This is a genomic window from Hirschia litorea (assembly GCF_042665075.1).
GTDB lineage: Bacteria > Pseudomonadota > Alphaproteobacteria > Caulobacterales > Hyphomonadaceae > Hirschia > Hirschia litorea.
Map to the genome: position 1 here is coordinate 662 of NZ_JBHTBR010000004.1, position 57,671 is coordinate 58,332.

At 46.0% G+C, this 57,671-nt stretch carries 54 protein-coding genes and 2 tRNA genes; 24 read left to right on the forward strand and 32 right to left on the reverse strand.

The features are described from left to right. Positions 1-130: 130 nt before the first annotated feature. Positions 131-1,219: an acyltransferase family protein gene (locus tag ACFQS8_RS07215; protein WP_382166628.1), complete on the reverse strand. Its 1,089-nt coding sequence runs from the start codon at positions 1,217-1,219 to the stop codon at positions 131-133. Positions 1,220-1,327: 108 nt separating this feature from the next. Next, positions 1,328-1,403: transfer RNA gene (locus tag ACFQS8_RS07220), tRNA-Ile, on the reverse strand. A gap of 198 nt (positions 1,404-1,601) precedes the next feature. On the opposite strand from ACFQS8_RS07220, the gene ACFQS8_RS07225 reads away from it, so the two are divergent. Further along, a complete protein-coding gene (locus tag ACFQS8_RS07225) occupies positions 1,602-2,399 on the forward strand; it encodes an SIMPL domain-containing protein (protein ID WP_382166629.1) in 798 nt (265 codons plus the stop codon). 80 nt (positions 2,400-2,479) lie between these two features. On the opposite strand, the gene ACFQS8_RS07230 is transcribed toward ACFQS8_RS07225, so the two are convergent. Both ACFQS8_RS07230 and panD read right to left on the reverse strand, forming a co-directional pair. Beyond that, entirely contained in the window at positions 2,480-3,535 is a 1,056-nt protein-coding gene (locus ACFQS8_RS07230) for a hypothetical protein (RefSeq protein ID WP_382166630.1), read from the reverse strand. 363 nt (positions 3,536-3,898) lie between these two features. Further along, positions 3,899-4,258 (reverse strand): aspartate 1-decarboxylase, encoded by a 360-nt coding sequence (gene panD / locus ACFQS8_RS07235; RefSeq protein ID WP_382166631.1) that lies wholly within the window; start codon positions 4,256-4,258, stop codon positions 3,899-3,901. A gap of 325 nt (positions 4,259-4,583) precedes the next feature. Between panD and ACFQS8_RS07240 the strand changes: the two genes are divergently transcribed. After that, entirely contained in the window at positions 4,584-5,648 is a 1,065-nt protein-coding gene (locus ACFQS8_RS07240) for a methyltransferase domain-containing protein (protein WP_382166632.1), read from the forward strand. A gap of 98 nt (positions 5,649-5,746) precedes the next feature. On the opposite strand, the gene ACFQS8_RS07245 is transcribed toward ACFQS8_RS07240, so the two are convergent. The 10 genes from ACFQS8_RS07245 to ACFQS8_RS07290 all read right to left on the reverse strand — a co-directional run bounded on the left by ACFQS8_RS07245 (position 5,747) and on the right by ACFQS8_RS07290 (position 17,442). Then, positions 5,747-6,085, reverse strand: coding sequence for an energy transducer TonB (locus ACFQS8_RS07245; protein WP_382166633.1), 339 nt, complete (start codon positions 6,083-6,085; stop codon positions 5,747-5,749). A gap of 442 nt (positions 6,086-6,527) precedes the next feature. After that, entirely contained in the window at positions 6,528-8,228 is a 1,701-nt protein-coding gene (locus ACFQS8_RS07250) for a M20/M25/M40 family metallo-hydrolase (RefSeq protein ID WP_382166634.1), read from the reverse strand. A gap of 132 nt (positions 8,229-8,360) precedes the next feature. Next, a complete protein-coding gene (locus tag ACFQS8_RS07255) occupies positions 8,361-8,756 on the reverse strand; it encodes a VOC family protein (RefSeq protein WP_382166635.1) in 396 nt (131 codons plus the stop codon). An 80-nt stretch (positions 8,757-8,836) separates the two neighbouring features. After that, complete coding sequence (locus ACFQS8_RS07260) at positions 8,837-9,256, reverse strand: secondary thiamine-phosphate synthase enzyme YjbQ (RefSeq protein ID WP_382166926.1); 420 nt, start codon at positions 9,254-9,256, stop codon at positions 8,837-8,839. A gap of 373 nt (positions 9,257-9,629) precedes the next feature. Continuing rightward, a complete protein-coding gene (locus ACFQS8_RS07265) occupies positions 9,630-10,460 on the reverse strand; it encodes a mechanosensitive ion channel family protein (protein WP_382166636.1) in 831 nt (276 codons plus the stop codon). 126 nt (positions 10,461-10,586) lie between these two features. Next, positions 10,587-10,994, reverse strand: coding sequence for a response regulator (locus tag ACFQS8_RS07270; RefSeq protein WP_382166637.1), 408 nt, complete (start codon positions 10,992-10,994; stop codon positions 10,587-10,589). 16 nt (positions 10,995-11,010) lie between these two features. Then, positions 11,011-12,552 (reverse strand): ATP-binding protein, encoded by a 1,542-nt coding sequence (locus ACFQS8_RS07275; RefSeq protein WP_382166638.1) that lies wholly within the window; start codon positions 12,550-12,552, stop codon positions 11,011-11,013. A gap of 240 nt (positions 12,553-12,792) precedes the next feature. Continuing rightward, entirely contained in the window at positions 12,793-14,856 is a 2,064-nt protein-coding gene (gene rpoD, locus ACFQS8_RS07280; RefSeq protein WP_382166639.1) for an RNA polymerase sigma factor RpoD, read from the reverse strand. Between the two features lie 49 nt (positions 14,857-14,905). Next, positions 14,906-16,858, reverse strand: coding sequence for a DNA primase (gene dnaG, locus ACFQS8_RS07285; protein WP_382166640.1), 1,953 nt, complete (start codon positions 16,856-16,858; stop codon positions 14,906-14,908). Positions 16,859-16,941: 83 nt separating this feature from the next. Then, complete coding sequence (locus ACFQS8_RS07290; protein WP_382166641.1) at positions 16,942-17,442, reverse strand: GatB/YqeY domain-containing protein; 501 nt, start codon at positions 17,440-17,442, stop codon at positions 16,942-16,944. Between the two features lie 166 nt (positions 17,443-17,608). Between ACFQS8_RS07290 and carA the strand changes: the two genes are divergently transcribed. From carA to ACFQS8_RS07305, 3 genes are all read left to right on the forward strand, one after another. Continuing rightward, positions 17,609-18,841, forward strand: a complete 1,233-nt coding sequence (gene carA / locus ACFQS8_RS07295) for a glutamine-hydrolyzing carbamoyl-phosphate synthase small subunit (RefSeq protein WP_382166642.1) — start codon at positions 17,609-17,611, stop codon at positions 18,839-18,841. A gap of 136 nt (positions 18,842-18,977) precedes the next feature. Then, positions 18,978-20,177: a hypothetical protein gene (locus ACFQS8_RS07300; RefSeq protein ID WP_382166643.1), complete on the forward strand. Its 1,200-nt coding sequence runs from the start codon at positions 18,978-18,980 to the stop codon at positions 20,175-20,177. Positions 20,178-20,302: 125 nt separating this feature from the next. Next, positions 20,303-20,845, forward strand: a complete 543-nt coding sequence (locus tag ACFQS8_RS07305; protein ID WP_382166644.1) for a DUF2059 domain-containing protein — start codon at positions 20,303-20,305, stop codon at positions 20,843-20,845. A gap of 7 nt (positions 20,846-20,852) precedes the next feature. On the opposite strand, the gene ACFQS8_RS07310 is transcribed toward ACFQS8_RS07305, so the two are convergent. Next, the gene (locus ACFQS8_RS07310) at positions 20,853-21,818 is read right to left on the reverse strand and encodes a M48 family metallopeptidase (RefSeq protein ID WP_382166645.1); all 966 of its coding nucleotides are present in this window, start codon (positions 21,816-21,818) and stop codon (positions 20,853-20,855) included. Positions 21,819-22,012: 194 nt separating this feature from the next. Between ACFQS8_RS07310 and ACFQS8_RS07315 the strand changes: the two genes are divergently transcribed. Next, positions 22,013-22,717 carry an MBL fold metallo-hydrolase gene (locus ACFQS8_RS07315; RefSeq protein WP_382166646.1) on the forward strand — a complete coding sequence of 235 codons (705 nt, stop codon included), beginning with the start codon at positions 22,013-22,015 and terminating at the stop codon, positions 22,715-22,717. A 6-nt stretch (positions 22,718-22,723) separates the two neighbouring features. On the opposite strand, the gene ACFQS8_RS07320 is transcribed toward ACFQS8_RS07315, so the two are convergent. Together ACFQS8_RS07320 and ACFQS8_RS07325 are read right to left on the reverse strand one after the other, a co-directional pair. Beyond that, entirely contained in the window at positions 22,724-23,209 is a 486-nt protein-coding gene (locus tag ACFQS8_RS07320; RefSeq protein WP_382166647.1) for a response regulator receiver protein, read from the reverse strand. A 169-nt stretch (positions 23,210-23,378) separates the two neighbouring features. Further along, positions 23,379-24,062, reverse strand: coding sequence for a CAP domain-containing protein (locus ACFQS8_RS07325; RefSeq protein ID WP_382166648.1), 684 nt, complete (start codon positions 24,060-24,062; stop codon positions 23,379-23,381). Positions 24,063-24,411: 349 nt separating this feature from the next. On the opposite strand from ACFQS8_RS07325, the gene carB reads away from it, so the two are divergent. The 6 genes from carB (at position 24,412) to ACFQS8_RS07355 (ending at position 32,511) form a co-directional block, all read left to right on the forward strand. Then, on the forward strand, positions 24,412-27,729 hold the full coding sequence (carB, locus tag ACFQS8_RS07330; protein ID WP_382166649.1) for a carbamoyl-phosphate synthase large subunit: 3,318 nt from the start codon (positions 24,412-24,414) through the stop codon (positions 27,727-27,729). A 55-nt stretch (positions 27,730-27,784) separates the two neighbouring features. After that, a complete protein-coding gene (greA, locus tag ACFQS8_RS07335; RefSeq protein WP_382166650.1) occupies positions 27,785-28,258 on the forward strand; it encodes a transcription elongation factor GreA in 474 nt (157 codons plus the stop codon). A 3-nt stretch (positions 28,259-28,261) separates the two neighbouring features. Beyond that, positions 28,262-29,296: a mitochondrial fission ELM1 family protein gene (locus ACFQS8_RS07340; RefSeq protein WP_382166651.1), complete on the forward strand. Its 1,035-nt coding sequence runs from the start codon at positions 28,262-28,264 to the stop codon at positions 29,294-29,296. Positions 29,297-29,382: 86 nt separating this feature from the next. After that, the gene (locus ACFQS8_RS07345) at positions 29,383-30,411 is read left to right on the forward strand and encodes a cation diffusion facilitator family transporter (protein WP_382166652.1); all 1,029 of its coding nucleotides are present in this window, start codon (positions 29,383-29,385) and stop codon (positions 30,409-30,411) included. Between the two features lie 121 nt (positions 30,412-30,532). Then, positions 30,533-31,489 carry a thioredoxin-disulfide reductase gene (gene trxB, locus ACFQS8_RS07350; RefSeq protein ID WP_382166653.1) on the forward strand — a complete coding sequence of 319 codons (957 nt, stop codon included), beginning with the start codon at positions 30,533-30,535 and terminating at the stop codon, positions 31,487-31,489. Positions 31,490-31,602: 113 nt separating this feature from the next. Further along, positions 31,603-32,511 (forward strand): LysR family transcriptional regulator, encoded by a 909-nt coding sequence (locus tag ACFQS8_RS07355; protein WP_382166654.1) that lies wholly within the window; start codon positions 31,603-31,605, stop codon positions 32,509-32,511. Positions 32,512-33,111: 600 nt separating this feature from the next. Here the strand turns inward: ACFQS8_RS07355 and ACFQS8_RS07360 are convergent. Further along, on the reverse strand, positions 33,112-33,714 hold the full coding sequence (locus tag ACFQS8_RS07360; RefSeq protein WP_382166655.1) for a hypothetical protein: 603 nt from the start codon (positions 33,712-33,714) through the stop codon (positions 33,112-33,114). Positions 33,715-33,786: 72 nt separating this feature from the next. Between ACFQS8_RS07360 and ACFQS8_RS07365 the strand changes: the two genes are divergently transcribed. Both ACFQS8_RS07365 and ACFQS8_RS07370 read left to right on the forward strand, forming a co-directional pair. Beyond that, positions 33,787-34,332, forward strand: a complete 546-nt coding sequence (locus ACFQS8_RS07365) for a DUF2975 domain-containing protein (RefSeq protein WP_382166656.1) — start codon at positions 33,787-33,789, stop codon at positions 34,330-34,332. Beyond that, the gene (locus ACFQS8_RS07370) at positions 34,332-34,532 is read left to right on the forward strand and encodes a helix-turn-helix domain-containing protein (RefSeq protein WP_382166657.1); all 201 of its coding nucleotides are present in this window, start codon (positions 34,332-34,334) and stop codon (positions 34,530-34,532) included. The genes ACFQS8_RS07365 and ACFQS8_RS07370 overlap by 1 nt, the downstream gene beginning before the upstream one ends. Before the next feature lie 6 nt (positions 34,533-34,538). Here ACFQS8_RS07370 and ACFQS8_RS07375 read toward each other — a convergent pair whose 3' ends face one another. The 6 genes from ACFQS8_RS07375 to ACFQS8_RS07400 form a co-directional block, all read right to left on the reverse strand. Next, the gene (locus tag ACFQS8_RS07375; protein WP_382166658.1) at positions 34,539-34,997 is read right to left on the reverse strand and encodes a Dps family protein; all 459 of its coding nucleotides are present in this window, start codon (positions 34,995-34,997) and stop codon (positions 34,539-34,541) included. Between the two features lie 90 nt (positions 34,998-35,087). Then, positions 35,088-35,432, reverse strand: a complete 345-nt coding sequence (locus ACFQS8_RS07380; RefSeq protein WP_382166659.1) for a VOC family protein — start codon at positions 35,430-35,432, stop codon at positions 35,088-35,090. 101 nt (positions 35,433-35,533) lie between these two features. Further along, positions 35,534-36,808: an RNA polymerase sigma factor gene (locus tag ACFQS8_RS07385; protein WP_382166660.1), complete on the reverse strand. Its 1,275-nt coding sequence runs from the start codon at positions 36,806-36,808 to the stop codon at positions 35,534-35,536. Positions 36,809-36,818: 10 nt separating this feature from the next. Next, positions 36,819-37,169 (reverse strand): YciI family protein, encoded by a 351-nt coding sequence (locus tag ACFQS8_RS07390; protein WP_382166661.1) that lies wholly within the window; start codon positions 37,167-37,169, stop codon positions 36,819-36,821. Between the two features lie 216 nt (positions 37,170-37,385). Further along, on the reverse strand, positions 37,386-37,820 hold the full coding sequence (locus ACFQS8_RS07395) for an acyl-CoA thioesterase (protein ID WP_382166662.1): 435 nt from the start codon (positions 37,818-37,820) through the stop codon (positions 37,386-37,388). A gap of 142 nt (positions 37,821-37,962) precedes the next feature. Continuing rightward, positions 37,963-38,694 (reverse strand): flavodoxin family protein, encoded by a 732-nt coding sequence (locus ACFQS8_RS07400; RefSeq protein WP_382166663.1) that lies wholly within the window; start codon positions 38,692-38,694, stop codon positions 37,963-37,965. A 151-nt stretch (positions 38,695-38,845) separates the two neighbouring features. On the opposite strand from ACFQS8_RS07400, the gene ACFQS8_RS07405 reads away from it, so the two are divergent. After that, complete coding sequence (locus tag ACFQS8_RS07405) at positions 38,846-39,181, forward strand: zinc ribbon domain-containing protein YjdM (protein WP_382166664.1); 336 nt, start codon at positions 38,846-38,848, stop codon at positions 39,179-39,181. Positions 39,182-39,273: 92 nt separating this feature from the next. Here ACFQS8_RS07405 and ACFQS8_RS07410 read toward each other — a convergent pair whose 3' ends face one another. From ACFQS8_RS07410 to ACFQS8_RS07420, 3 genes are all read right to left on the reverse strand, one after another. Next, positions 39,274-40,485: a pyridoxal phosphate-dependent aminotransferase gene (locus ACFQS8_RS07410; RefSeq protein ID WP_382166665.1), complete on the reverse strand. Its 1,212-nt coding sequence runs from the start codon at positions 40,483-40,485 to the stop codon at positions 39,274-39,276. 187 nt (positions 40,486-40,672) lie between these two features. After that, complete coding sequence (locus tag ACFQS8_RS07415; RefSeq protein WP_382166666.1) at positions 40,673-41,203, reverse strand: response regulator; 531 nt, start codon at positions 41,201-41,203, stop codon at positions 40,673-40,675. A 209-nt stretch (positions 41,204-41,412) separates the two neighbouring features. After that, positions 41,413-41,919 carry a response regulator gene (locus tag ACFQS8_RS07420; protein ID WP_382166667.1) on the reverse strand — a complete coding sequence of 169 codons (507 nt, stop codon included), beginning with the start codon at positions 41,917-41,919 and terminating at the stop codon, positions 41,413-41,415. A 191-nt stretch (positions 41,920-42,110) separates the two neighbouring features. Here ACFQS8_RS07420 and uvrC point away from each other — a divergent pair, with 191 nt between their 5' ends. The 3 genes from uvrC (at position 42,111) to ACFQS8_RS07435 (ending at position 45,254) form a co-directional block, all read left to right on the forward strand. Beyond that, positions 42,111-44,024, forward strand: a complete 1,914-nt coding sequence (uvrC, locus tag ACFQS8_RS07425; RefSeq protein WP_382166668.1) for an excinuclease ABC subunit UvrC — start codon at positions 42,111-42,113, stop codon at positions 44,022-44,024. Positions 44,025-44,031: 7 nt separating this feature from the next. Next, complete coding sequence (locus ACFQS8_RS07430) at positions 44,032-44,529, forward strand: GNAT family N-acetyltransferase (protein ID WP_382166669.1); 498 nt, start codon at positions 44,032-44,034, stop codon at positions 44,527-44,529. A gap of 170 nt (positions 44,530-44,699) precedes the next feature. Continuing rightward, complete coding sequence (locus ACFQS8_RS07435) at positions 44,700-45,254, forward strand: hypothetical protein (protein ID WP_382166670.1); 555 nt, start codon at positions 44,700-44,702, stop codon at positions 45,252-45,254. Positions 45,255-45,317: 63 nt separating this feature from the next. On the opposite strand, the gene ACFQS8_RS07440 is transcribed toward ACFQS8_RS07435, so the two are convergent. Then, positions 45,318-45,737 (reverse strand): hypothetical protein, encoded by a 420-nt coding sequence (locus ACFQS8_RS07440; RefSeq protein WP_382166671.1) that lies wholly within the window; start codon positions 45,735-45,737, stop codon positions 45,318-45,320. Positions 45,738-45,949: 212 nt separating this feature from the next. On the opposite strand from ACFQS8_RS07440, the gene ACFQS8_RS07445 reads away from it, so the two are divergent. After that, positions 45,950-47,017, forward strand: a complete 1,068-nt coding sequence (locus ACFQS8_RS07445) for an L-dopachrome tautomerase-related protein (protein ID WP_382166672.1) — start codon at positions 45,950-45,952, stop codon at positions 47,015-47,017. A gap of 216 nt (positions 47,018-47,233) precedes the next feature. On the opposite strand, the gene ACFQS8_RS07450 is transcribed toward ACFQS8_RS07445, so the two are convergent. Next, the gene (locus ACFQS8_RS07450; RefSeq protein WP_382166673.1) at positions 47,234-47,557 is read right to left on the reverse strand and encodes a DUF1905 domain-containing protein; all 324 of its coding nucleotides are present in this window, start codon (positions 47,555-47,557) and stop codon (positions 47,234-47,236) included. Positions 47,558-48,353: 796 nt separating this feature from the next. Between ACFQS8_RS07450 and ACFQS8_RS07455 the strand changes: the two genes are divergently transcribed. Then, positions 48,354-49,007 carry a CDP-alcohol phosphatidyltransferase family protein gene (locus tag ACFQS8_RS07455; RefSeq protein WP_382166674.1) on the forward strand — a complete coding sequence of 218 codons (654 nt, stop codon included), beginning with the start codon at positions 48,354-48,356 and terminating at the stop codon, positions 49,005-49,007. Between the two features lie 588 nt (positions 49,008-49,595). Then, positions 49,596-49,874: a hypothetical protein gene (locus tag ACFQS8_RS07460; RefSeq protein WP_382166675.1), complete on the forward strand. Its 279-nt coding sequence runs from the start codon at positions 49,596-49,598 to the stop codon at positions 49,872-49,874. Positions 49,875-49,914: 40 nt separating this feature from the next. Here the strand turns inward: ACFQS8_RS07460 and ACFQS8_RS07465 are convergent, their stop codons facing one another. Next, the gene (locus ACFQS8_RS07465) at positions 49,915-50,679 is read right to left on the reverse strand and encodes a DeoR/GlpR family DNA-binding transcription regulator (protein ID WP_382166676.1); all 765 of its coding nucleotides are present in this window, start codon (positions 50,677-50,679) and stop codon (positions 49,915-49,917) included. Between the two features lie 296 nt (positions 50,680-50,975). On the opposite strand from ACFQS8_RS07465, the gene ACFQS8_RS07470 reads away from it, so the two are divergent. The 3 genes from ACFQS8_RS07470 (at position 50,976) to ACFQS8_RS07480 (ending at position 56,524) form a co-directional block, all read left to right on the forward strand. After that, complete coding sequence (locus ACFQS8_RS07470; protein WP_382166677.1) at positions 50,976-53,354, forward strand: TonB-dependent receptor; 2,379 nt, start codon at positions 50,976-50,978, stop codon at positions 53,352-53,354. Positions 53,355-53,443: 89 nt separating this feature from the next. After that, positions 53,444-55,126, forward strand: coding sequence for an alkaline phosphatase D family protein (locus ACFQS8_RS07475; protein ID WP_382166678.1), 1,683 nt, complete (start codon positions 53,444-53,446; stop codon positions 55,124-55,126). 114 nt (positions 55,127-55,240) lie between these two features. Further along, entirely contained in the window at positions 55,241-56,524 is a 1,284-nt protein-coding gene (locus tag ACFQS8_RS07480; RefSeq protein ID WP_382166679.1) for a DUF5690 family protein, read from the forward strand. Positions 56,525-56,620: 96 nt separating this feature from the next. Here the strand turns inward: ACFQS8_RS07480 and ACFQS8_RS07485 are convergent. Both ACFQS8_RS07485 and ACFQS8_RS07490 read right to left on the reverse strand, forming a co-directional pair. Then, positions 56,621-56,697 (reverse strand) — tRNA-Met (locus ACFQS8_RS07485). 199 nt (positions 56,698-56,896) lie between these two features. After that, the gene (locus ACFQS8_RS07490) at positions 56,897-57,568 is read right to left on the reverse strand and encodes a DUF2959 domain-containing protein (RefSeq protein ID WP_382166681.1); all 672 of its coding nucleotides are present in this window, start codon (positions 57,566-57,568) and stop codon (positions 56,897-56,899) included. Positions 57,569-57,671 lie beyond the last annotated feature (103 nt).

Below are 57,671 nucleotides of genomic sequence, written 5' to 3' on the forward strand. Positions count from 1 at the left end.
TCAGATCCGCAAATTCTCCAATGTCGTCGAAGAGCCGTGACGTATATGGAAGTCACAACTAACCGTCAACCACTTTTTCTGCCTTTTTGTGACAAATCTACTCCCCCTCCACGGCATAGAGAGGCTGAGATCACTCTACGAGCCTCGCCTTGAGAATCATTTTTTTGAACTTTAGCGACGGACGCTCAACAAACTCCCAAGACAGCCACGCCACGGGAAGCACCAACATCACTGCTACAGCTAATAGAAAAAACGGATTAGCCCACTGCAACTCTCCCATGAGTATCTGGAGGATGGGAAAGTGCCAGATATACACGCCATAAGACAAATCTACATGCTCAAAATAACGCATCCCACCAACAGGCATCAGTCCAGCGTACAACACAGCAGATGCTACAAATAAAGTCGCAGCAACATCCACTCCAACACCTACTACCAAACTAAGCCCAAACAGCGCACCAGATAGCAGCACCCACATTGGACGAGTAGAAACCCATCTACGCCAAAGCCAGATATTCATCCCTATACCAAAGCAAAAAGCGAAACGAAGACACGCAGCTAGGAAATCGCTTCCCAGAACAGGATTTTCATGTGGCACATACACCCAAGCTAAGACACCAGCCAAACACGTCATCACTGCTACGAAATAGCGGCGCTCAAAAACACCCAAAAGCAATATGATCGGCGCAACTAAATAGCAGATCAACTCATATCTCAGCGTCCATAGTGGTGAATTAAACTCCAACGGATAAGGATTATTCGGATAGAAACCTATGGGTGCCCCCATAGTATCACCAAAACGCAATATCTGAGCAGCGTACTCCAAAACACCAATACCCACCCAGTAATCTTGGCGAGAGACCAATGGCCCAATTATAAACACCGAAACTAAGGCAAGCGCCAACAAACCAGGATAAAGACGAAGAAAGCGAGACAAGTAATAGCTTAAACCAGCACCTCCCCGCTCCAGAGAACGCATTATGAGCATTCCAGAAAGCACGAAAAAACCATTCACAGCCAAAAAACCCGCTGTTACCGAGCCGATTCTCAAAAGCTCAGTATGGGTCTGCCCCGACCAAACCAAGCCGGCATGATCGAAACACACTAATAGCGCCAAAACCAAACGCACAAGATTAAAATTATTCTCACGACTATCGAGCTTCGCCTCCAAATTGGAGACACCACCTATCAAGCGCGATGCTTCACTCATGCGAGCCATACGGTTAACCTACAAATATTCCCTCGGGAACAATACAACGCGCCACCCAGAAAAATCCGTCGCGCGGTCTGCATATTTTTGCAATTTATTTTAAAAGAGATCGAGTTCTGGTAGGCCTGGACGGAATCGAACCGCCAACCAAACCGTTATGAGCGGTTTGCTCTAACCGTTGAGCTACAGGCCCCCAATTACGGAGAACGCGCACATTACTCATTTTGAAGCCCACGTGAAGCCCTGATTTTAAAAATCTCGCATTCTAGAATTAAAATTCAATCATATATGGCGGAATCCAACGCATGAATCAGCATTTGCCATACGGTTGCCGCAATGCATGCTCTTCATAACAATACATTTTTTGTAATTTTCGCGACAGGAGCACATTATGTCTCAAGCCATACGCCTTAAAACCGCTACCCCCCGCAAACACCGCATTTCTGCAATTCTTGGCATGCTCGCTTTTTCAACGGCATGCAGCTCAATACCAATGAATGCTATGGCGCAAATAACTCCCGAGAATTCAATGATGTCACCTACGATCCAACAAGAAACAACACTCAATTTAACTGGTGAAGGCAAAGTTGAAGTCGCACCTGATATCGCTTCCGTTTCACTTGGCGTAAACGTCGATTCTGAGACAGCCTCTCAAGCGATGAAAGAACAAGCCTCCATAATGAGCAATGTTTTCAAAGCATTAGAGAAAGCCGGGATTGCCAGTAAAGATATGCAAACGGGCAACATCTCTTTGAATCCCCGCTATGATTACAACAAAAGAGACAGCGGCCCACCAAAACTCATTGGATATCAAGCAACTAACACCGTAAACATTACCGTCCGCGAACTTGATAAAGTGGGTGGTGTTTTAGATGCTGTTGTTTCTGCCGGTGGAAATACGATCAATTCTATCTCATTCGGACTAGAAGATTCTAGCCAAGCCCTAAAAGATGCACGCAAGGACGCTGTGTCAGATGCTCTTGAAAAAGCTGAACTTTATGCTGATGCAGCTGGTTACAAAGTTTCCAGAATCATCTCAATGGACGAAGCTGGAAACAGCTCACCTCGCCCGCAACCTATGATGATGGCTCGTATGCAAGAATCAGATTCTAGTCGCACGCCAATTGCAGCAGGTGAGATTTCTTATTCTTCCACTATGAATGTTCAATTTGAACTTGTTCGTAAATAAGGATTACAATACCCAACAAAAAGGCCGCCTCACTTTCTAAGTGGGCGGCCTTTTTTATCAAATAAACAGTTGAAAATAAATTATTTTTTCAAGATTGATTTTCCGGACATCTCAAGACTTGTAGATACAGATTGCATGGCAGGGACCTCAATTGGATCTTCCAAAAAATCATCCAAATCTGTAAACTCTAAGGAATCATCCGACTTCGCCCAGTCTGTCGCACGTCTGCGAGGCACGACCGGCCCTGCTTCAGCGGGTGCAACATCCTTTACGCGTCGTTCAACTGTTTGCGCTGTGGGTGCCGCCTGCTCTTGTAGAGGTGCAGTCATGGTAGGCGTTTGCTTATACTCAGTCGTCGGCTCGGTAACAGCATGGTTTGCAGGTGTTGCAGCAGTCGTGTTACTTGTATTGAAGCTTCCTGTTGCCTTGCCTTTCATGCGCGCTTTACGGTCACCGCGCTCAAAGAATAAGCCCCAATATTTATCAATAATGTCTGCACGAAATTCTAAAGAACGCAGATTGCGAATCTCACGTTCTTTCATCAAACGCACACCCTCAATCTTCACCCGTCCCAAACTATTCACCGTCTGAACGAATCCATTATATGAACGCGGCGCGTGACGGTTTGCTTCAAAATGGATTTCACCAACGCCTTCACGTCCCTCATCCGAATTATCCGCCAATGTATTTCTGAATTTATACGTCATGAACGGCCAATCAAATTTGGAGAACTCCATCACCACATTCGATTGAACCTCAAGGTTTTCATCAACAGCATATCCAGAAAAACGAAACTTTGTTCCGGCAGGCTGTATCTCTATCACAGCCATGCGCGGTGAACCGACATGCTTTTCAGCCTGTATCCACGTTCCTTCCATATAGTGCTTACCCAAAATCAAACGACGTATTGGCGTGTAGCGGAAAAAAAATGGCAACACAGCATCATTTAATGCCAACCAAACAACGATTGTTACCATCAACGCGGCCGCAGCAGCCGCGAATGGCGCATATTCAAATTGAAAATCTATTGATTTATAGGTCTCGAATAATGGACCAGAAACCATGCTCACAAGTGTCAAAACTATTGCGGCCGAAACCGCATTAGCCACCACCAAGAAACGACCATATGGATTCACCACATGCCCCCTTTTCTAAATTAATTTACCCAAAAAGTAGTCTTTTTATTGGTTAAACAAGTACCACAAAGTAATTGGTAAAAATACAACTGTATGGTTAATGACTTATTCTTCAATATTAACCAATAAAGACTTCATTCAACTAATTAGAAATAAGAATTAATAGAGTTATAACGATCTGTTAACTAACTTGGTAGGCATTAATTACCTAGCTAAACTTAAAGGCAAGCGAACACTATAGCATTCTCCAGACAAAAAAAGCTGCCAACACAAGGATGGCAGCTAATATCTGAAGTACAGGTTTTCCCTGCTTGTAAAATGGTCTCAAATCACGTTTGCGCTGATCTCTAGACACAACTTAACTTAGGCAATGTGAGGAACAATATTGTTCTCATCGTCCAACATGACGACTGTTGGCGCATGCTGACGTGCTTTTTCTTCTTCAATTTGAGCAAAGGTCGCTATGATAATGCGATCCCCCAATTGGAAATGACGTGCTGCTGCACCATTCACACCAAATGTCTTTGACCCACTCGGAGCCTCAATTGCATATGTAGATAAACGCGCACCATTTGTGATGTTCCAAATATCAACGCGCTCATTCACGAGAATTCCTGATGCCTCGAGCAAATCCTTATCTATAGAGATTGACCCCTCATAATGCAGGTCACATTGCGTCACTGTTGCGCGATGCAATTTTGCTCTCAACATAGTCAGAAACATTTAAAACTCTTTCTCTTCAACAATAGTTCGAACGCCAAGCAGAAATTGGACCACCTTTTTCATCCACTTCAGCGTTAGTTTAATCAATATATGGCCTTGATGACCAGTATATTCAATTGTCCGAACAATAAATATCAGCATGCCCATCTCGCAGATGCAGCATTTTGAGCCTCTATACCACATCAAAGCTGAATGCCTAGTGACTAGCCCCTACACGCATCACGTGCAGATCACAATCGCATGATCTCACATACTCTTCAATTGACCTCTGTCTCCCCTCTCTTAAAGAGAAACGATCCAAAATTTCCGGAACTGAGACCACACTATGAAACAAGATCAAGTCAAAGATTATTACGGACAAACCCTACAAAACTCTACCGACCTAAAAACAGATGCGTGCTGCACCCAAGCCGCACCACCTCTGCACATAAGGAAAGCACTAGGTGACGTACACGATGATGTCGCCTCGCGCTATTATGGTTGCGGGATTGTAATTCCTTCTGAGCTTGAAGGCCTAAAAATTCTTGATCTTGGATCAGGTGCGGGCCGTGATGTATTTGCGCTCGCAAAGCTTGTGGGCCCCAATGGCTCCGTGACGGGTGTTGATATGACAGCGGAACAACTCGATATAGCACGTAAATACGAACCTTGGCATGCAGAGAAATTTGGATACGAATCGCCGAATACTCGATTCCTAGAAGGCTATTTAGAAAAGTTGGACGAACTCGATCTCGAGCCTGAAAGTTTTGACCTCATTATATCAAATTGTGTCATCAACTTATGCACTGATAAGCTAGCTGTATTTCGCGCAGCACATTCATTGTTAAAACCAGGTGGAGAACTGTATTTCTCGGATGTTTATGCAGACCGACGCGTACCTGAACACCTTATCAACGATCCGATTCTTTATGGAGAATGCCTATCGGGGGCGTTGTATTGGAATGATTTCATCTCAATGGCAAAAAGCGCGAACTTTATAGACCCGCGCATTTGTGAGTATCGCCCCCTTTCTATTCTTCACCCACAAATTCAGGACATGCTTGCACCAATAAAATTTGCATCCGTCACTGCACGACTAATGAAGCTCAATGGTATGGATGCGGCATGCGAAGATTACGGCCAAGCCGTAATATATAAAGGCGGTGCCCAAGGCATGGAGCGCATATTCGAGCTAGATACCGAACACAAAATCGAAGCTGGCCGCGTATTCCCCGTATGTAGAAACACTTTAAAAATGCTAACCCAAACGCGTTTCTCTCGCTTCTTTGACGTTCTCGGAAATGGAGACACGCATTTAGGTCCCTTCCCCGGCTGTGCACCCGTCAACGTGTTCTCCGTCGAACCTTCACAATCAGTACCATCGCAAGCAACAATGACGAGTTGCTGCTAAACACCGACAAAAAAAACGGCGACCGATTTCGGTCGCCGTTTTTCCATGACATTTCCTAAGCTATACTGCCAAGCACGCAGCAGAGCGTAGCGATATGACTAAAATTGGAAGTCCACAACAATGTTTACACCTTCGTCCGGTGTGCCTTTTTCAAATTTCCATTTAGAAATTGCTTCAACAGCAGCGTCATCAAAAACGCCTGGTTGGTCTGCGTTTACAACGCGAACATTTTGCACAAGACCATCTTCTTGAACATCAAATGCCAATGTTACTGAACCTTCGATCTCGCGCGCTTCGGCTGATCTTGGGTAAGCAGGCATAACGCGTTCTGTCGGTACTGGAAGAGGCGCTTTAGCTTCAGCTGAAGCAGACAATGCGCCAGCCATTGTTGTAGAAGAAAGTACGAATAATGCTGGTAGGATGTGTGCGATTTTCATGGTTCTGACCCTGATAAAAGTTGCTATAAATGCTGCAAATCTTTTGTGCTATCCATGCAAGGCTATATATTCTTTATTGCATATCTGCTGTCTGCTAACATGCATATATGTATACTCTTGATTTGTGACAGTTCCTCGACAATTTTTGCGATGTTTCACTTAAAAACGCTAACTACCTAATTTTTAGGCGTTAAAAATGCAGATTTGATGCGTATTTTAGCGCTAATTCTCAAAAACAACACCAATCACACAGATCTGAGCACCTGAAAGCAATGCGGGAAACCAGATTTCTATGAGCTGCAGATTCGCAACTCTACAGCATTTACCCATTCGATAAGGCATATGAATATTGCATCAGCCACAAGAACACGTCATACAGACAGCAAAATAGCGGCTGAAACTTTCCAACCGCTATCTTACAAAACTCTCGTGTATGATCTAATTACTCAGATTGCATCACACCATTAAATTTCAGCGCAAAAAAATCACCCTTCATCCACATTGGACGGACATCTTGATTGGCTAAGGTAAGTGCAATTTTCGCGTTGATGGATGCAAACTTGTCCGCAGCATTGAACAAAAGCCCATTGTCCAACTCGTCAGACGGTTTGTGGTAGTTGTTTGCGAAGTGATTGCTCCATGCTTCTTTACCCCCATTCTCGAATCCCGTCGCCAAGAAAACAGACGGGACTCCGGCCTCAACAAACCGGTAGTGGTCTGAGCGTGTAAATAGCCCTTGAGATGGAAATGGGTCCTCTCCCAAAGTTACGCCAAATTCAGTAATAGCATCCTCAATGGCGGATTTCATAGTTGAACGCTCTCCACCAAATGCAACAACATCAGTGAAATCATAGGTTAGGACAGGCATATCCAAATTGACGTTTGCGACAATGCGTTCGCGATCAATCGTTGGATTTTGAACAAAATACTGCGCGCCCAGCAAGCCCTTCTCTTCTGCTGTAACAACAGTGAACAATATTGTACGGCGCGGGGCATCCCCTGCTTTGATAATACGGGCAGCTTCCAATAGAGTTGCTACGCCAGCTGCATTATCTAAAGCACCATTATTGATAACATCTTTTTTCATCGACTTCTGAGTAATACCGATATGATCGACGTGCGCAGACAGCACAATCACCTCGTTTTTTAGATCAGGATCTGAACCTTCGATAATACCTATTACATTATCAGAGGAGATTTCAGCGTGCGTAGATTTTTGCGTGATGGTTGCAGTGATCGGCAACTCAAAAGAATCAACTTTTGCTTCTTCATCTTCAATTATTGCGCGAATCTCGTCCCAAGATTGCTGCGAACCTGCAAACAATTTAACCGCGCCTGCGTCAGAGACATAAGCTGAGGCCTGTATATTTGGTGACGTTGTGAATGGTGCGCCATCTTTATCAATCCATTTCATAGATTTGCTAGATGTAGCGTTTTTCACAGATTGCGCAAAAGGACGTCGCTTTGCACTTTTAGGCGTTTCGATGCTAATGACACCGATTGCACCGCGTTCCGACATTTCTCGTGAGATTTGCGCGCCATAATAAGCGCGTTCTTCTGTTTGAATACCGCCAGGCGTGCCCGACAAGATTGCCACGATTTTACCTTTTACATCGAGGTCATCATACGGCGTTAAACCGTGCTCTGGCGCAACAACACCATATCCTGCAAAAACAACAGGTGCAGTTATACTATTTTGAGCGCTATGAGATGAGGCGTAAACCACAAAGTCTTCACCTTCGATTAAATCAACTGGCTCGCCATCAATTGTATTGATACTCAAGTGATTCCCGTCTTCATCTCGTACAATAGACATCAAGGGAACCGATTGAGTGTAGCCACCATTCTCACCTTTGGGAGCAACACCGATTTGCTTAAATTGATCAATTACATATTCAACCGCCAAAGCGTGACCAGCCGAACCAGCTTCACGGCCTTCCAACTTATCATCGGCAAGGTAGGCGATATCAGCTTTTATACGTGCAGCCCGCGGCGTTAGAACCTCCTGCAACGCGACTTCCGCCGTCTCAGTACTGGAAGCATCGGTCACAGAAGTGGTTTTTTGCTCCCCCTCATTCACCACACTTGCGCAAGCACTTAGAAGCGCAGCAGCTGACAACGCAATAATTGACTTTAATTTCATAAAATTTCCTCAAGACCATCTGTATCTACCAATGTTTGAGGCAAAATTAGACACAGATACTCTAATGTCGAGCATTTTCTTATCGAATTCCGACAAAAATACATAAACAAAGCACACTAGGGCCCATGAATATTAGTCGATGCGCCATTCTGGAAAACGGCGATTCTTTCCACCCCAATAAATTCTTATTTTATTTCCAGCCGGATCTTGGACGACGGCTTCCCGCCAGCCATAGGTCTTATCCTCAGCTTCACTAAAAACGACATATCCCGCAGCTTTCAATCTTGATACGATCTCATCAACACGAGGAGTTTCAAAATAACATGCTGGATAGGCTCCTTGTGCGGGCGAACCTCCATTTGCAGCTATCGAAAATGTTGCTGGCTCCCCCTGCCCACTTTCCGGCACACACTCAAACCTCGCATATCGGGGTGGAGCACTCACGATTAAACGCAAACCTAAAGTCTTATAGAATGCCACGCTTGCGTCAAAATCTGTGAGAGGCAATGTAACCTGATTAAGCTGCATGAGCATTTCCTTATATAATTCAGATTCGGTCCTAATTGTTTATCATATAACGAAGCCTCTTTGCGCCTGCATCCAGAAAGCTAAGCAGAAATATGTCCCACAACTTTTCGAACCATATGCGCCTGCCTATGTTCAAATAGAAAAATGCCTTGCCACATGCCCAAAGCAATATCTCCGTTTAAAATCGGGATAGATATGGAGGTTGGTAAAATTGCAGATTTTATATGAGCAGGCATATCATCGGGCCCTTCTGCCGTGTGCGTAAGCCAACTCATTTGAGAATTATTAGCATCAGGAACAAGCCGGTCAAAATAGGCGACAAGGTCATGCAAAACACTAGGATCAGCATTTTCTTGAACAAGTATAGAACAAGATGTGTGACGCACGAATAATGTTAAAAGCCCTGATTCTGCGCCACTTTTCGCAACAAAATTTCGTACAGAATCAGTAAATTCATACAGTCCTTGCCCATTCGATTCTATTGTGAACTGAGTTTGCATACAGCCGTCACGCATCTATTTTACACCTCGTAAACGAAAACATATCCAATAATTAACCCTTAGTCCCCTTGTACATATTAACTATTCGCCGCATTCTTCACACTCAAAAGATGAATATGACCCAAAAGAATGGTCGCTCTGATGGAGGAATAGCAATGATTTCACGTTTAAGCGGGTTTGCTTTTGCGCTGAGCTTTTGGATTGCTGTAGCAGTAATTGCAACGTCCAGCTTGCAAGCCTCGGCAAATAACTCTGCCCCCAAATCTCATATGTGTACCCTAAACAATTAAACGCAAAATGACATGACATCATGAAAAAGGGCCACGCAGATATACTGCGCGGCCCTATTATTATGTACTTCAATTCATATTCTTTATTTCGATTCATTCACCATAATGACTTTACGGTGAGGGAACGGAATTTCTATCCCTGCAGCATCTAATGCTTTTTTCATTTGCTCGGGCACCGAATACAACACGTCAAAATAGTTTTCACCTTTGGTAAACGGGCGCACACGGAAATCGACAGAACTATCGTTCAGTGTCTCAACTTCCACAAATGGTGCTGGGTCTTGAAGAATATTGGCATTCGCCGCCAAGACGCTATCAATTACTTTGCGCGCCTCATCGGTGTTTTCAGCATAGGCGACAGAGACAACCATATCTACTCCACGTACAGGGTGATGCGAGTGATTTACAATTTGCTCGCCCCACACTTGGCTATTGGGAATAATAATCTGTTGGTGATCAAAAGTTTCCAAAATCGTAGTGAAAAGGTCTATTTCGGTTACATTTCCAAAACGGCCCGCTGCATCAATAAAGTCACCCACCTTATAAGGACGGAACAACATTAACATTACACCCGCAGCTAGATTTGACATTGCCCCTTGAAGTGCAAGACCAATCGCCAACCCCGCAGCACCAAGCAATGCAACAATTGAAGTTGTCTCAACTCCAAACCGTCCGAGTACAGCTATGAATACGAAGGCGAGAATAACATAGCGCGCGACGCTACCTAAAAACTTAAATAGAGTATTGTCTAAATTCTCGTGCTTTTCACCCATTCCTCGGATGAATTTACTCACCTTACCGGCAATCCAACTGCCGATTATTAGGATTACTATTGCCAACAATATGTTCGTGGCAACGCCGATAGCACCCGGCAAATATTGGTTGATATCTAATTGGTCTAAATAGTCCTGCATGAAACAGCCCCTGCTTTCACAATAAATGAACAAGTAATGGACTGAAACTAGACGCCTTCGATTGAACCCTCACCCAACACAGCGTTTATCTCAGGTTCATGTTCTGATGCGTTGGACCAATTTTCTCTAACAAGCTGGAAGGCGGGCTACTTTGAACCAAAAATCATAAAGAGATTCAGCTATACGCGAATAAGCGCTGGGGCTGCTTGGTTTAACCATGTAAGCATTCGCCCGTTTTTCATAAGATAGCTTAACTTGGTGACGCGCATCAGATGTAGATAGAACAATAGTTGGTATATTTTGCAAAGCCTCATCGGCCGCTAACGCATCCAACAAAGCATGACCATCCATGATCGGCATGTTTAAATCGGTTACTATAAGACAAGGGGCACCATTTTTTTTAATCGCGGCGAGCGCCTCTTCACCATTTTTAGCGATTTCGATCTCTATATCATCCGCGATTTTATTAATAGCGCGTACAATAAAAACCTGATCTACACGCTCATCTTCGACCAACAAAATCCGTTTAGACATTTTTCCCGCAATCTTTTTATTCTATAGACGGCAATTCCAGCACGAAACATGCACCTTTAGTGTAACCGCTATCTAAATATAGTTTCCCCTTGTGCAGCTGAACTATTCTTTGGCATATAGTCAACCCCATGCCCACACCATCTATTTCTTGAACTAACCCTCCACGCTTGAAGGGTTCGAATATTTTCTTGGCGTCATTTTCAGGGATTCCCAAACCTTCATCTTCGATTCGAATTACGTGCATTTTTTGATTTTTCAGGTATTCGCTTTCTATACGAACAATCGGGGCCTTATCACCGGCATATTTGATGGCATTGGCGATGAGATTTTGAAGCAAGAGGACCATTAAGGAATTTGCGCCCATCAAAACTGGCAAGTTTGAATATGTTATATTCGCTTCTGATTTTAAAATATCCAATGATAACGCACTTTTAGCAGCTTCAACCGCTTCACTCAGCTGCATAGGTTCAAACGCGATGCTGTCACTCTCCAAGTTCGCAAGGCTATACAAACTTTTCACCATGGTACGCATTCGACTAAAGCTCGAAACCAATTCATCGAGCCAAGAGTCAGCATCTTCAGGCAATTTAATATCATTCTGAGTCAATTCATCTCTGAAAAGCTCAACAAACATCGCGCACTGACGCAAAGGCGCTTGCAGATCATGAGCTGCTGCATACGCAAAATCTTTCAGCCCCCTGTTCAAAAATTCCAATTCTTCTTGCTGTTTCTTCAGCATTGTAATTGGCGTAAATGTCACAGAAAATGCGTCTGATTTACTGCGTACGGCATGGATACGAAACCATTCAACCATATTATCGTGCGGATAAAATATCTCAGTCGTAAAGTCTTCTCCAGTCTCGACGACCTTCTTATAAGAATCGAATAGTCCAGCTTCTTTATTGCCCGGAAGAACATCCAACATGTTCTTTCCCATCAAATCACTATAGTTTCGCCCCACCATTTTAAGTGCAGCTTTATTGACCACAATCCACTTAAAATCACATATGCTTCCAGCAGTATCATATACTGCTTCAAAACACATTATTCCTGAATCTGTATAATCGAGAACAAGCTGATTCAAAGATTGCATTTGTGCAAACTCTTCGCGCTTCACCTTCAATTGATGATCTTGTTCGAAAAGCTGAGTAACATCCGTATGCACACCAAGCATACGAATAGGTGCGCCCTTCTTGTCACGGATAGCAACCCCACGACACCGTATCCAAACTGTGTGGCCCTCACGGTGAGTATAGCGCACGATTTGATCATATGGATGATCAGGGTCTTCAAAATGTTTAGCTGCGTTTGATTGCGCTTCTTTTAAATCATCTGGATTGATAATATCCATCCATGCTTCAGCAAGGTGGGGCTGTTTCGCTGGATCGTAACCAAGCGTTTCCCAAAATTTAGCATTCATCCATTCATGCTCAGGATTATTCAAATCCCAATACCAGATACCATCCAAACAATGGTTCTCAACAAAACCGCTTAGCTCATTCTCACCTTGCGTTAAAAGGTGAAACTCTTTCTCTAAGTAATGCTGTTGTGAACCCATGATCGTTGATGATCCCCTTAAATCTCGAGCGCATTCATAACGAAGCACACAATTGCCAAATTAGCCTTTACTTGAACATTGCCTCAGGAATCCCAGAACAATTGCCCTTATCGCACGCTGTTAGCCCCTCACCATGAACTTAACCTTCCTTCAAACAAGTTAAAGTCAATAAATTTTAACCAAAAAAAAGCCCCCGCATAGAAGCGAGGGCTTTAAAACTCAATATATTCTGAAGAGTGTTTATGTATCCAAGAAGCTACGTAATTTACGTGAACGACTTGGGTGTTTCAACTTACGTAGAGCTTTGGCCTCGATTTGACGAATACGTTCACGTGTAACAGAGAATTGTTGACCAACCTCTTCCAACGTGTGGTCCGTGTTCATACCAATACCAAAGCGCATACGTAGCACACGCTCTTCACGAGGCGTTAATGAGGCTAGCACACGAGTTGTTGTTTCACGAAGGTTGGACTGAATAGCTGCATCCACAGGAAGCAATGCCATTTTATCTTCGATGAAATCACCAAGGTTTGAATCTTCATCATCACCAATCGGCGTTTCCAAAGAAATTGGCTCTTTCGCGATTTTGAGAACCTTACGAATTTTCTCAAGCGGCAAACCAAGCTTTTCAGCTAATTCTTCAGGTGTTGGCTCACGGCCAATTTCGTGAAGCATTTGACGCTGAGTCCGCACGATTTTATTGATCGTCTCGATCATGTGAACTGGAATACGAATTGTACGGGCCTGATCTGCGATAGACCGCGTAATCGCCTGACGGATCCACCACGTCGCATATGTTGAGAATTTATACCCACGGCGATATTCAAATTTATCAACAGCTTTCATCAAACCGATATTCCCTTCCTGAATAAGATCCAGGAATTGAAGACCACGGTTTGTATATTTCTTAGCGATAGAGATCACGAGACGAAGGTTTGCTTCCACCATCTCTTTTTTCGCGACGCGTGCTTCACGTTCACCTTTTTGGACTGTCGCTACAATTCGGCGGAAATCCTCAATCGGCACACCCATTTCTTGTGAAAGACCAGAGATATCTGCACGCATTTCTTCAACTTTATTGCTTTCTGCTGCAATAAACTTCTTCCACTTGGCAGAAATTTGGGAAACACGCTCACCCCAGTCTGGCTCAAGCTCGGTACCGAAATAGTTATCGAGGAATGACTTGCGCGGCACACCATGCGCATCTGACAAGCGCATTAAAGCCCCCTCAAGCCCCATTAGGCGCTTGTTAATCGCGTAAAGCTGCTCAACGAGCGTTTCAATACGCGCATTATTGAGATGTAGCTTTTTAAGGTTCTCGATAATACCGTTCTGAAGATTGACGTATTCTTCAGAGTCCTTTGGCGTAAGCTCTTTACCTTCCATGTGACGCGTTACAAGTTTTTCCTGCAAACGGCGGTATGCTTGGAAATCAGACGCCACATTATCCAGAATTTCAGTAACACCATCCCGCAACTCTGCTTCCATCGCAGACATGGACATTGCGCCGCCATCATCAAAATCATCATCGTCTTCATCATCTTTTTCAGGCTCTTCAATGCCCTCTTCGATGCGCTTTGCTTTGGCTGCAGCTTCTTCTTCTTCTTTTTTCTCAGCTTCAATTTGCTGAGGTGTTTTCACAACTGGCTCACCCTTTTCAAGGGCTACGGCTGCAGCGGAATTATCTGGCACCCCACCATTTTCAGCCGCATAGGTCGCTTCCAAATCGATAATATCACGTAGCAACACGCGCTCATCTTCCAGCTCCTGACGCCAAACCATGATCGCTTCAAATGTAAGCGGGCTTTCACAAAGCCCACGGATCATCGCATCGCGACCAGCCTCGATACGTTTCGCAATCGCAATTTCGCCTTCACGGGAAAGCAATTCAACAGTACCCATTTCACGCAAATACATGCGCACAGGGTCATCTGTACGGTCATAACGATCCGAGCGACCACCTGTTGTCGCAGCAGTTGACTTTGCTTTAGCTACGCGTGTTCCTGTTGCGTCATCATCATCAGAATCACTATTTTGAGAATCATCTGACTCTTCAGCGTCGTCATCAGAATCAACAACATTGATCCCCATCTCGCTAAGCGCAGACATAATGTCCTCAATCTGATCAGGATTCACCTCATCAGAAGGAAGAACTTTATTTAGCTCTTCATGCGTAATAAATCCACGCGCTTTACCAGCGGCGATAAATTTCTTTACGCTTGCATTCGACAGATCAAGTACTGGACCATCTTGGTTTTCAGCAACTTCTTCTTTATTGGCTTTGTCGGCTTTTGTTTTGGTCATACAAATCTCCCGCCCTTAACCCCGGCTCGCCCAAGCCGCGTATGGCAATTCAATCCTGTGAGTTGCTTGTGGTAGTATCGTCGATAAGTTCCTGTGACTTCGCTTTCAATGCTTGTCGTTCCGCCACCAACCTTTTTCGACGTGCCCATTCCGCTTTATGTTCCTCGACTCCGTTAGCTGAAGCAAACGCATTTTTCTCGCTATCTGCCTCGTCTTTCAGAGCCGCAACAGTTGGGAAACGCTCCAGTGCAGCGAGCCATTCACGCCCAGCAACAGTGGCTGGATCTATGGGCTCCTGATTCGGATACTCTTCGAGCAGTTTCGCAGAACGTGTGCGGCCAAGACTCCGTAAATGGGCTGCAATTGCGCTGCGGTCAACCTTTTCCCCAAATTCTTGCACATCTAATGCTGCATTTCTTAGTGTTGAGACATCTTCATCACTAAAAACAGCCATTGCTAGCATCTCTTTCGCCTCAATCATAAGGTTTGGACTATCAATGGCGCGAATAATCATTCCAAGCCCTGTACGCCCAGTTAAGCCTCGGGTGTCGGATAACTTTACTACAGGCCCCTGTGCAACATTCTTGCCGCGATATTTCGAGTTCCCTTTACCATCCCATTTTTTTCCGCCCCAATTGTTATTTGAACGTTGGTCTTTTTTGGCAAATCTCAATTCACGAAAATACTGGTAACGCCTGTCTTTCAATTCGCGCATATATGCCACGCGCACTTTTTCGTGGCCAATCGAAGCAACTGCATCGTCTAGCCGCGCTTCAAAACCAGCGATACGCTCGGGTGTATCCAAGGACTCACGCCCCAATTCCCGCTCCCAAAGCAAATCCACAAGTGGACGGGCATTCCGTAACAGGTCACGTAGACCTTCTTTCCCGCCCTCTGTTTTTAAGAGGTCATCCGGATCCATGCCTTGAGGCAATAGAGTCACAAATACTGATTTTCCTGGCTCCAACAATGGTAGCGCAAGATCGACAGCACGCATGGCCGCTTTCTGCCCCGCACTATCACCATCGAAACACATTATTGGCTCTGGCCCAACACGCCACAACATCTTTAACTGCTCTTCAGTGAGCGCAGTCCCCATAGGAGCAACAGCTGTGGAAAATCCCTTCTCAGCCATAGCTATGACGTCCATATACCCTTCAGAGACAATCAGCCCACGCGCAAACGGATCGTCAGAACCAGCGTGTCGAGATAATTTGTAAATAGCATCTCTGGCGCGGCCATAATTATAAATAACCGACGATTTATGAAACAGGGGCGTTTCCGATGAGTTTACATATTTGGGAATGCCCTTGTCTTTAAGCACCTCTGCTGACTCAAGCGCACGCCCTCCAAGAGCGATCGGACGCCCAGTAGGGTCAAGTATAGGAAATATAATGCGATGGCGAAAAGCATCATATGGTGGCTTATTTGCTTGCTTGGACTCTCGTACAAGACCAATCTCCAGCAAATCTTTAGCGGTTGCCCCCTGCTCGACTAAATGATCATGGAGAGTTTGCCACCCTTCAGGTGCGTAACCTATACGATGGCGCGCCCATGCGCCTTCATTCAAACCACGTTTCTTTTGCAGATAATTTCGTGCTAGCTCACCATTGGAGCCACGCAGTTGGGCTTCGTAAAAAGAAACCGCCGCTTCCATTAGTTCAAATAGAGACTTGCGTTTCTTAACTTGCTTTTTCTCGGAAGCGTTCTCTGTGGGCAGCTCCATGCCAGCCATTTGAGCAAGCTTCTCGATCGCTTCTTGAAAGCTAAGACCTTCAGTCTCTTGAACAAACGCAATAATATCGCCTGATTGCTGCGTTGAAAAACATCGATAAGTGCGCTTTTCATCATCAACATAAAAAGAAGGCGTTTTTTCGTCTTTAAACGGTGAAAGACCTTTAAAATTCTTTCCCGAACGCACAAGCTTAACCTTGCGCCCGATATACCCCGATATAGGCAACCGGTCTTTTAATTCATCAATAAAAGCTTCAGAAAACCGCATCACACCTCATCGAACCCAATCCTTATTTAAGGACAGCTACCGCATCAGTTATTCTATTTAACCATAATAATTTGTATTTTTGGTTATAACAGCAATTTTTTTACAGCTGATTTTGCTGCGGCTGACTCAATTTGTTCTGGAAAACGCGCTTTTAACTCAGTGACACAACGCCCCATATCTTTCAGGCATTCTCCACCCAACTCTCGCACGACATGCTCTGCCGCCAAACGTATCTGAGCATCATCCAATTTTTTAGGGATGAATTCCTTCAATACGTCTACTTCTTCGCGCTCTTGTTCAGCTAATTCAATGTTACCTACAGCATCATATTCTTCTGCTGCCGTTTCACGTTGCGCTATCATATGACGCAAAATTGCATTGATTTCAGCATCTTCACACCCGCGACATTCATCTTTTTTGCGCGCTTTAATATCGCGATCCCTGACAGCGCATAAAACCAGTCTAAGCGTTGCTGCACGCGTTTCGAGTCCGTCAGTCTCGGCTTTCGCGAGTTCTGACTTGAGTTCATCCCGAAGACTCATGTGTACGCCATCAGCAACATTTTGTTGTAATGCAAGTGACATCTATCTGTTAGTCCTGCTAGGAGTTGAGCCGTTTTCATCACCAAAATTGAAGGTTTTACGACTAATCATCTTGACTGCCAAACCCTCACCTCTCTATTCACGTGCGAAATGCGTCGTGAGTCAATGGTTATGAACACGCTGTAATAAAACAAGAAGGCGCGCTCTTATGCCCAATCAGGTTGCCAATCAAGTCCCTAATACAAAGTTTACCAATAACGAAGTTTCACAAAACTCTGGAAAAACACCTCAAAAAGCGACTGGAGCCATCGCACTTGCAGATGGAACTATCATTTTTGGGCGTGGTTCAGGTGCTTCAGGAACAGTTGTTGGAGAATTATGTTTCAACACCTCAATCACAGGGTATCAGGAAATTCTGACTGACCCCTCCTATAACAATCAGATTGTAATGTTCACATTTCCACATGTTGGCAATGTGGGTGCCAATGATGAAGACAATGAAGAAAGCAGCGTAAACGGCGAAACAGCTGCACGCGGTGCAATTTTCCGTGCTCACCCTACTCCGCCCGCTAACTGGCGGTCAAAAGATCACCTCGGGGCATGGCTGCGCAAAAAGGGCATTGTCGGCATTTCTGGTGTAGATACACGCGCTCTCACTCGCCGCATTCGCGAGGGCGGCATGCAAAAAGTGGCAATCGTCCACGCGCCAGATGGTGTGATTGATAAGGCTGCTCTTCTTGCGACAGCTCGCGCATGGGGCGGCGTTGAAGGTGCTGATCTCGCAAAAGAAGTAAGTACATCAGAACGGTTTGAAACCACTGAAAACCTTTGGCACATTGTTGATGGCTACAAAAACACAGATGCAGCAACCTATCATGTCGTCGTCGTGGACTTTGGCGTCAAGAAAAACATCCTTCGCAACCTTGCAAGCGTCGGCGCACGTGCCACTGTCGTTCCTGCGACAACATCTGCAGAAGATATCCTAGCTCTCAATCCCGACGGTATTGTACTTTCAAATGGACCAGGCGACCCCGCTGCAACTGCCGAACACGCCGCTCCTATGATCCGCAAACTGATAGATTCAAACAAACCTATTTTAGGTATTTGTATTGGTCACCAGCTTCTAGCGCTTAGCCTTGGAGCTAAAACTATGAAGATGGCTGCTGGACATCACGGTGCGAACCACCCTGTAAAAGATTTGGAGACAGGCAAGGTAGAAATCGTGTCTATGAACCACGGCTTCACAGTGGACCCAAACTCCCTACCAGAGGGCGTCGTTCAGTCTCACGTGTCTCTATTTGATGGCACAAATTCTGGGTTAAAAGTCACTGGAAAACCGATTATTTCAGTACAACACCACCCAGAAGCCAGCCCCGGACCACAAGATTCTTTTTACCTGTTCCAGCGCTTTGCCGACTTGATGAAATCGTCAGCATGCTGATCAATACGATTTATGAAGGTTTTATGGCAGTGCGCGAATCTGCTTGCGGCCCAAAAAATTAAATGCCATTCGACATGAAAACAGAGGTAGCACCCTTTGTTTTTGTGTTGAGTCGAACAATTAGGCGGGCTGTTTAATGGAAATTCTGGGCACAAACATATGGGCCGTGATTGGTTTTGCTTTCGCGGCGTATGCCGTTGTAGGAAACGACGCGCTCCAAACGCTCGGTACTTTTATCAACTCGAATAGACGATTACCGTGGTGGGTCCTATATCTCTTTGCGGTATCTATTCTTCTCGTCACCTTCTATTGGGGTTGGCAGATCACCCAAGGTGACGTCTCTTGGGGAAAGCTCGATAAAGTATCAAAATTTCCCGTCTTTGAAGTTCACTGGTATCACGTTCTGCCACCGATGGTGCTGCTACTTCTGACCCGTTTAGGTATCCCAGTTTCCACAACATTCATGGTCCTAGCGACCTTCGCGACACTTTCCGGCATGTATTCTATGCTGACGAAATCGCTCATGGGATATGGAGTAGCATTCATAACTGGTGGACTGATCTACGCAGCACTTGCACCTACCTTAGAACGTTGGTTTCTAAAAACAGCCGATACCCAACACAATCCTATCTGGGTAATCCTGCAATGGGTAACCACTGGCTATTTATGGGGTGTTTGGCTTATTCAAGACTTCGCGAATATCTTCGTATATCTCCCACGTAACTTACCTGAAACTTTCAATGTCGGTGGAGAAATTGTTCAAGCTACATCTAAAAGCGCTCAAGCCATTCTTGATAAATGTACAGAACTATCAGCAGGCCAAGCTGACGCAATAGACGCGTGTTTATCAAGTGTATCTATAGCTTCCCGTACTCAAAACCTGAGTTTCTTAAACGCCAGCTTGGGTATGGCTCTGATTGCCGTGTTTCTGCTCATCACGTTTGCGAACCGTGGTGGACCAGTGCAAAAAATCCTACTCACCAAAACATCCGTGACTGATATACGTTCAGCTACAGTTATAGACTTCATCTATGCCTCTTTGCTTTTCGTATTCTCAGGAAATTTGCAGGACTTTGGTGTCCCAATCTCAAAAGTGCCAATGTCAACAACATGGGTATTCCTTGGCCTGATCGCCGGACGTGAGTTTGCAATTGCCACACTCGATAAGGTGCGTACGACGGGAGCAACTGCGAAAATCGTTGGGATGGACCTTGCAAAAGCAACACTTGGTATAGTCATATCAGTGGCCTTAGCGCTCTCTATGCCATACCTTGCTCAGCAATTTAACGGGAACAGTGACGAAATCTCATCTCCCCTAGAAATGCCTTCACAATAAAGATGGCTTGAACGCTTACACTCCATCCAGCTTTGGTATGTCTCCATACTTTTAAAATGATGGTTGTGTATTCAAAATAACTCCCCTACCAATATTTACTCATGTTTATTGGAGGGGTTGGGAATATGAAAAACATATTTAAAACGACATGCGTAACCATAGGGGTGCTAACATGTAGCTACATGTCCCCCGCTTGGGCAGATGCCAAAGAAGACGCAAACTTCATTGCAAGCAAACTCGCATCTGACGATGTCATAGCTGTTCAGCTGGAGGCTATCAGAGGTATCCTGACGCCTACCCTCCAAGTGCAGTTGGAGCAGTCTGGTATAAGGCTATCGCCTAGCTCCCTACGGATATTTACAGATCTATTCGTAGAAGAGTTCTCGGTTGTATTCATAAACGAATACCGCAAAATAACCGAACAAACTTATATTGAACATCTATCTGCTTCAGAGTTAGCCGATTTTCGCGCCTTTTTGGAATCCGACTCAGGTAAAGTTTACGCAGAAAAACAAGCTGATATTCTTACCAGCCTCACAAAAGCTGGCGAACTAGTTGGAATGAAAGCCGGCTTAGAAGCTGCACCTAGAATCCAAAAGCGACTGGATAGCAATGAAGATCTAGGCTTCTCAAAATCCGAGCTTGAAGCTCTGCGAGGGCTAAACTAAACCCTCTCTACCGCGCAGGCAGCGGTCCGCACTTTTGCTCATAAAGCTCAATATATTGCGGCATAACCTCTACAAATGCCTGCGCACGTTTTTCGGGGTCAGGGTGAGTGGACAATGCTTCAGGCTGGCGTTGTCCTCCACCAAGTTGAGCCATACGCCCCCATAATTCTGGCGCTTCACGAGGGTCATAGCAGGCACGTGTCAACAACTCCAAGCCGATCATATCAGCTTCGCTTTCGTGTGCGCGGGAGAATGGCTTCATAACGCCAACATCTGCCCCCATACCAAAAGCCCCCATGACTGCGCGTTGGGCTCCGGCTCCCATATCTCCGACACTCGCTCCAACCGCCATCTGACCAAATTGCATCATTTTGGCTTGGCTCATTCTCTCTGCCCCATGACGCGCAAGCGCATGACCAATCTCATGTCCCATAATAACAGCTATGCCATCTTTATTAGCTGCAGTCGGCAATATCCCCGTATAAAAAGCGACCTTCCCTCCCGGAAGACAAAAAGCATTTGGCGTGTCTGATGAAATTACTTGAAATTCCCATTGAAATTTATCAGCAAGTGTCCCCCAAGACGGTATCCCACCTGCACTTTTTCCCATCCCCATTAGCGGAGCGCCTTCTTGCTCCCACTCTATTGCAGCACGCGCTATATCTTCACCAATTTTATTGATGATCTGCACCACTTCGCGCTCGTCCATCGAACATGCATTCGTTCCTCGGCTGCATAAAACCGGCTCTGATTGCAAAATCTGCATATAAGATTGATCACCCAGCGCAACTTCTTGCTCAACTGACATTGTGACCATTTGCTTGCGGCCTGAAATACCGGTTTTCTGGTTTGAAAACCAATAAAATGCCAACCCCACAATCACTAAGCCGATTATTGGCAAGCGGCCACCTAAAGCACCGAGAAGCCCACCACGGTTAGATCTACGTCCTCGCGAGTATGCTGGAATACGCATGCAGTCTTCCCCTTAAACAAACAGCCTGAGCCAAACACGTCCAAATCAATTTGCTTGAACATAGCCTACACTTTTCAGGAATTAAAATACTTCTTACCGATGAACTGCATTTCTTAAATGTTCCGATTGCATTGCAAGCCCATTTATAGACGATATAAACTCTGTTCCATCTCAGTAATTTTGAAATGCATCCTATGACCGCAACGCCTTCTGACCCTGCAAACCATCAAGCAAATGCGCCTATTCCCTTCAAAGTCCAAATTATTCCGGTTACGCCACTACAACAAAACTGTTCTTTGATCTTCGATGAAAAGAGCAAAGAAGCCGTGTTTGTAGATCCGGGCGGCGATGTTGAACAATTAGAAGCAGCACTGAAACATTTTGGACTTAAACTAACCAAAATTTGGCTCACACACGGGCATCTTGATCATGCTGGTGCAGCACAAGCGCTCAAAGAATCTTGGAATGTTGCAATAGAAGGTCCACACGAAGATGACCAATGGTTGCTAGACGACATTGAACGCCAAGGTGCTAAATATGGCATTACCGATGGCCGAAACACGCGTTCAGATCGGTATTTATCCGATGGCGATACTTTAGAATTCGCAGGCCACACTTTTGGAATTGTTCACTGTCCAGGCCATACACCCGGCCATGTTGTGATTTACAATAAAGAGGCCAAACTTGCTTTTGTTGGCGATGTGATATTTCACGGCTCTATAGGCCGAACCGACTTTCCGCGTGGCAATCATCAAGACCTCCTTGATTCTATCACCAAAAAACTTTGGCCACTGGGAAATGATATGCGATTTGTTCCCGGACATGGTCAAATGAGCACATTTGGCCAAGAACGCCTTACAAATGGGTTTGTTGCGGATTCTGTTCTAGCTAAACGCTAATTACCCCTAATCAGCACGGCGCTCTTCACCTTGGTATCGTATATTGTGAAGACGCCTGCGGCATGGGCCAAAATACTGGGAAGTACGAACGAAAGAACGGTTGCGCCCTACAAAATGAACGAGTTGCCGCCACAAATCATTCCCCGTGAATGGTAGCGCCATTACACCATCCACACCGCAACGAATTCCCTCTTGTATGACACGACGTGAAGGCGTCGATGTCATCAACAATACGATCGCATACGGATTAGATGCATCGGATTCGGAACGAATAGCTTCGACCAAAGGTCCGAGCGGCATTCCAGGCATATGATTAATTATCACAATATCCCGGTAATTGTGGCGGATAGCTTCTTTTAATTGGTCTTGCCCTTGCACAGCTTCGATGCGCTTTACTCCAAACGCTTCAAGCGCTGTTTTCTCAAGGTGAACCAAATGTTTGTGGTGGCTGTAGATGAGGACATCAATTGCATTTAAATTCGTCGCGCGCATTCCGTCCCCTTTCTGAAATCAATTAAATCCAACAATTAATTGTCATTGCTTAGGATTGGCTCCACAACAATCTCAACACAGACACATCATAATTAACCGTTACCAAATATCAAAAATGAATTAACATCTATTGAATATCATTCATAAATTCAGCGTATAGGATGGTAAATCACTGATATCTACATAGCCATATCTGGCTGTTATTTTCGCACTTTTTGATATCGCATCCCAATTGCGAAGCGCCAGCATCATCCCGTCCAAACGGACCAGCCTTTAAAGCAATCAAATTTTCCACAAACACCTTAGGGGAGATGTTAAGTAAACGGGACTGCCCTTTGCTATCTTTGCCAGCAGGCGAAATGAAAATAGCCTCTCCGCTGGCACTAAACACCTTACTCTCAGAAAAGCTGCACATGCCTTCGGGTAATTGTCTCACTTGCAATTGCGCACGTTGAGACAACGCACTTGACCATTCCACCCCACGCGCGCCTCGAGCTTGCAATGCATAAGAATGAGCTTGTGTGACACCTGCAAGGTCATTTGGTTCTGGAAACTGTTTGGCAACAACGACTGCACTTCCCGACTTTATTCCTGTTTGCGCTGGTGGAATAGGCTTTTCATCTACCCGTGCAACGGGGGCCGTAGCCACTTTAGGTCCCAAAGACAAATCTTCTTCAGGTTCAACAGGCGGCGGTGCAGGTTTCACCTCGACAGCAGGCGGCAGAGGTGGTGCAATTTGAACACTCTCTGAAACAGTTTTACACCCAACTGAAGTCAGAATGGATGCTGAAAGAATCATTCTGGTATTTAACTTCATCCATTTACTGGTGAATTTAGTATCAAAAATCTTCATTCTATCTTGCCTCAAAGCCATGCTCCAACGTCAGAACACAGAACGAATCTGTGCATTCTCTACGTTGAAAAGTATATTCTACCCCAGCCTAGCCTCAAATAAGATTGAATTTCCAGTGATGATTGCGTCCATTGCCAATCGTTAAAGTAGAGAAACAATGCTAACTTAAAGTCCTCAACGGCGACCATCCAACAAAAGAAATGAAATAAGATGTGAATTCGATGGTATATGTGGCTTGCACCAATACGCTCAGGGAGCTAAACCCACCATCAATTTGCCCATGTGCAAGCATTACATTGCTCATGGCTACACAAACGTTGCGACCTAAAGACCCTAAGGACACACCTTCATGCCTAAACGTACCGATATCCAATCCATTCTTGTGATCGGCGCAGGCCCAATCGTAATCGGGCAAGCGTGTGAGTTTGATTATTCTGGGGTTCAGGCAATCAAAGCTCTAAAAGAAGAAGGCTATCGCGTCATATTGGTGAACTCCAATCCAGCTACAATCATGACGGACCCTGATCTAGCTGACGCAACTTATATTGAGCCAATCACACCAGCATTCGTCGCAAAAATTATTGCTAAAGAACGCCCTGATGCAGTCCTACCAACAATGGGTGGTCAAACAGCTCTGAATACAGCGCTGGCTCTTGATAAAGATGGTACGTTAGAAAAATACAATGTTGAACTGATCGGTGCCAAAGCTGACGCGATTGAAAAAGCTGAAGACCGTGAAAAATTCCAAGTTGCGATGAGCAATATCGGCTTAGAAAACCCAAAATCGGTAATCGTAAGCGCTCCGAAAAAGTTGGACTCAAACGGCAAAGAAATTGGGAAAGACATTCTTGGTGGTCTCAAAGAGTGTTTTGACGCACTAGAGGACATTGGTCTTCCCGCTATTATTCGCCCCGCTTTCACGCTAGGTGGAACAGGTGGTGGTGTCGCAAACAACCGTGAAGAATACGAATATTTCTGTCGTTCAGGTATGGAAGCATCCCCTACTGGGCAAATTCTCATTGATGAAAGCTTGCTCGGCTGGAAAGAATACGAAATGGAGGTTGTGCGAGACACAGCTGACAATTGTATCATTATCTGTTCTATCGAAAACATTGATCCAATGGGCGTACACACAGGTGACTCAATCACCGTAGCTCCAGCACTAACCCTCACGGATAAAGAATATCAGATTATGCGTAACGCCTCCATTGCGGTGCTGCGTGAGATTGGTGTGGAAACAGGTGGTTCAAACGTACAGTTTGCTGTTCACCCTGAAACTGGCCGTCTTGTTGTTATCGAGATGAACCCACGTGTAAGTCGCTCATCCGCTCTTGCATCTAAAGCTACTGGCTTCCCAATTGCCAAAGTCGCAGCAAAACTTGCTGTGGGGTATACACTAGATGAATTAGACAATGACATAACAGGCGTCACTCCGGCCTCTTTTGAACCAACGATTGACTATGTCGTTACCAAAATTCCACGTTTTGCGTTTGAAAAGTACAAAGGGTCAAACGAACTTCTTTCAACAAGCATGAAATCTGTGGGTGAAGCTATGGCCATTGGCCGGACCTTCCAAGAGAGCTTTCAAAAAGCACTCCGCTCACTTGAAACCGGATTTTGCGGTTTGAATGAAGTCGAAATCGAGCGCCTAGGTAAAGGTGATGACCGCAATGTCCTTCTTGCAGCATGTTCCCAACCTACTCGCAAACGTTTACTCGTAATAGCACAAGCAATACGTCACGGCCTTTCAGTAGAAGATATCGCAAAAGCAAGCGGTGTCGACCTATGGTTCTTACGTCAAATTGCCGACCTCATAGAAACAGAAGAAAACATCCGCCGTGATGGTCTGCCGACTTCTGCGGAAGAGATGAACCTGATAAAATCTAAGGGTTTTTCTGACGAACGCCTTTCTATGCTGACTGGTAAGACAGAGTTAGACGTACGTTCCTACAGACAAGCTTTGGGTGTTCGCCCTGTTTTTAAACGCATTGATACATGTGCAGCAGAATTTGCTGCCAAAACACCATACCTCTACTCAACATATGAAACAGGTATGATGGCAGAAGATGGCGCATTGCTTCCCGCTGAGTGCGAAGCGCTCCCATCAACTCGCAAAAAAGCTATGATCCTTGGGGGTGGCCCAAACCGTATCGGTCAGGGAATAGAGTTTGACTATTGTTGTTGTCATGCAGCGTTTGCAATGGCTGATCTGGGCATTGAAAGCATTATGGTCAACTGTAATCCAGAAACGGTTTCAACTGACTATGACACCTCCGACCGCCTCTATTTTGAGCCGTTAACATTGGAAGATGTATCTGAGATTTGTCATGTTGAGCAATCAAGCGGTGAATTTGCAGGTGTAATCGTACAGTTTGGTGGGCAAACTCCTCTAAAACTAGCGCAAGGCCTAAATGATCTAAACGTCCCTATTCTTGGAACATCTCCTGATGCGATTGACCTAGCTGAAGACCGCAAGCGGTTCTCGATATTGCTGGATGATATTGGGTTAAAACAAGCGCCTTCAGGTATCGCCAGAACCGTCGAAGAAGCTTTGGCAATCGCTGAACGCGTTGGTTATCCCGTCATGGTTCGTCCTTCCAACGTCTTAGGTGGGCGTGCAATGGAAATTGCACATGATATTGCTGACCTTGAAGATTATGGCGCAAAAGCGCTTGTGGCGTCAGAGGGTGGAAACTTGCTTGTTGACCGCTATTTGTCCGACGCAATCGAGGTTGATGTTGATGCCATTTGTGACGGCGCACACACGCATGTCGCAGGTATCATGCAACACATTGAAGAGGCCGGTGTTCACTCAGGTGATTCGGCTTGTTCCATTCCGCCATACTCCCTTTCTCAACAGATTCAGACAGAATTAGCCCGTCAAGCGCGCGTCCTAGCTGATGCATTGAAGGTTCAAGGGCTGATGAATGTGCAATTTGCGGTCAAAGACGATGAAATTTACGTCCTAGAAGCAAACCCGCGAGCGTCAAGAACCGTTCCTTTTGTTGCAAAAGCTGTGGGTAAACCCCTTGCTTCTATCGCTGCAAAAATAATGGCAGGCGAAAAACTAGACAAATTTAGCCTTGGCGAAGGCCCAATTAAGCCACCTAGAATTGCCGTTAAGGAAGCTGTTTTCCCATTTGCACGCTTCTCTGGCGTAGACCCGGCACTTGGTCCTGAGATGCGTTCGACAGGTGAGGTCATGGGAATTGACGAAACTTTCGAAGCGGCGTTCTTGAAATCACAAATCGGTGCCGGCATTGATTTGCCACTCAAGGGCACATGTTTTATCTCCGTTAAAAAGAGTGATAAACAAATTGCGATTGAATCAGCTAAAGAGCTGATTAGTATGGGATTTTCAATTGTTGCAACAACGGGGACTGCACGCGATATGCGCGAAGCAGGACTTGAAGTTGAAGTTGTAAATAAAGTCGCGGAAGGTCGCCCACACATCGTCGATAAAATTTCTGATGGCGATATTCAGCTTGTGATAAACACAACAGAGGGTGCACAGTCCATGCTTGATTCTGCATCCATCCGTCGCACGGCGTTGGTAAAGGGTGTTCCCTACTACACAACGATTTCAGGCGGGACTGCAGCTGTAAGGGCAATTCGTGTTTTGATTGAGAAGCCTCTTGAAGCGGCTTCACTTCAATCCTACTCTTGACCTTAGCCCGAGTTCAGTCGACCCTCGGTAAAGTTTCAATAACGGTATCTAACTAATGCAGCGTATTCCTATGACGGCTGAGGGCCATAAAGCCTTGGAAGCCGAACTAAAACATTTAAAATCAGTTGCTCGTCCTGAAGTTATTCAGGCCATTGCAGAAGCACGTGAACACGGTGATTTATCTGAAAATGCGGAGTATCACGCCGCGAAAGAAAGCCAGAGCCATATTGAAGGGCGCATTCTGGAGCTTGAAGATAAAACGGCTCGTGCGCAGGTCATTGATACTTCTAAACTTTCTGGTGATACGATTCGTTTCGGTGCAACGGTCACTGTTGCAGATGAAGATACAGAAGAAGAAGCAACCTACAAAATCGTAGGCGATGATGAAGCTGACATCTCTAAAGGCAAGCTTTCTCTTTCCTCTCCTCTTGCGCGGGCAATGATAGGTAAAGAAGAAGGCGATGTCGCAGAGGTTAGCGCTCCTGGTGGAGCAAAATCCTACGAAATTCTTTCGGTTAAATGGATCTAAGCTATGTCTTCCAGCGCGGCCGTCGGACCGTCCATATGGGTAGTTTCCGATGGGCGCGCAGGGATTGAACGTCAGGCAGTTGCAATCGCCCACGCGTTAGGCGAATTTCAGCGGTGGTCTCAAATATCTTATATCAGTTCTGATGCGCACAAGTCCGCACCAGTACGTATTTCGCCGCAACCACCTCAATTATGGCTTCCTCCCAACCTATGGCCAGCGCCTCTTATGGCACTGCCTAAAGCTCAACGTAGAGAACTAAACGCACCTTGGCCTGACATCTGGATCGGTTCCGGGCGGCGCTCGGTCCCCTATTCAATGCGTGTGAAGAAATGGTCAGCGGGAAAAACGCTCGTCGTCCAAACACAAGATCCCAAAGTAGACCCGTCTCATTTTGATCTCGTTATTCCACCAGAACATGATCAATTATCCGGACCGAATGTGATGCCCACTGTAGGCGCACCAGCTTACTTCTCCACCGGAGATTTAGAACAAGCTGCGCTTAGTTTTGGGGATTTAACATCCGAGCCAGGCCGGAAAGCAGCAATTATAATTGGCGGCACGTCCAAAACGCATTCCCTCAGTGAAAACCGTGCCAAAGAGTTGGAGCAGGACCTACGCGGGCTAGCGGCGCAAGGTATACGGCTGTGGATCACAGTATCACGTCGTACCCCAGAACATGCGCGGATACGGTTTCGTTCAATGGCGGAGGAGTTAGGCGCACGTTTTTGGGAAAGTGAGACCACAGATGGGCCTAACCCTTACCTTGCTTTCTTGAGTCTTTCTGAACTTATTTTTGTAACAGAAGACTCTGCGAACATGATTTCAGAAGCGGCTTGGTTTGGAAAACCTGTCTACTTACTGAAGCTTGCAGGAAGTTCGGCTAAATTTGATCGCCTGCATAAGAGCTTTACCAATCAAGGCGTTGCGCGCTGGTATGATGGGAAAGCTGAACATTGGGCACCCGACCCCGTACGTGAGATTGATCGTGCAGCCGATGAAATCGTAAGACTTCTTATCGCCAAACACCCCAAGCCATAATATCCCTATTGCATGATGATATAACATCTTAATACTCTGATATTTCAGCACTTTTACTACATAAAAAAACAGCGTATAGGAAAAGCATGAGCAAACCGCATAATGATGATTCCAGCTGTGACGCCCACACACATCACCACGACGGTGATGCGCACGCTCACCACGTGCATAGCCACAGCCATAGCCATGCTGACCATGATCATGCCGCCCACGCCTCACGTGGTCGTATTGCGTGGGCGTGCTGCTTAACGGCTGCTTTCATGCTGGTTGAAGTTGTAGGCGGTGTGATCTCAGGTTCACTCGCTTTGCTTGCAGATGCCGCCCACATGCTCACCGATGCCGGCAGTCTTTTACTTGCATGGGTTGGTTTTTGGTTGGCGGACAAACCTTCTGATGCAAAACGCAGTTTCGGATTTGGCCGCTTTAGAATTTTAGCCGCATTTGCAAATGGCCTCACACTTTTATTGCTTGCTGCTTGGATCATAGTGGAAGCCATTCAACGCTTTTTTACACCTGCGCCCATCGAATCCAGCATCCTTATGGGCGTGGCAATCGCAGGCTTGATCGTCAATATTATTGCCTTCTTTATTCTTCATGGCGGCGATGATCATTCTCATGGAGATGTAAACCTTGAAGGTGCTTTATGGCATGTCGCTGGCGATATGCTTGGCTCAGTTGTAGCAATTATTGCTGCGCTCGTAATTATGTTTACAGGCTGGACGCCCATTGATCCAATCCTATCAATGATTGTCGCAGCCATTATTGGGTTTGGCGGTTTTCGTGTGCTGAAACGTTCCGGTCATATCCTTTTGGAAGGTGCCCCAGAGAGCTTTGATTCTCAAAAACTCATTGATGATTTAATGGCGCATATCACTGGCCTCACACGTGTGCATCATATTCACGCTTGGACGCTGACTGGTTCAGATACAATGGTCACTATGAATGTGTGCATTGCTGATGGCACAGATACGGTCTCAACCCTGCGCGCCATTAAAGAGCGACTCACCCATACGCATGGCATGGCTCACGCCACAATAGAATTGAGCCAAGCTGACGAAGAAGGTGATTGTTTGGGCACAAATGCGGAAAACATAGAACACACGCATTCACATTAACGTTGATTGACCGTTGATGCCTTGCATTCTTAGGTCACTCCCCCTAAATCCGATGATCGAAATTTACCAAGCTTAGACGCCTAGAGGCGACAAGCCTTTATGCACTGCAGGAGCTATAGATATGAGCAAGACCGAGCACCGTTCACTAATTATTCTTGGATCGGGCCCTGCAGGTTATTCTGCCGCGATATATGCAGCGCGCGCAATGCGAGCACCAATGCTCATTGCGGGCATGCAGCCTGGCGGCCAGCTAACAATCACAACTGAAGTTGAGAACTACCCTGGTTTTGCCGAAGTTATCCAAGGCCCATGGCTGATGGAACAAATGAAAGGCCAAGCAGAGCATGTTGGCACTGAGATTGTAGAAGACCATATCAAGTCTGTTGATCTTCAAAACCGTCCTTTCACACTGGAAGGCGAAAGCGGCACAACCTATACCGCCGACGCTCTGATTATCTGTACAGGCGCTCAAGCAAAATGGTTGGGCCTTGAGACTGAAAAGAAATTCCAAGGCTTTGGTGTATCTGCTTGTGCGACATGCGATGGATTTTTCTATCGCGGCAAAGAAGTCATCGTTGTTGGAGGCGGAAACACAGCTGTTGAAGAAGCCCTCTTCCTAACAAACTTCGCATCCAAAGTGACCGTTGTACACCGCCGTGACAGCTTCCGTGCTGAACGCATTTTGCAAGAGCGTCTATTTGCGCATGAGAAAGTGGAAGTCCTTTGGAACCACCAACTTGAAGAAGTTGTCGGTGATGAAAATCCACTTGGCGTCACCGGAGTTAAACTGAAAAATGTTGAAACCGGCGCAATTAGCGAACGCGATGTACACGGTGTCTTTATTGCGATTGGACACGCACCAGCAACATCCCTCTTCACAGATCAGCTTGAAATGAAACAAGGTGGTTATTTGATTACAGAACCAGACTCTACAAAGACATCAATTCCGGGTGTGTATGCAGCAGGCGACGTGACAGATGACAAATTCCGCCAAGCTGTAACTGCCGCTGGCATGGGATGTATGGCAGCTTTGGAATCTGACCATTTTCTCGCTGAATTAGAATTACAACGCAAATAATCGCCTCTTTTTGTCCTTTGCTTTGACAATGTCACTATTCATGCTTTTTAGTTACTCGGCTAATTTGGCGAATCATGTGCCTTTGTCAAAAGGCATGAGTGAGGGAATATGTGATGGGACAGGCTATGGATTGGGATAAGTTGAAATCCTTCCACGCGGCAGCAGAAACAGGCAGCTTAACGGCAGCAGGCGAACGCCTTGGAATTTCTCAATCTGCTGTCTCCCGTCAGATTGCTTCTCTTGAAGAAGCGCTCAATAATTCATTGTTTCAGCGCCATGCGCGCGGCCTAATTCTAACGGAAGCAGGCCGAATTCTTCACCGTGCGACAGCTGAAATGGCTTCTTCTGCGCGTACAGCAGAATCCGCATTGAATGACACAGGCGAAACACCTCACGGGCAATTGCATGTGACTGCACCTGTTGCTTTTGGGTCGTTTTGGCTTGCACCGCGTATTCACAAATTTGCAGACCTGTACCCGCGCATGCGTATCAAACTTTCTCTCGATGATCGTGAGTTTGACCTGCTCACGCTTGAAGCTGAATGTGCGATTCGCCTATGGCCGGCAGATAAAGCTGACCTGATTCAGCGTAAACTCGTGACTGTACGCACAAGCTTGTATGCATCTGCTGACTATTTAGATTTGAATGGAACTCCAGAGCGTGCAGAAGATCTTGATAGACATCGCATCGTTTCTTTTGGTGAAGATGACGAACAAATGAAAGCGATGAACTGGGCTCAGCGCGTAGGACGTGATGATCGCGGTGAAAGAGAAGCCGTTCTACAAATCAATAATGTGAATGGTATGATGCGTGCTGTTCGTTCTGGGTTGGGCATTGCTGACCTTCCAGAATATATGGTGTCTAAAGAGTTCGGACTTAAAAAAGTTTTGCCAGATCTGACAGGTCCGACATTTGACCTCTATTTCATATATCCATCTGATTTAAAGAAATCGCGTAGAATCGGTATTTTCAGAGACTTCATCACATCTGAACTCAAAGCCGACGCGCAACAGTCAAAATAGATATTCCAGTTAGATTGATTTTTAAAACATTCCCTTTGGGGGTGAACGGACAATCTTGTCTCTCGCCTAGTTTGTGTTCAAAAATACAATCTTGAAAAAACATAGGCCTCTACAACACTTTACATCATATGCAAAAATGCATTGCAGCCCTCCTGAAACAATGCTTGTACGCATTACTTAATAATGTATAACTGAATTCAAGCGAGATTGCCTCCCTTGCTACCCAATTCGAAGCGCTAGCCGCTTCTTGGGCGTTTCCTCCCCCGAGGCACACCTTTATTAGCCACGCTGCTTAGCGTGGCTTTTTTTTGTCTCGAATTTCCCTGTCACAATACATTCATTTGTCTCGGCTTGGGTTTGAAGATAAAACTTAACCCTGACATGGTATTTGTCATACGGGATATCTATGCATAATTGCATTGTTGCACTACTTAAATATGACTTGTGCGCAATGCTCAATAATGTATAAATGTCCTCAAGCGAGATTGCCTCCCTTGCTACCCAATTCGAAGCGCTAGCCGCTTCTTGGGCGTTTCCTCCCCCCGAGGCACACCTTTCAAGCCGCGCTTTCTAGCGCGGCTTTTTTTTGTTCAGTTTCCTCTAAGACGCCTTACAACTGGGTATTTTCCCCTCATTTAGAGCCGCTAAATCAATTTTCTGCTCTTTGACAAATGTAAAATAATCATCCTCCGCAGCAGGCTTCAAATAGATTTTTACCTTCATTTTTTCAAAGGGATTTGCGCCCTCTTCAAGACACCCCTGAGAAGTTACGCTTAGACTAAAGCTATTTTCAGCCCTCTCCTTATTTGCAGCGCCCCGCTCTGCGATTTGGGAGAAAGTATCCCGGAAAGCTAATACGCGGGCCATATCACTCTGCTTAAATGAAAAGCCATAAATACTCGTCCCCATACGCCTATCTTTCAGTAAAAAAGGTGACGCCGGCATATCCTCCACGAGCATATCAAATGTCTCGGTTGTACGCTCATGCTTGGTGCCATCAAAAAGATCTACAGTAAGTTTCACATCCCCGTCTTCGATTTTGAATCCATCTTGAATACGCACTGCGACCTTTGCTTGAGAGAAGTCAAATGTATGGGGATTTAGCCCTGCAAGCTTGGGAATGCTGGTTAAAGGAATAGTCGTGCAATTTGATAAAACACCTATTGCACACACCGCGATCAGCGAACTAACTAATTTTTTCATAGACAATCATCACCTCATTATATAGTAATTAATTATCGTAAAACATGAATTTATATAAATTGGAAGTACATTTTGTCTGAGAACACGCTACCAAGGCCAACCATTCGATTGTGCAATATCTGCAAATGGGTAACTCTGCTTGGAGCAGTCCTGTTAGTGATCCAGCTTGTATTTGGCGAAGGGTTGAATGAGATTGTCAGCAATCATTGGAACATGCTGCCTTCACAAATTCGCGCAGCAACCGAATATAGCCCCATGAAAAAAATGCTCGTTTATTCAATCGCAGCGCTTAATTATGTCGGGATGTTTCTACTTGCGGGCGGGATTTGGCGCATCTTTCACACATTGCAAAAATATGGACCATTCTCTCCTCAAGCCTCTAATGCCATGAAATTTATGGGACTGTCAGTCTTCGTAATGGCTGCGATAAGCATCGTGTTACCCACATTTATGGGTTTAGCGATAACGCTAAATAATCCCCCTCAAATGCACGTATTCACGGTGCAATTATCCGCAGGTTCTATATCAATGCTGTTAGTGGGATTTGTGTTGAGAATATTAGGCCGAGCAATGCTTCAAGCCGCCAATATCGCCGAAGAGAACAGGCAATTTATCTAATGACGATCATTGTTAGACTAGATGTCATGCTTGCGCTTCGCAAAATGAAATCAAAAGACCTCGCACAGGAGATCGGCATATCAGAACAAAACCTTTCCCTACTCAGGCAGGGAAAGGTCAAAGGTGTTCGCTTTGAAACGCTCGATAAAATCTGTGAGGTTCTTGATTGCAAACCTGGTGATATTATCGACCGTGAATGAACAAGCCTAAGCGATGTGTGCGCGCAGCATCCATGCTGCTTTTTCACTTGCCGCTGCACGTTGCGTCATCAAGTCAGCGGTCGCATCATCATCTTTATCGCCGGCCAATCTCAATGCTTCACGGGCTGCACGTACAACCGTCTCATTGTCTTTGACAAGGTTTGCGATCATCTCATTTGCTTTTGGAATGCTAGTATCTTGCTTAATACCCGAGCGACTGTAGATCTCGCTCACTGCTGGCGCATAGACACCAAGTGAACGGATACGCTCGGCAATTTCATCCAAAGCAGCCCACAATTCAGTGTATTGTAGCTCAAACATTGCGTGGTAGGCTGAAAACTGTGGCCCCTCCACATTCCAGTGGTAATTGTGTGTTTTCATGTAAAGCGCATATGTATCAGCAAGCACTTGGCTCAACGCATCTGCAATTGCTTCACGGTCACTTTTTGAAATTCCAATGTCCATAATGATCTCCTTGAAATATCTAAATTAGAACTATTCTAAATTGGGAAACTTATTCCCAAATTCAAGCCCACCAAACACGTTATTCAAAATTTATTGCTCAAGCGGCAAATGCATCGCCACAGCTAGCTCATTGCCTGCTGGATCAAGAAAGTGAAACCGCCTCCCACCCGGAAATTCATGGCGTTCAATTATCTCTCCGCCTGCTTGCTCAACAATTTTTTCTGTTTGAGCCGTATCTTCAGACAACAATATTACAAGCGGCCCGCCACGCGGTGGCTTTTCGGTTGATTTCGCAAATCCACCCTCGATTCCAGCATTTGAAAAGGCAAGATAGGCTTCACCCCATTCTTCAAACTCCCAACCAAATGCTGAACTATAAAAGGCTTTAATCGGTTCAAAGTCTGCTGCGCGAAACTCCACATAATATATGTTCATGAAATATATCTCTTATGTTTATGGTTTGATCTTTTCAATGTTTACCACATCTAGAAGTTTTACACACCCCACTTAACCAAGGACTGGATGCAATCTTTGCATTATTTATTGCTTGATGAGGTAATCGCGGCCCTCAAACTCTCCACCTTACGTGCAACAAAAGCGCGCTCAATATCATTGTCAGCAAAGGCTAGCGCACTTTCTAGCAAACGCAATGCAGGTACCACCTCACCAGAGCGCTCGCAGACATCTGCTTTCGCGAGCAAAAAGGATGCATTTTTTGTCATATCATGAGTATTTTCCAGCGTATGCAGCACCTCGATCCCTGCCTGAAGGGATGAGCCATATGATAGGGCAATCGCCTGATTAATCCGCACAATAGGCGTTGGCTGCATCTGATATAATAGCGCATATAAGCCGCAAATTTGTGGCCAATCTGTACTTTCCCAATCCGCCGCCCCCACATGCAACGCACTGATACACGCTTGCAATTGATACGGACCAACCGCCCCTTTAGCCAAAGCTTGCTTGACGGTATGATTGCCTTCTTCAGCTTTTTGTTGATCCCAAAGGCTACGGTCTTGATGTTCCAGTGCCACCATTCGCCCTTGCTTATCAAGTCGTGCGTAACGGCGTGCATCATGCAGGAGCAAAAGCGCATAAAGCCCCAACACTTCAGGTTCATGAGGTAAGAGTTGCACTAAAATTCGTGCAAGGCGAATAGCTTCATTGCTCAAATTTACCCGCGTGAGATTCTCGCCAGAACTTGCTGAATAGCCTTCATTGAAAATCAAATACACAACAGCCAAAACACCACGCAATCGCGAAGGCATCATTTGCTGGTCTGGTATTTTATAGGGAATAGCGGCAAGTTTGATCTTCTTCTTTGCGCGCACCAACCGCTGAGCCATAGCACTAGACGTATCAAGAAATGCGCGTGCGATTTCTTCCGTTTTCAATCCCCCAATTGTGCGCAAAGTTAAGGCTATCTGCGTCTTTTCATCTAATGCAGGATGACAGCACGTAAAGATCATTTCCAAGCGCTCATCGGGAATAGTAAGCGCATTATCTTCTTCAATATCATAAACTGGTAATTGGCTTAGATAGGCTATGTCTGCTTGTTTCTTTTTAAAATTATTCAATCGACGTAGCCGATCAATCGCTTTGCGATGTGATGTGGTGATCAACCACGCTGCTGGTGATTTTGGTACGCCCTTCTCGGGCCAAGTTTTAAGCGCAGCCTCAACAGCATCTTGCAAAACGTCTTCTGCAAGCTGAAAGTCGCCAACATTCTTGACGATGCAAGACAGAATGCGCCCCCATTCCTCCCTTACAATTCGCGCAATTGTTTGCTCAAGAGAGTATGGGGGCAGCATAAAAATCGACCTATTCGAATGTCATGATTGGCCGCACTTCAACACGTCCATATTTTGCAGTTGGAATTTTCGCTGCGTAGGACAATGCTTCGTCTAAATCTTTACAATCAAGAAGATAATAGCCACCCAATTGCTCTTTGGTTTCAGCAAATGGTCCATCCATTATTTCAACCTTACCATTTTCAGTGGTCACTGTGCTCGCCGTAGCAACAGGTTGAAGCGCCTCACCGCCCTTAAACACCCCATTCTCGACGCACATTGCTGTAAAGGCTTCATATTCTTGAATGTAAGCACCGAAAGCTTCTGTGCCTGGCTGCGGGTCTTTACCTTCAGTTCCATAAATCAAACATAAAAATTGCATGCTTAGTCCCTCTCCATTGCATAAGGCATTATTGCCTTACACTCACAAGACGAACGCCAGATGTCAAAATCGACAGTCCGATCAAAAAAATAAAACTTTTCTTACTTTAATGCGACCAAGCACAGCCCAAGACTCAAACGGCATTTAATCCTCATTAAATCTGCAGGACACTTGTCTCACCTGCATTCAATCTATCTCAGCACCCCAGTAAGCGCTTTAAAGTTCCTGATAGTCTTCTGTGCGCGGAAGAGCTTCAAGTCGATCAATGATAAATTGCGGCGGTATGGTTGATTTGCGAAGCTTTAAATCCATCCACACAATCATAGACCGCACTTCTGCACGTAGCTCTCCATCTTCTCCATAAAAGCGGTTGACGAAGATGTAGCGAGACTTCTTGCTATTGATACCGCCACATTGAAAATCAACGCTGAACTTCTCCAGCATATGCAGCTCTTTGCGGTAGCTGATATTGTCGTGCAAAGCGACTGAACCTACGCCCAGCTTCAAAGCTTCTTTATGGCCAAAGCCACCTTCCCCTAAATACAGCATACGACATTGAGAGGCGTAATCGAGATATCCCGTATTGGCCAAGTGGGCATTGGCATCCATATCACCCCACATCACCTGAAAATCATATTTGGGATTGCTCATTGACCTACTCCTCAGCCACCATACTCATGTTGAGGCTTATGTAGGCATTTGACATAGCAACGTCTATAATGACCTAAGGGAAGAATTGCCTATTTGCCGCAAATTGGGAGGCCGCCATACAGCGTCCCCTTCAATATGCCCTTTAAGGGTGCGCGAATCGTTCACCATTCTGCCAACGTTTCACATTATTCCCGTAATCCGGCATACCGGACATTTTCAACATCGACGCTAAATGCATAGCATTCCATGCCGCAAATGTTGTTGTGCGTTTGGTGAATGTGTTTTCCAGCCCTGCACCTTCGTCTCCAAAAGACTTACCCGGCCCAACTTCGCCAATCCATCCCGTATCCGCTTGAGGCGCAATTGTGCAGCCAATGTGATTTAAGGCATATAGAAGCGACATTGAACAATGCTTCACGCCATCCTCATTCCCCGTCACGACCGCCGCACCTACCTTGCCATAGAAAGCATATTGACCCTGTTCATTCTGTTCAGCGCTCATCCCATAAAGGCGTTCAATCACTTGCCTGCACACAGAACTTTCCTCGCCTAACCAAATCGGCGTTGCTAGGATGATAATGTTCGCATTACGTACTTTCTGCGCAAGCTTTGGCCATTCATCTTCAAAGCCATCATCGCGCATGTCCGCTTTCACACCCGGCGCGAGGTTATAGTCAACAGCTCTCACAATCTCAAAATCAACATTTGCAAACTCAAATATATGCTCCATCCGCTTCAATAGGCGATCCGTATGAGATGTCTGCGGGCTTGGTTTAAGGGAGCAATTAAACACAATAGCAGAAAGCTCACTGGAACGGATCGTCTCGAGTTTTGCGTTGGAAAAATCATCATAAGTGATTGTGGCGCTGGCCATGGGGAAATATCCTTATGTCTATGCTACAGGGGTAATTCACAAAAACGCGACATAGAGACCAAGGTTCCGATTTTTGAGGGGGATTTTCTTGCTTTTTTAACCAAAAAGCGTATCGCCTACACAAGACCTTGTGAAAAATATGGAAATAAGTATGAGCCAATTGCCACCCTGCCCAAAATGCCAGTCAATCTACACCTATGAAGACGGCGCTTTGCTCATTTGTCCCGAGTGCGCACACGAATGGTCTGCGACAGCTCAAGCGGACGAAAGCGAAAAAGTATACAAGGATGCAAACGGCACTATTTTGCAAGATGGCGACAGCGTAACCGTCATCAAGGACCTTAAAGTCAAAGGCTCATCGCTCGTTGTAAAAGTTGGCACTAAGGTGAAATCAATCCGCCTTATCGACAGTGACCACGACATTGACTGCAAAATCGACGGCATCGGCCCCATGCAGCTCAAAACCCAGTTCGTAAAGAAGGTTTAACGGGCAGAGCACGCCTTTAAATCTATCCCAACAAAAAAAGCCGCCCCATTTCTGAGGCGGCTTTTCTTATTCCAAATTCAGCCCAACAGAGCCTATTTCAAACCAGCACAGAAGCGTTTGATGCGGTGTCCTGCTTCTTGCAAAGCTTCTGTTGATGTTGCGTAAGAAATGCGGAAAGCCGGTGACAATCCAAACGCTTCCCCATGCACCACGGCAACCATTTCTTCTTCAAGCAATGCTGCTGCAAAATCTTGGTCAGACTCAATCAGCTTCCCGCCTTTAGATGTCTTACCAATCGCACCTTCACAGCTTGGGTAAACATAGAATGCGCCTTCAGGTTTTGGACATTTCAAAATGCCGGAACAATCGTTAAGCAGCTCCACCATCATGTCACGACGCTCAGCAAACACTTTATTGCGCTCAGCGATAAAGTCTTGCGGACCATTTAGCGCTTCCACTGATGCATATTGAGAAATTGAACATGCATTGGATGTTGTCTGTGTCATCACATTCCCCATCGCCTTGATGAGGTCTGCAGGCCCAGCCGCATATCCAATACGCCAACCAGTCATTGCGTATGATTTAGACACACCATTCATTGTCAAAGTGCGGTCATACAATTCTGGGCAAACCTGCGCGATAGTTGTGAACTCAAACCCATCATAAACAAGGTGCTCATACATATCATCGGTCAACACCCACACGTGCGGGTTCGCGATCAACACCTCTCCCAATGCACGCAATTCTTCACGTGTATAAGCTGCACCAGATGGGTTAGACGGTGAGTTCAAAAGCAACCATTTTGTTTTAGGTGTAATCGCAGCCGCAAGAGCTTCCGGCTTTAACTTATAATTGTCAGATGCTTTTGCTTCCGCGAACACAGGTGTCGCGCCGCACATGATAGCCATATCTGGGTAAGATACCCAATAAGGTGTTGGAACAACAACTTCATCACCAGGATTCAGCGTCGCAGCAAATGCATTGAAGATGATCGGCTTACCGCCAGGTGCAACTGTCACCTGACTTGGTACATAATCAAGTTCATTATCACGCTTAAACTTTGCACAAATTGCTTTTTTAAGCTCAGGGATACCATCCACAGCCGTGTATTTAGTGTGACCTGCATTAATGGCAGCAATCGCCGCCGCTTTAATATTGTCTGGCGTATCAAAGTCGGGTTCACCCGCGCCCAGACCAATCACATCATGTCCTGCCGCCTTCAGCTCACGTGCTTTCGACGTCACGGCAATAGTTGCTGACGGCTTTACGCGTTTGAGGGATTCAGAAATTGGTGCGCTTGTCATGAGGGGTGATCCTTTCGCGGCTCACATTGTCGGAGAGTTCATCTCCAATAGGGTCTGGAAATTAAGGCTCTTCCATTCCACACCAAGGCGCACATGAAAAGACACTTCTGTGTCACACACAGGTGTTTTATGCCCTTTTTCACATGAAATGATCGTTAGGTTGGAAGAAATGCTACAATTAGCAGCTTTAGCCCAGCATTTCGCCGCCCTCATCCTCATCACGCGGCACAGGTGCCTCGCGGCGGCGTTCCTTACCTGTCCACCGTCCACCTTCTTTGCGGCGGCGGTCTGGTCCATAGTAAAACGCAGTTTTCACAAATTGACGGCGATTATTCACAACAGCAGCCAGTTTCTTCCACGCTTGGTCAGCAGACACAGGTTTAGCTAGAATTTCATCAACGCCGGCATCAACCAGCAATTTCAATGTAGATCGCCGCGTGTCGGCAGTACATGCAATAACGGGAACGTGCTGAGACGGACTATCAGGCGCACGCCGCAGCATGCCGACAAACTCTGCCCCTGTGAGACCATCCAAATGCTGGTCCACAATAATAGCATCAATGTCCTTATCGCCCACTTGCTTAAATGCGTCTTCCGCATTGTCCGCTTCATTCACCGTACGAATACCAAATGCCAACAAAATACCCCGCCACAACAAACGCATGTTGCGGTGGTCGTCCAACACAAGAATAGAAATATTCGCTAGTTTATTGGCCACAATGGTATCTCGATATTACAAGGCTAAATCGTCTATTAAATAAGGTGCACATATTAGCACCCGATCTTTATTAACAAACAATGTCCCTATTTAAAGTATACCCACATTTTCAGTGAATATATGCCTTAGCTTCCCTTAAGTAATACACCACCCACCTTTAGACGAATCAAGTAAGCTCAGCCAGCACACTGGGAAGCTACATTCAATTTCTAGTCTAGCAAGCAATCATCGGGAATAAATACGCGGCGCTCTTCCTCTCCCATGAAAGGAGATGCACGTCTGCGGCGGTCTGGCCCTGAGTATTTGCCAATCCTCACAAATGAGCGGCGGCGGTTCACAAGCATACACATTTTCTGCCATGCCTGCTCTGCTGAAACGGGTTTTGCCAATATCTCATCGGCCCCAGAATCAATCCATTTACGCAATATAGACGGACGCGTATCCCCAGAACACGCAATCACAGGCACATGCGGCGCAGGACTATCACCGCCTCGGCGCAACATGCCAACAAATTCAGCCCCCGTCATGCCATCAAGATGATAATCTACAATCACAATATCAATTTGGTTTGAGCTTAAAACCTGCAATGCTTCATAAGCATCCTTGGCCTCATAAACAGAGCGAATACCAAACCCCATAAGAATAGAACGCCATAAACGACGCATATTTTTATGATCATCCAGTATCAGAACTTTGACATTTCCAAGCAAGTTCACGTCGATCACCCTTGTTTATAACAGGCACACCCCTATGCCACTCGGGAAGATTTAAGCAGGTTTTGGTTAGAATCGCGTGTGACTGACATATCCAATCCATGCGTTTACGGGCGCATTTTGTTAACCATAAACTGCCGATTTGCGCATTTCAGTGCTTTTATATCTGACTATTCCTCCCATATACTCTCTGCATGACAGACTCACCCACATCCCCACCTCAACTTGATCCCCCTCAAGATCGTGAACCCAATCCGCATTTTGCCGGTGTGGATGTTATCAAAGCGCATTTAAAGCACCTGCCGGCCAAGCCCGGTGTCTATCGCATGTATGGCATTGATGGGGATTTGCTTTATGTGGGGAAAGCGCGCGTTTTGAAAAACCGCGTCGCCAATTATGCAAAGTTAGGCGGACACACTCAACGCATCGCCCGCATGATTTCGCTGACCCGCAGCATGGAATTTGTCGTCACAGAAAGCGAAACCGAAGCGCTGCTGCTTGAGGCAAACCTGATCAAAAAGCTCAAACCGCGTTTTAATATCCTGCTGCGCGATGATAAGAGCTTTCCCTATATCCTTATCCGCCGCGATCATGATGCCCCGCAAATCCTAAAGCATCGCGGCGCTAAAAAAACCAAGGGCGATTACTTTGGCCCATTCGCATCCGGCTATGCGGTCAATGAAACGCTCGACATTCTGCAAAAGGCTTTCCTTCTACGCACCTGCACCGACAGCGTGTATGAAGGGCGTTCTCGTGCTTGTATGCAACACCAAATCAAGCGCTGCTCTGCCCCCTGCGTCGATCTTATCTCCAAGCAAGACTATGATGAACTTGCAAACCAAGCCGCCCTCTTCTTGCAAGGCAAAGCCACTACGCTACAAGACCAACTTGCCCAAGACATGGAACGCGCATCTGAAGATATGGAGTTTGAAAAAGCTGCCATTTTGCGTGACCGCATCAAAGCCCTTGCAGCTGTCCGCGCTTCTCAAACCATAAACCCTGCCGATGTAGAAGAAGCAGATATTTTCGCCATTGAAACCAAGGGCGGCCAAACCTGTGTGCAGGCTTTCTTTATTCGTGCAGGGCAAAACTGGGGTGCCACCGCATATTATCCGCGCCATGATATGGATGATACGCCTGAAGACATCCTCGCCGCTTTCCTTGTGCAATTTTATGATAGCCGCCCCGTTCCAAAACTCATCCTCACATCAGTTGTGCCCAGCCAAGCAAAATTCATTGCCGAGGCGCTAGAACTTCGCACCGAATACAAAGTCTATATCCACACCCCCGCACGCGGCGCAAAGCTTGGTCTCGTCAAGCAAGCCCACACGAATGCGCGTGAAGCCCTTGCCCGAAAATTGGCGCAGACCCAAAGCCAAGGCAAAATCCTCACCCATGTGCAAAAAGTCTTCGATCTTTCAGAACCACCCAAGCGTATCGAAGTTTACGATAACTCGCACATTCAAGGCAGCAATGCTGTTGGCGGGATGATTGTCGCCAATTCTGAGGGCTTTGATAAATCCAGCTATCGCAAATTCAATATCAAAGACACGGAGATAGAACCGGGGGATGATTACGGCATGATGCGCGAAGTGATGCGCCGCCGTTTTGCGCGTCTCAAAAAGGAAGCCGAAGGGCGCGAAACCAAGCCAGACACATGGCCCGATCTTGTGCTAATTGATGGCGGCTTGGGGCAATTATCTGCCGTGATTGAAGCTTTAGCGGATGTAGGCTTTGGTCCTCATGACCTCAATCTCGTCGCCATCGCCAAAGGGCCAGACCGTAATGCGGGCCGCGAGCAATTCTTCCGTCCGGGCCGCGCGCCTTTCCAAATGCCAATCAATGACCCTGCGCTCTATTACCTCCAACGCCTTCGCGATGAAGCCCACCGCTGGGCCATTGGTGCACACCGCGCCAAACGCTCCGCCGATATTAAGAAAAACCCGCTCGATGACATTGGCGGCATTGGGCCTACCCGAAAAAAAGCACTTTTACATCATTTTGGCAGTGCCAAAGGCATATCTAATGCTAAACTCGTAGACCTTGAAGCCGTGGAAGGCGTTTCCGCTGCCTTAGCGCAAAAAATATACGACCATTTCCAGAATTGAGCCCATCATGCCGACAGCCTTGAATATTCGCCCCGCCACACCTGATGACCATGACCGTATGTGGGAAATTCTTGAGCCTGTTATCAGCGCCGGAGAGACCTACACCGTCCCCCGCGACTGGACCAAAGAGCAAGCGCTAAACTATTGGTGCTCAGATAATAAGCACACCTTCGTCGCTCAATGCGGAGAGGATATTTTAGGCACATATTATCTACGTCAAAACGGTATGGGCGGCCTCTCCCACATCGCAAATTGTGGTTATATCACAGGCTATAAAGCACGCGGGCGCGGTGTCGCCTCGCAAATGTGCGAACACTCTCTGAAAAAAGCCGTCGAGCTAGGCTATAAAGCGATGCAATTTAACTGTGTCGTCTCCACTAATGAAGGCGCGGTCCGCCTCTGGCACCGCTGGGGCTTCGACACTGTCGGCACCCTCCCCAAAGCCTTCAACCACCCCACCAAAGGCATGGTCGACGCCCATGTGATGTTTAAGAGCTTGGTTTAGGGTGATAAAGCCCCCCCGTAGGGTGCATTAAGCGCTAGCGAATGCACCATCCTTCCACCTATCCCCCAAACAACAAATGCCCCGCACAATCACGCATGCATTTGCACATTTGCCCGTTCTAAATTATCCAAAGCGCAACACACAAAACGCAAACCTAAGTGAGCGCATTCATGAACCCGATTCAACTTCGCAAAATACTCGTTCAAATTCACCTGTATTGTGCGGCTTTCCTGACCCCTGCCTTTTTGCTCGTCGCTGTGACAGGCGGCCTGTATCTTTTGGGCGTGAAAGGCAGCACGACGACATCACCGCTCGCTCTTCCCGCTGGCGCAGTTCTCAACTCTGACAGCCCAACACTTGAGCAAGACGTTGCTGACCTTCTAAAGGCTGCGGGATCTGACCATAAATTTGATTATGTCAAAAACAGAGGCAATGTGCTGCAAACACGCCCTACATCGCGTGAATATGTTCAGTTCAACATCTCAGAAGATGGCGTAACCGCAAACAGCGTTAAGCCAGACCTGCAATACAGCTTGATGGAATTACACAAAGGCCACGGCCCGACACTCTTTAGAAGCTATCAAATCCTCGCTGCAATAGCTCTATTCATCGTCGTTGTCGGCGGTTTCTTCGTCGGCTTGTTGGCACCTGCTTATCGCAAAACCACAATCATCGCCACCGGCCTTGGCGCGGTCAGCTTCGCATTGCTGGCCTTTATGCTTTAATATAACTGCTTGTAGCTCTTCTTTCGAGGAGAGCTACAACACCGCTTTAAACACACACATATCTCAATTTGCAGCCAGCGCCTCACATCCTGCGTTGGATTTAAGCTCGCAAGCGCGCTCAAAAAATATGTTTGCATCCCCAAATTTCAATACAATCTCTCCGGCAGCTAAACACGAATCTGCATTCCCCAATTGGCATGAACTCGCCAGATAATAAGCCACCTCCATTGGGCTCGTATCTACTTCAAAAGGATATCCGATATCTCCATCTCGCCCCTGAAGGTACATATCAGCCAATGCCAAACATGACGCATCAATTCCCGCATCACATTGCCCGCTCAATCTATCAATCCGATTCTGGCGAATTGCATCTTCACCGCGTGATACCCCCCAATGCGCAAGCACGAACGCAATCAATAACAGCGATACCTTTCCTAGAGTGCGATAAACACCGCTTTTTTGCTTTGAACTCTTCGCTTCCATAACTCCCCCCACAAAATTCCAATCCAATACAAAATACACCCATTTTCTATACCATTCGCTTTAGCAATCTAGGCTGTGTTTATCCAATATGAGTACACGCCTCATCTGCCGCTGTAGAAAATTCATTCCTGCAAAACCCGACACCTTCCCAATGAGAAAAAACTCGGTTAGCTTCCACTCATTGTAAACAATATACAAATAGGGAGGCATTCATGCTAAAGCGCCTAATACTCGCCATATCAGCCTTATGCTGCTTACAGACGGCTTGTGCAGAACAGCCTAAAGATTTCAAAGTTTTCCGAGAAATGGATGCCACAAACGCACCCGCAAACATTGCAGTTGGTGCCGATGGTCGCATTTTCATGAGCACACACCTTGCTTATGGCCCTCCGCACAAAATTGTCGAAGTCATGCCAGATGGCAGTTTCGAGCCTTATCCAAAAGCTGAATTCTTCCCTGAAATTAATGCCGTTTTGGGCGCTATCGTAGACCGCGATGGAATTTTTTGGTTCCTAGACACAATCTGGGGCAAGGATGGCATGGGCCGCGTTATTGGCTGGGACACAAAGAACGAGAAACTCTACAAAATCTTCCACATTCCGCGCCCTCTAATCTATGATAATTTCATCCTAAACGACATGGCTGTGGATCGGGACAATAACGCGATTTACATTGCTGAAACGGCCTCAGATACCACATCCGCAATTTTGGTTTTAGATATAGACACCGGCCTTGTTCGCCGTGTGCTAGAAGGCTCGAAAGTCACCACGCCCGAAGACAAGCAAATGATTATTCGCGGCAAACCACTTACTATGCAAGGCAATGATGCCAAAGTCGGTATCAACCCCATCACGATTGATGACCAAAACGAATATGTTTACTTCGCGCCTATGACGAGCACAGCGCTATATCGCGTAAAAACAGCTGATCTTTTAGACAAGACGCTAGACAATGCAGCACTTGAAGCACGCGTTGAACGCTATGCAGATAAGCCTATGAGCGATGGCATCACAATCGATTCTGAAGGCAATGTTTATATTTCAGACATCGCAAACAGTGCGCTAGGCGTCATCACAACTGACCGCAAATACACGCAGCTTTTCCAAGATGATAACATTCTGGACTGGGTTGAAGGTTTTGCAAATGCAGGTGATGCAGGCATTTATGCAACTGCGAACAAACTCCACCGTTCGCCTGCCTTTAATAATGAACAGCCTACACCAAACCAATTTTATATCATTCAATTTGAGCCACTCGCGCACGCGACTTTGGGGCGTTAAAACACGCAACTCTATGTGAAAAAAGAATCCCAACCTATGCAAGTTTAGCCAAGGGAAAACTAAGCCAGATAGGCTGGGATTCACACTCGAGGAGGCACTCTACTTACGGGGAGCCTAACTCAAAAAGAGATTGCAGCGGCATATCCTATTCACGCCAGCGGCTTTTTTTCAAAACGCTAATTCACTATCCAACACAAACGATGCTTTACCATTCGTTCAAGCAGCTAGATCTAGGGTGAATTTTGCCACTTCACCTTGGGCAATATTAGCTTTCTTCAACGTGCTCATCTTCAAAGGCAATTCATATCGGCTTTCATGCTCATCTAAAAACACATCAGGAAATATAGATGTCTTCCAGCATGCTTCGCCGCAGCGAACATTCACCTTTAAAGCGCCAAAATTCTCATCGTTTCCGCCAACATATTTTTTAATTTCACAGGACATTTGCTCAGGCAATGTCACAAATGCCCACGCGCCGCTGCGTCCCTTAAAGAGCCACGGCACCGCCTCAAATTCAAATTTTTTCTTATCTTTTTGCATCTCTATCTCACCCTCATTCAAAATAAACGCTGCAATTTTTATTCAGGCATGAAAAAGTTCCACATATGCCGATGCATAAACCAAAACTTGAAAATCAATTTCAAGTAATTCAGCAATCAACACACATATTACCGGCTATAACCATCATACCCGCACACAATAACTACGCCGACATTCTGCCAAACGAATTAGCCATTGCGCTTTATGCAGACGCCTCTTCTGAGCGCCCTATCGTCACATTGCCGAAAACTCTTTTGGTATTTTCAAAATCATAAATTCGTCCCGACCCTATTTCGCCGGCGACGATTCTATGTTGAGAACACCCAAAAGCGTTACGTCCCTTATCAGCAACACATTCAATATACTCGCTATTGTAATGTGTTGGATAAGTTCGGCTAACGATGGCTAGATATTTGAGATTTGCACCCATCCCCGAGTACATTTTCGCAACCACAAACACATTAACCACAACTTAAACTTACATTAATTTACAGAAAATACAACCTAGACCTTAGTATGGTGGCCCCTAGGTAAGCTTGAGAAGCGCTAGACCGTACCAGACCAAGGCCACACAGCAACTTCTCTTCTTGCAAAAGCACACCTTTATCGCTCCATATAGCGAGCATCACCTAAGCAGCAAGCTAGCAGAATACTCGCATAGGGCATGCAGAACGGGTGCAGAGCGCGTAAAATTGGGATCTTCAAGGTGCAATCAAGGTAAATACCCTCTCCACATTTATCTCATTCAAGGCTACAAAGTTCCCAACTGACACTTAAGCTTTAGGGGTATGGGCTAATGAAAATGATAATTCCAAATGCGCTAACACTTGCGCGATTTCTCCTCGCCCCCGTTGTGGCCTGGCTGATGTGGAAGGGATTCTCAATACCTCACATGGCCGAGTTTGGTCCGCAAGCTACTGAAAACTCACCAGAATATATTGCAGCTGCTGAGGCGCTAGGCACGAAATACCAGCTATGGGCAGCAGGGCTTTTTGTCGTTGCCGCACTCACAGACCTATTTGACGGCATGGCCGCACGTGCTTGGGATGCGCACTCTAAATTTGGCCGAATCCTAGACCCAATCGCCGATAAAGCACTTGTCGGGCTACCATTACTCACATTTGTAGGCATGACACGTTACGCGCAAGGTGAGTTTAACTATCTGATTTTAATACCCGTTTTGGTAATTGTAGGGCGGGATATCTTCATTACTGTCCTACGCCTCCTCGCCCCTGATGGTGAAGGTGCCCCCGTTTCAAACCTTGCAAAATACAAAACAACCTTGGAACTTATCGCTGTCGCAATGCCAATTTTCATGGCGCTCCCTTGGATCGGTTTCACACCGCTTTTAAATTGGTCTTGGATCATTATCCTCGGTATCGCAGCCCTTCTCTCCGCGATTACCGGCATGGGATATTTGACAAAACCTGCAGCAAAATCAGACTCCTAGTCCCTCCTAAATTCAAAAAATGAAACTCCAGAATCAAATTACCCGCCCTTCGGGGTGAAGAGCGGGTAATTCTAGGAGGCAATTTTAGTATAAGTCGATTGTCTCATAAGGGATCAGATTACACCCACACTTGGGGGGTGAGGGTGAGAAGACTGCAGATGTAACCTTAATCCTTATATTTCACGCCCAGAGCAAAGGGAGGGGGTCCTTACTATGCTTGTGAAAGCTGTTTGCGGCTCGAGAACCGCTCCCAACTTGTTTCATATAAGCAGCCTAAGATTGCGCAAAAGTTAACAGATCGGGCTTTTATATAAATATTTCGCCCTCTACATATAAAAAAACACCCATTTTAGTAAAAATAATGAGAATCTATTTTGCTCAGATTGCTCAGTTTTACGAGGCCACCCACCCTATTTTGCATGACTTATTATGTATTTACGCTTAGGTTAAAAATAAATATTTATAACAATCAACACACTAGCAGGATGCCGCAACAAAAACGCTTTTCAAGCGTAATTGTATAGTTAACTATTAGCGTCCATACTCTGTGTGGAACCGACATAAAATAAGAATACAAAGGTAATAAATATGTCATTTGGGAGTGAAACGCCAGATTTTGAACGCCGCGCTGATTCAGCGTCAGCGAAGCCTTGCACGACTGGTTTCTTTAACCCAAGGACAGGCTTATATCATCCGTCAAAATCCAATGTCGTAAAATTCAGGTCTAGACACTCTGTTGATCCTGACAGACAGATGCAGATTGATTCCGCAGATAAGTGGCCACTCCTACTCTCTTTGAGCTTTGCCTTTGGAGCATCTGCTTTATTGTGGGCCGGTATAGCGCTAGCAGCAAAAGCTTTATTCTAGTATTTTCAATCCGTTACGTGTGTATTCGGGCTTAACCGCATTATGCTATAATAATGTCTATGCCGTTAAGTGCGCTTGCCAATTCACCTTCCGGCATACGGTCTGTGACAAGTATATCAATCTTATCAAAATCGCAGACCTTCACTAAACCGCGTTTCATAAATTTTGTGCTATCTGCAATAACAACTATTTTCGCAGACAGAGATTGCTCAAGCAAAGCACTGGCAAAGTCTGCCTCAGCCAGATGAAAATCACACAACCCCGCCTCTGGATGGATAGCTGAAGCTCCCAATATCACCATATCCGGCGTGAACCGTTGAATAAAACTCAGTGCATTAGCACCCAATGTCGACATTGTCGTGTCTGAGACCTCACCGCCCGCAAGATACACACGGTTGTTATTACGGCCGCAAACTTCGCGAACAATTTCCAATCCATTCGTAATAATCGACACATTACGCTGCTTGGTGATATGACGCGCCACCCAAAATGCGGTTGTGCTGCTTTCAATAGATACAGTCATACCATCTTCGATAAGCTGCGCCGCACGCTCCCCTATTTTTTGCTTGGCATCGGATTCTTCATGCTGCCTTTGACGGAAGGGGGTCTCAAACACATTATCTGGTAATCGCACACCACCATGTATCTTCTGAACATAACCCATTACTTCAAGATGCTTTACATCTCGGCGCACGGTTTCATCTGAAACGTCGAAACGTTCGGCCAATCTCAATATCGAGCAAGCCCCCTCTTCCTCAAGTACGCTGAGAATGGAAAGTTGACGACCTGAAGGATCTAAAGACATAAAAACGAAACCTCTAATATACCCAATTGAGCGAATTGGCGTAACTTCCCTTTTGGAATGCAACCATTTGCCTACGTTCTGCTTATAACGCAAAATGTGACAATCCAATAACATTCCACATATTCCACACCAAAAACCAACAAAAACCACATTTTGTCACAAATTCGTGACGTGTTTTCACTAATTGCCCCTCATGAACAGGGTTAAATTTGGTTTTGTGTGGCTTTATGACATTTTTATGTGGCCTTTCCAAATTCCCTTCAAATGTACCTATTTTTTTTCCTGAGGGGATTATCGTGCGAAAAAAACTTCAACTTAGCTTACTTGCCAGCGCAAGCTTCTGCCTTGCATTTCAAGCCCACGCAGACAACGCAGCTGTTGCAGCCGACGCAATTGCAGAGATGGATACAATTGTTGTCGTAGGCCAAGGTAAAACATACTCCGCCCTCGAGACCACGGAAGGCATGGAGCTACAGCAAGCGCCAATCACATCCGTTATCGCACAAATAGACAATCTCCCTGGTGTGAGCATCAATGAAGGTGACTCATATGGCTTCGACGACTGGTCCACATCTGTCGCACTTCGCGGTTTCCAAGGCGGTCAAGTTGGGATGACAATAGATGGTCTTCCAAATGGTGGTTCTGGCTATGGTGGCGGCTCTAAAGCCAACCGCTATATCGACCCAATGAACCTTGCTGGCGCAACAGTTTCTCAGGGAACAGCAGATATTGCTTCACGCTCAAACGAAGCTTTGGGTGGAACAATTGACTTCAAAACACAAAGTCCATTGGATGAAAGTCGCGCTCGCCTTGGCCTAACTGTGGGTGATCATGAAGCACGCGGCCTATATGGTCGCTATGACACTGGCCTATTCCTCAATGACACGACAAAAATGTGGGTTTCAGCGTCCACAATCGAAGCAACAGACTTCATTGATGGTTCAGCCGAAAACGAAAAAGATCACTTCGCGGCCAAAATAGAATCCGAATTTGGAAAACTCAATTTGGCTGGTTACATTACCTTCGATGACACCCATGAAGATAACTATCAGCGCATTTATTCTGCGGCTCAATATGAAGCCAACCCAGATTCAGATGGATTGACTGGTGTTTGGACTGCTACGCCAGCCGTAGATCAGAACTATCGTCGCGCTTGGTCAACTCTACGTGAGAACCTGTTTGCGTATGTGAAAGCTGATTATGAAATAATTGATGGGCTAAACCTAGAAGCTGCAATCTATCGTCACGACCAAGACGGACGCGGTGACTGGGCCCCTCCTTACCTGCTTGACCTAACAGGCGCTGTCACAGGCACACCAGGTAACACTTACACTTATGTCGGTGCTGATGGTCTTGCTGCAGATCCAGCAGACGCGGATGCAACTCCGGTTCAGTCCTATCGTCACACGCACTATCAAAAAGAGCGTACAGGTCTAACAGCAGATATCGATTGGAACAAAAACTTTGGATCAGTTGAAAACACGCTTCGCGCCGGAATTTGGTATGAAGATGCCACTCGTTATGAATACCGCGACTGGCACAAAATTACTGATGCAACCGTCGGGTTTGGCTTTGATGTAGACCCATATTTCACGCAATATAACCGGAACTTCCCGCAATCAACTTTCAAATGGTATATTGAAGATTCCATTCAGTTTGCAGACATCACTGCAACGCTTGGCGTTAAGCAATTCCACAATGAAATAGAGCGTAAAAACAACTTTGATCCTAGCTCTGCAACAGAAAATTTCACCGCAGAATCAGAATCAGATGTTCTATTCTCTGGGGGGCTCTCTTACGCACCGAGCGCGGTTAACGGGCTTGAAGCTTTCATTGGGTACGCAGAAAACTACAGAGCACTTGCTGATGATGTTTTTGAGGTGTTGGTGCCGCAATTCCCGGAGCCTGAAACATCTGAAACTATGGAAGCGGGTGTACGTTATTCTGAAGGACGCTTTTCAGCTAGCGCCGTCTACTTCCAAAACGACTTTGAAAACCGCCTAACAACAATCTCACTTGCTGCAGCGCCGGGTGAAATCGACTATCTGGAAGCTTCTAATGGTGGCTTTGCCAATGTTGGCGGAATTGAATCAACAGGTTTTGAAATTGCCGCCGCATTTGAAGCGACTGATAACCTATCATTCTATGCATCATACACGAATAACGATGCCACATATCTTGGGATTGACGCTTCCGTCCTCTCTCCAGCCTCAATTGAAGGCGCATCAGAAGCAGAAATTGCTGACCTTGTGCGCACATTGAACGACAATGCCGGAATTTGGGAAGGCAATCCTGTTGCAGGTATTGCAGACAACATGTTCGTTGCTTCTGCTGACTGGTATATTGATAACTTCAACGCCGGTGTTTCGGCTAAATATACAGGTGAGCGCCGTGTAAACGTTGCACGCAACTTTGCCGTTACTGATGCGACAGGCAACACCATCGTTCCTCCAGGCACAGCGCTTGGTTCATTCGACACGGATGCCACAACAATCGTTGATCTATATCTGGGTATGAATGGCGGCGCGATCGTCCCTGCATTGGATGGCGTAAACATGCGCCTGAACGTCACAAACTTGTTCGATGAAAGCTATCTTGGAACCATCGCACAAAACTCAGGTGCTTGGATTGGCGCACCTCGCACAGTTGCTCTGTCTCTAACGGCAGACTTCTAAACCCAAATAAACCGAAGCAACTGGAGGACGAGCACTATCCCTGCTCGTCCTCATTTTTCGTTTTATAGAGACATGATAGGAGACTAGATATGAGTCTTTCCCGCCGGCAAACTTTAGGACTACTCGCAGCTAGCGGTGCACTCGCTTGCTCTCCTAAACCTAAACCCACTCCGTTCAAAGCAGATAACTCTGCCAATACCATCTTCCTACATGGTGTTGCGAGTGGAGATATTCAGCACACAAGCTTGGTTATCTGGACACGCATCTCAACAGCCTCTGAAACAGTTGAAGTTGATTGGGAATTAGCGTCCGACCAAGATTTCAACACCATCATTCAAACTGGCACCACATCTACAAACGCCGATAAAGACTTCACTGTCAAAGTCATTCCTGAAAATTTAGAGGCTGGCAGCACGTATTTTTACCGCTTTAAAGCTTTGAACGCGACATCCCCCATTGGCCGCACGAAAACCTTGCCATCGGGCAATGTTGAAAAGCTTGGCGTTGCGCTCGCATCTTGCTCCAATTTCGCATTTGGTTTCTTCAATGCCTATGACGCAATCGCCAAAGATGAAGCCATAGATGTCGTTTTACACACAGGCGATTATATTTACGAGTATGGCGGTGATGAAGGTTGGGGGCATGAAACCGCCAAAACGGTTGGCCGCGTTCACTCTCCAAAACATGAAATCATCACCCTTCAAGATTACCGCACCCGTCACGCTCAATATAAAACCGATGCAGGCTCTCTTGCCATGCATGCAGCCCACCCTCTGCTCTGTATCTGGGATGACCATGAAACAGCAAACAATCCTTGGATGGATGGCGCTCAAAATCACCAGCCCGACACGGAAGGCGATTACGCCGCCCGCCGCCAAGCATCAATCCAAGCCTATTATGAGTGGATGCCCATCCGCGAACCTACAGGCAATCAAACCCGCTCAGAGGCTTGGCGCACCTATTCTTTCGGCGATTTAGCTACACTAATCACACTGGAAACACGCCACACGGGCCGCAGCGAACAAGTTGATTACCTCAAACATTTTGCAAACATCACCTCCCCTGAAACGCGGGACATATTCATCAAGGATGTCATGCAAGACCCAGAACGCAAGATGATTTCTCAAGGCATGGAGAAGGCGCTTAGAGACGGGCTTGAAGCTTCTGTCTCTTCCAATCAACCGTGGCGCATGCTGGGAAATGCCAGCCCAATCGCCCGCATGCCCGTTCCAGATGTCAGCAAACACGGCATTACACCAGACATGAATAAAGACCCTGAAGGCTTCTGGACCAAAGCGCTCTTCTGGAAAGGGAAATGGAACCTTCCCTTCTACACTGACACATGGGATGGCTACCCTGTTGCCCGTGAAAACTTATACAAATTAGCAAAATCTGTAGGCGCAAATGACCTCCTATTTCTCACCGGAGATAGTCACTCTTATTGGGCTAACCCTCTTAAAGACGCAGACGGCAACCCAGCAGGGATTGAGCTGGGTACGGCTGGCATATCCTCTCCAGGTGATTTTGTGGAAAGCGGTTGGCCAAACGATGTCGCGGAAAAGCTAGACCGCATCTTTGAACAAGAATTAGATGAAGTGAAATGGACCGATAACTTACATCAAGGCTATGTAAGGGTTGTGTTTACCCCACAAAGTGCAAACGCTGATTTTGTTGCCGTCGATAATGTTCTGACTACAGAATATCGCGTCTCAACAATACATTCTGAGAAAATCGTCCATGACGGAAAAAGCATAAAATTTTCAGATATTTAAAACACTGCATATCACAATAAAAATAAAGAGGGCACGCGCAATTGTGCCCTCTTTTGCAAATCTGACACAGCAATGCGTTAGACAAAAGCAAACTCTCTCTGTTTGCGTATATTTATGATCTCAAAATTCAATCTAAAACCCAACTCGCCCGCCTTTGTCGCGTTGGCAGGATTAGCGGCTTTTTCAGCCTACTTTTCCATGTACGCCTTCCGAAAACCAATCACGGTCGCAACTTTTGAAAACACCCCCACCTTATTTGGAGATATTGATTATAAAATCGCGCTGATAACTATTCAGGTTTTGGGGTATGCGCTCTCAAAATGGATTGGTGTCCGCGTTGTTTCCTCCCATTCCGCCGCCCATCGTGCATGGCTCATACTTGGTCTTATGAGTATTTCTTGGCTCGCCCTATTAGGGTTCGCGCTTTTGCCTGCGCCTTGGAATTTATCCATGGTTTTCATCAATAGTCTCCCTTTAGGGATGATATGGGGATTTGTATTTGCTTGGGTTGAGGGGCGTCGCACAACGGAACTTTTAAGCGGCATATTATGTGCGAGTTTTATTTTTGCATCCGGCGCAGTAAAATCCGTCGGCGCATGGCTCATGCACACTCACAATGTGAGCGAACAATGGATGCCCTTCGCCACGGGAGCCATTTTTGAAATTCCTTTATTGATTTCTGTCGCCCTTCTGGCCTGCTTACCCGCCCCGAGCGAAGCTGATATTCACGAGCGCCGCGCGCGCGTTTCCATGGACGCCGCCGCGCGCAAACAAAGCTTTATAGCACTAGCCCCCACACTTGCCGTACTTATCTTCTCATACATATTGCTAACTGCCTTTAGGGATATAAGAGAAAGTTTTGCCGCTGAAATTTGGGCTGATTTGGGCTATCAAAACACAATCTCGGCCTTCACCATCAGCGAACTTCCTATCGCGATTGGTATTTTATGCCTGCTCTCCCTTCTATCACTTGTACGAAGCAATAAGCGCGCAAACACCATCATCAACATTTTGATAGTGACTGGATTTTTCATCATCGGCATTTCAACATGGGCATTTGAAAACAACCTAATATCCCCTATGGCTTGGATGACGCTTTCCGGTGCGGGGCTTTATCTGGCCTATATACCTTTTGGCACAGTCCTATTTGATCGCATGATCGCCATGACTGGCGCAGCGGGCAATGCAGGCTTTCTTGTCTATATTGCCGACGCGTTTGGCTATTCAACAGGCGTCATCGTCCTACTGATACGCCAATTTGCAATGCCAGACATAAACTGGGCTAATTTCTTCATTGCTCAAGCATACTTCACTGCCTTCTTTGGCATTTGCTTTTGCTTGCTTCCGTTCTTGAAAACAAAACATTCCGACTATTTGCCGTCCAAGTCAGAGATATAAATTTTATGATATTTAACGGACACCGCAAAACCCAATCGGAATAGCAAATTCTGCACGCCAACCTAATCAATATCGCTATATTTTCAGGAAGATACTTGGTGGTGGGAGGGAGACTTGAACTCCCGACCTCAGGATTATGAGTCCTGCGCTCTAACCAGCTGAGCTACCCCACCGAACCGTATCGCTCTTACGAGCAATCACCAGTCAATAAGTTGCTTAAACAAACAATCTTATTACGGGAAACGGCGCTTATAGTCTGGGTCTGCGCGCTAGACAAGGCATGATTTTCAAGAAAATCACACTTTCTTTATCAGCGGCCCACCCAAACCCTATAAAAATCAACTAACCCCTTCATCAGAAAGGAATTATTCGTTAGGCTGTTTCACCGCGCATGTCTTTAATGAATGCATCGGCTTCAGCAATAGAGCGCTCCATGTCTGCAATAAGCGCGCTTACATCTGTCTCAATTTGCGCTGCTTCGCCTTCAAGGGAGGCAATCGCACGTGAGTTGAGGTTGTGCTTTAAAAATAACACGCGATCTTTGAAAACATTCAACACTGGGTCCATCGACGCAGACGCTTTTAGCATACGGCGCTCAAGCTCTTCATAACGCTGCTCAGTCTCGACCAATTGGCGTTCGCTTGATGAACGAAGTGACGCTGATGAATACTGATCTAACTCTTTGCGCCACTCTTTAAATAAATCTTTCGATACGATCTGCACATCTTTAACACGCGTGCGCACACGCTCTGCTTCTTTTTCTGCCGACTCATAAGATGCATTCAATCGGTTATATGTCGCTTCAAGCTCGCCGCCATCCACGTCAACAACGGCCTTAAACGCATCAAGCGCAGACACAAACTCTTCTTTAGCATCTTCTTGTGCAGAAGCAGCCTTCACAACACGCTCCACAAGAAGGTCACGCTTTTCCATGCCGAAGGATTCCATCGCACCATAATAGGCGCTCGCACATCCGGAGATAGCAGGCGTTACAAGAATAGTTGCGGTCAAAAGCGCCGCGCGGAGTGCAGATTTACGAGACATAGCTATCCCCTCAGCTTATGGTTAATGTCATTTGACTTACAGATACAATGCGTTGGCTGAAAAGGCCAATGCCTTTGAGCAGGAAATTGCAGCTTATTCAAAA

Coding starts and splice junctions, on each gene's coding strand:
- ACFQS8_RS07215 (WP_382166628.1), bottom strand. CDS start 1,219: ATGGCTCGCATGAGTGAAGCATCGCGCTTGATAGGTGGTGTCTCCAAT.
- ACFQS8_RS07225 (WP_382166629.1), top strand. CDS start 1,602: ATGTCTCAAGCCATACGCCTTAAAACCGCTACCCCCCGCAAACACCGC.
- panD (WP_382166631.1), bottom strand. CDS start 4,258: ATGTTTCTGACTATGTTGAGAGCAAAATTGCATCGCGCAACAGTGACG.
- ACFQS8_RS07240 (WP_382166632.1), top strand. CDS start 4,584: ATGAAACAAGATCAAGTCAAAGATTATTACGGACAAACCCTACAAAAC.
- ACFQS8_RS07245 (WP_382166633.1), bottom strand. CDS start 6,085: ATGAAAATCGCACACATCCTACCAGCATTATTCGTACTTTCTTCTACA.
- ACFQS8_RS07250 (WP_382166634.1), bottom strand. CDS start 8,228: ATGAAATTAAAGTCAATTATTGCGTTGTCAGCTGCTGCGCTTCTAAGT.
- ACFQS8_RS07255 (WP_382166635.1), bottom strand. CDS start 8,756: ATGCAGCTTAATCAGGTTACATTGCCTCTCACAGATTTTGACGCAAGC.
- ACFQS8_RS07260 (WP_382166926.1), bottom strand. CDS start 9,256: ATGCAAACTCAGTTCACAATAGAATCGAATGGGCAAGGACTGTATGAA.
- ACFQS8_RS07265 (WP_382166636.1), bottom strand. CDS start 10,460: ATGCAGGACTATTTAGACCAATTAGATATCAACCAATATTTGCCGGGT.
- ACFQS8_RS07270 (WP_382166637.1), bottom strand. CDS start 10,994: ATGTCTAAACGGATTTTGTTGGTCGAAGATGAGCGTGTAGATCAGGTT.
- ACFQS8_RS07275 (WP_382166638.1), bottom strand. CDS start 12,552: ATGGGTTCACAACAGCATTACTTAGAGAAAGAGTTTCACCTTTTAACG.
- rpoD (WP_382166639.1), bottom strand. CDS start 14,856: ATGACCAAAACAAAAGCCGACAAAGCCAATAAAGAAGAAGTTGCTGAA.
- dnaG (WP_382166640.1), bottom strand. CDS start 16,858: ATGCGGTTTTCTGAAGCTTTTATTGATGAATTAAAAGACCGGTTGCCT.
- ACFQS8_RS07290 (WP_382166641.1), bottom strand. CDS start 17,442: ATGTCACTTGCATTACAACAAAATGTTGCTGATGGCGTACACATGAGT.
- carA (WP_382166642.1), top strand. CDS start 17,609: ATGCCCAATCAGGTTGCCAATCAAGTCCCTAATACAAAGTTTACCAAT.
- ACFQS8_RS07300 (WP_382166643.1), top strand. CDS start 18,978: ATGGAAATTCTGGGCACAAACATATGGGCCGTGATTGGTTTTGCTTTC.
- ACFQS8_RS07305 (WP_382166644.1), top strand. CDS start 20,303: ATGAAAAACATATTTAAAACGACATGCGTAACCATAGGGGTGCTAACA.
- ACFQS8_RS07310 (WP_382166645.1), bottom strand. CDS start 21,818: ATGCGTATTCCAGCATACTCGCGAGGACGTAGATCTAACCGTGGTGGG.
- ACFQS8_RS07315 (WP_382166646.1), top strand. CDS start 22,013: ATGACCGCAACGCCTTCTGACCCTGCAAACCATCAAGCAAATGCGCCT.
- ACFQS8_RS07320 (WP_382166647.1), bottom strand. CDS start 23,209: ATGCGCGCGACGAATTTAAATGCAATTGATGTCCTCATCTACAGCCAC.
- ACFQS8_RS07325 (WP_382166648.1), bottom strand. CDS start 24,062: ATGAAGATTTTTGATACTAAATTCACCAGTAAATGGATGAAGTTAAAT.
- carB (WP_382166649.1), top strand. CDS start 24,412: ATGCCTAAACGTACCGATATCCAATCCATTCTTGTGATCGGCGCAGGC.
- greA (WP_382166650.1), top strand. CDS start 27,785: ATGCAGCGTATTCCTATGACGGCTGAGGGCCATAAAGCCTTGGAAGCC.
- ACFQS8_RS07340 (WP_382166651.1), top strand. CDS start 28,262: ATGTCTTCCAGCGCGGCCGTCGGACCGTCCATATGGGTAGTTTCCGAT.
- ACFQS8_RS07345 (WP_382166652.1), top strand. CDS start 29,383: ATGAGCAAACCGCATAATGATGATTCCAGCTGTGACGCCCACACACAT.
- trxB (WP_382166653.1), top strand. CDS start 30,533: ATGAGCAAGACCGAGCACCGTTCACTAATTATTCTTGGATCGGGCCCT.
- ACFQS8_RS07355 (WP_382166654.1), top strand. CDS start 31,603: ATGGGACAGGCTATGGATTGGGATAAGTTGAAATCCTTCCACGCGGCA.
- ACFQS8_RS07360 (WP_382166655.1), bottom strand. CDS start 33,714: ATGAAAAAATTAGTTAGTTCGCTGATCGCGGTGTGTGCAATAGGTGTT.
- ACFQS8_RS07370 (WP_382166657.1), top strand. CDS start 34,332: ATGACGATCATTGTTAGACTAGATGTCATGCTTGCGCTTCGCAAAATG.
- ACFQS8_RS07375 (WP_382166658.1), bottom strand. CDS start 34,997: ATGGACATTGGAATTTCAAAAAGTGACCGTGAAGCAATTGCAGATGCG.
- ACFQS8_RS07380 (WP_382166659.1), bottom strand. CDS start 35,432: ATGAACATATATTATGTGGAGTTTCGCGCAGCAGACTTTGAACCGATT.
- ACFQS8_RS07385 (WP_382166660.1), bottom strand. CDS start 36,808: ATGCTGCCCCCATACTCTCTTGAGCAAACAATTGCGCGAATTGTAAGG.
- ACFQS8_RS07390 (WP_382166661.1), bottom strand. CDS start 37,169: ATGCAATTTTTATGTTTGATTTATGGAACTGAAGGTAAAGACCCGCAG.
- ACFQS8_RS07395 (WP_382166662.1), bottom strand. CDS start 37,820: ATGAGCAATCCCAAATATGATTTTCAGGTGATGTGGGGTGATATGGAT.
- ACFQS8_RS07400 (WP_382166663.1), bottom strand. CDS start 38,694: ATGGCCAGCGCCACAATCACTTATGATGATTTTTCCAACGCAAAACTC.
- ACFQS8_RS07405 (WP_382166664.1), top strand. CDS start 38,846: ATGAGCCAATTGCCACCCTGCCCAAAATGCCAGTCAATCTACACCTAT.
- ACFQS8_RS07410 (WP_382166665.1), bottom strand. CDS start 40,485: ATGACAAGCGCACCAATTTCTGAATCCCTCAAACGCGTAAAGCCGTCA.
- uvrC (WP_382166668.1), top strand. CDS start 42,111: ATGACAGACTCACCCACATCCCCACCTCAACTTGATCCCCCTCAAGAT.
- ACFQS8_RS07430 (WP_382166669.1), top strand. CDS start 44,032: ATGCCGACAGCCTTGAATATTCGCCCCGCCACACCTGATGACCATGAC.
- ACFQS8_RS07435 (WP_382166670.1), top strand. CDS start 44,700: ATGAACCCGATTCAACTTCGCAAAATACTCGTTCAAATTCACCTGTAT.
- ACFQS8_RS07440 (WP_382166671.1), bottom strand. CDS start 45,737: ATGGAAGCGAAGAGTTCAAAGCAAAAAAGCGGTGTTTATCGCACTCTA.
- ACFQS8_RS07445 (WP_382166672.1), top strand. CDS start 45,950: ATGCTAAAGCGCCTAATACTCGCCATATCAGCCTTATGCTGCTTACAG.
- ACFQS8_RS07450 (WP_382166673.1), bottom strand. CDS start 47,557: ATGCAAAAAGATAAGAAAAAATTTGAATTTGAGGCGGTGCCGTGGCTC.
- ACFQS8_RS07455 (WP_382166674.1), top strand. CDS start 48,354: ATGAAAATGATAATTCCAAATGCGCTAACACTTGCGCGATTTCTCCTC.
- ACFQS8_RS07460 (WP_382166675.1), top strand. CDS start 49,596: ATGTCATTTGGGAGTGAAACGCCAGATTTTGAACGCCGCGCTGATTCA.
- ACFQS8_RS07465 (WP_382166676.1), bottom strand. CDS start 50,679: ATGTCTTTAGATCCTTCAGGTCGTCAACTTTCCATTCTCAGCGTACTT.
- ACFQS8_RS07475 (WP_382166678.1), top strand. CDS start 53,444: ATGAGTCTTTCCCGCCGGCAAACTTTAGGACTACTCGCAGCTAGCGGT.
- ACFQS8_RS07480 (WP_382166679.1), top strand. CDS start 55,241: ATGATCTCAAAATTCAATCTAAAACCCAACTCGCCCGCCTTTGTCGCG.
- ACFQS8_RS07490 (WP_382166681.1), bottom strand. CDS start 57,568: ATGTCTCGTAAATCTGCACTCCGCGCGGCGCTTTTGACCGCAACTATT.